55 protein-coding genes and 2 tRNA genes are annotated in these 56,119 nt (G+C 65.4%); 41 read left to right on the top strand and 16 right to left on the bottom strand.

The window, feature by feature from the left end:
* The first annotated feature begins 12 nt into the window (after positions 1 to 12).
* Genes HCA61_RS23895 through HCA61_RS23875 form a run of 5 tightly spaced genes read left to right on the top strand, consistent with a single transcriptional unit; the run spans position 13 to position 5,113 of the window.
* Positions 13 to 591 (top strand): TetR/AcrR family transcriptional regulator, encoded by a 579-nt coding sequence (locus tag HCA61_RS23895; RefSeq protein WP_169690678.1) that lies wholly within the window; start codon positions 13 to 15, stop codon positions 589 to 591.
* Complete coding sequence (locus HCA61_RS23890; RefSeq protein WP_169690677.1) at positions 588 to 2,111, top strand: NAD(P)/FAD-dependent oxidoreductase; 1,524 nt, start codon at positions 588 to 590, stop codon at positions 2,109 to 2,111. Before HCA61_RS23895 ends, HCA61_RS23890 begins: the two co-directional genes overlap by 4 nt.
* Complete coding sequence (locus HCA61_RS23885; RefSeq protein WP_169690676.1) at positions 2,108 to 3,823, top strand: GMC family oxidoreductase; 1,716 nt, start codon at positions 2,108 to 2,110, stop codon at positions 3,821 to 3,823. Before HCA61_RS23890 ends, HCA61_RS23885 begins: the two co-directional genes overlap by 4 nt.
* Positions 3,807 to 4,442 carry an acetoacetate decarboxylase family protein gene (locus HCA61_RS23880; protein WP_169690774.1) on the top strand — a complete coding sequence of 212 codons (636 nt, stop codon included), beginning with the start codon at positions 3,807 to 3,809 and terminating at the stop codon, positions 4,440 to 4,442. The genes HCA61_RS23885 and HCA61_RS23880 overlap by 17 nt, the downstream gene beginning before the upstream one ends.
* Positions 4,443 to 4,489: 47 nt before the next feature.
* Complete coding sequence (locus HCA61_RS23875) at positions 4,490 to 5,113, top strand: pentapeptide repeat-containing protein (protein WP_169690675.1); 624 nt, start codon at positions 4,490 to 4,492, stop codon at positions 5,111 to 5,113.
* Positions 5,114 to 5,129: 16 nt separating this feature from the next.
* On the opposite strand, the gene HCA61_RS23870 is transcribed toward HCA61_RS23875, so the two are convergent.
* A complete protein-coding gene (locus HCA61_RS23870; protein WP_169690674.1) occupies positions 5,130 to 5,918 on the bottom strand; it encodes a DUF5602 domain-containing protein in 789 nt (262 codons plus the stop codon).
* Positions 5,919 to 6,220: 302 nt separating this feature from the next.
* On the opposite strand from HCA61_RS23870, the gene HCA61_RS23865 reads away from it, so the two are divergent.
* Together HCA61_RS23865 and HCA61_RS23860 are read left to right on the top strand one after the other, a co-directional pair.
* Positions 6,221 to 7,678, top strand: a complete 1,458-nt coding sequence (locus tag HCA61_RS23865; RefSeq protein WP_169690673.1) for a catalase — start codon at positions 6,221 to 6,223, stop codon at positions 7,676 to 7,678.
* Positions 7,679 to 7,852: 174 nt separating this feature from the next.
* The gene (locus tag HCA61_RS23860) at positions 7,853 to 8,425 is read left to right on the top strand and encodes an NADPH-dependent FMN reductase (RefSeq protein WP_169690672.1); all 573 of its coding nucleotides are present in this window, start codon (positions 7,853 to 7,855) and stop codon (positions 8,423 to 8,425) included.
* 6 nt (positions 8,426 to 8,431) lie between these two features.
* Here the strand turns inward: HCA61_RS23860 and HCA61_RS23855 are convergent, their stop codons facing one another.
* The gene (locus HCA61_RS23855) at positions 8,432 to 9,325 is read right to left on the bottom strand and encodes an LLM class flavin-dependent oxidoreductase (RefSeq protein ID WP_169690671.1); all 894 of its coding nucleotides are present in this window, start codon (positions 9,323 to 9,325) and stop codon (positions 8,432 to 8,434) included.
* A gap of 108 nt (positions 9,326 to 9,433) precedes the next feature.
* On the opposite strand from HCA61_RS23855, the gene HCA61_RS23850 reads away from it, so the two are divergent.
* From HCA61_RS23850 to HCA61_RS23825, 6 genes are all read left to right on the top strand, one after another.
* Entirely contained in the window at positions 9,434 to 9,862 is a 429-nt protein-coding gene (locus HCA61_RS23850; protein WP_169690670.1) for a Fur family transcriptional regulator, read from the top strand.
* Between the two features lie 105 nt (positions 9,863 to 9,967).
* Positions 9,968 to 11,428 carry a catalase gene (locus tag HCA61_RS23845; RefSeq protein ID WP_169690669.1) on the top strand — a complete coding sequence of 487 codons (1,461 nt, stop codon included), beginning with the start codon at positions 9,968 to 9,970 and terminating at the stop codon, positions 11,426 to 11,428.
* A gap of 308 nt (positions 11,429 to 11,736) precedes the next feature.
* Positions 11,737 to 12,210 carry a DNA starvation/stationary phase protection protein gene (locus HCA61_RS23840; RefSeq protein ID WP_169690668.1) on the top strand — a complete coding sequence of 158 codons (474 nt, stop codon included), beginning with the start codon at positions 11,737 to 11,739 and terminating at the stop codon, positions 12,208 to 12,210.
* Positions 12,211 to 12,387: 177 nt separating this feature from the next.
* Positions 12,388 to 13,197, top strand: a complete 810-nt coding sequence (locus HCA61_RS23835; protein ID WP_169690773.1) for a metal-dependent hydrolase — start codon at positions 12,388 to 12,390, stop codon at positions 13,195 to 13,197.
* A gap of 81 nt (positions 13,198 to 13,278) precedes the next feature.
* Positions 13,279 to 15,024: a cholesterol oxidase substrate-binding domain-containing protein gene (locus HCA61_RS23830; RefSeq protein WP_169690667.1), complete on the top strand. Its 1,746-nt coding sequence runs from the start codon at positions 13,279 to 13,281 to the stop codon at positions 15,022 to 15,024.
* 138 nt (positions 15,025 to 15,162) lie between these two features.
* Positions 15,163 to 16,593: an alkaline phosphatase PhoX gene (locus tag HCA61_RS23825; RefSeq protein ID WP_169690666.1), complete on the top strand. Its 1,431-nt coding sequence runs from the start codon at positions 15,163 to 15,165 to the stop codon at positions 16,591 to 16,593.
* A gap of 81 nt (positions 16,594 to 16,674) precedes the next feature.
* On the opposite strand, the gene HCA61_RS23820 is transcribed toward HCA61_RS23825, so the two are convergent.
* Both HCA61_RS23820 and HCA61_RS23815 read right to left on the bottom strand, forming a co-directional pair.
* On the bottom strand, positions 16,675 to 17,130 hold the full coding sequence (locus tag HCA61_RS23820; RefSeq protein ID WP_169690665.1) for a TerB family tellurite resistance protein: 456 nt from the start codon (positions 17,128 to 17,130) through the stop codon (positions 16,675 to 16,677).
* A gap of 112 nt (positions 17,131 to 17,242) precedes the next feature.
* Complete coding sequence (locus HCA61_RS23815) at positions 17,243 to 18,430, bottom strand: acyl-CoA dehydrogenase family protein (protein WP_169690664.1); 1,188 nt, start codon at positions 18,428 to 18,430, stop codon at positions 17,243 to 17,245.
* A gap of 161 nt (positions 18,431 to 18,591) precedes the next feature.
* On the opposite strand from HCA61_RS23815, the gene HCA61_RS23810 reads away from it, so the two are divergent.
* The 5 genes from HCA61_RS23810 to HCA61_RS23790 all read left to right on the top strand — a co-directional run bounded on the left by HCA61_RS23810 (position 18,592) and on the right by HCA61_RS23790 (position 23,509).
* Positions 18,592 to 19,599 (top strand): LacI family DNA-binding transcriptional regulator, encoded by a 1,008-nt coding sequence (locus HCA61_RS23810; RefSeq protein WP_206040519.1) that lies wholly within the window; start codon positions 18,592 to 18,594, stop codon positions 19,597 to 19,599.
* A gap of 75 nt (positions 19,600 to 19,674) precedes the next feature.
* A complete protein-coding gene (locus HCA61_RS23805) occupies positions 19,675 to 20,112 on the top strand; it encodes a helix-turn-helix transcriptional regulator (protein WP_346777636.1) in 438 nt (145 codons plus the stop codon).
* Between the two features lie 10 nt (positions 20,113 to 20,122).
* Positions 20,123 to 20,533 (top strand): VOC family protein, encoded by a 411-nt coding sequence (locus tag HCA61_RS23800; RefSeq protein ID WP_169690662.1) that lies wholly within the window; start codon positions 20,123 to 20,125, stop codon positions 20,531 to 20,533.
* 35 nt (positions 20,534 to 20,568) lie between these two features.
* Positions 20,569 to 21,042, top strand: a complete 474-nt coding sequence (locus HCA61_RS23795; protein WP_169690661.1) for a nitroreductase/quinone reductase family protein — start codon at positions 20,569 to 20,571, stop codon at positions 21,040 to 21,042.
* A 76-nt stretch (positions 21,043 to 21,118) separates the two neighbouring features.
* Positions 21,119 to 23,509: an excinuclease ABC subunit UvrA gene (locus tag HCA61_RS23790; RefSeq protein WP_169690660.1), complete on the top strand. Its 2,391-nt coding sequence runs from the start codon at positions 21,119 to 21,121 to the stop codon at positions 23,507 to 23,509.
* A gap of 71 nt (positions 23,510 to 23,580) precedes the next feature.
* On the opposite strand, the gene HCA61_RS23785 is transcribed toward HCA61_RS23790, so the two are convergent.
* Both HCA61_RS23785 and HCA61_RS23780 read right to left on the bottom strand, forming a co-directional pair.
* Positions 23,581 to 23,654, bottom strand: a tRNA-Pro gene (locus HCA61_RS23785).
* A 92-nt stretch (positions 23,655 to 23,746) separates the two neighbouring features.
* Complete coding sequence (locus HCA61_RS23780) at positions 23,747 to 24,700, bottom strand: metallophosphoesterase (RefSeq protein WP_346777635.1); 954 nt, start codon at positions 24,698 to 24,700, stop codon at positions 23,747 to 23,749.
* Positions 24,701 to 24,767: 67 nt separating this feature from the next.
* Here HCA61_RS23780 and HCA61_RS23775 point away from each other — a divergent pair, with 67 nt between their 5' ends.
* A complete protein-coding gene (locus HCA61_RS23775; RefSeq protein WP_169690658.1) occupies positions 24,768 to 25,244 on the top strand; it encodes a GatB/YqeY domain-containing protein in 477 nt (158 codons plus the stop codon).
* A 3-nt stretch (positions 25,245 to 25,247) separates the two neighbouring features.
* On the opposite strand, the gene HCA61_RS23770 is transcribed toward HCA61_RS23775, so the two are convergent.
* Positions 25,248 to 27,686: a transglycosylase domain-containing protein gene (locus HCA61_RS23770; protein ID WP_169690771.1), complete on the bottom strand. Its 2,439-nt coding sequence runs from the start codon at positions 27,684 to 27,686 to the stop codon at positions 25,248 to 25,250.
* A 278-nt stretch (positions 27,687 to 27,964) separates the two neighbouring features.
* On the opposite strand from HCA61_RS23770, the gene HCA61_RS23765 reads away from it, so the two are divergent.
* Positions 27,965 to 28,288 carry a WhiB family transcriptional regulator gene (locus HCA61_RS23765; protein ID WP_054810128.1) on the top strand — a complete coding sequence of 108 codons (324 nt, stop codon included), beginning with the start codon at positions 27,965 to 27,967 and terminating at the stop codon, positions 28,286 to 28,288.
* A gap of 81 nt (positions 28,289 to 28,369) precedes the next feature.
* On the opposite strand, the gene HCA61_RS23760 is transcribed toward HCA61_RS23765, so the two are convergent.
* Positions 28,370 to 29,509: an ArsA family ATPase gene (locus HCA61_RS23760; RefSeq protein ID WP_247274888.1), complete on the bottom strand. Its 1,140-nt coding sequence runs from the start codon at positions 29,507 to 29,509 to the stop codon at positions 28,370 to 28,372.
* The gene (locus HCA61_RS23755) at positions 29,506 to 30,519 is read right to left on the bottom strand and encodes an ArsA-related P-loop ATPase (protein WP_169690657.1); all 1,014 of its coding nucleotides are present in this window, start codon (positions 30,517 to 30,519) and stop codon (positions 29,506 to 29,508) included. The genes HCA61_RS23760 and HCA61_RS23755 overlap by 4 nt, the downstream gene beginning before the upstream one ends.
* 53 nt (positions 30,520 to 30,572) lie before the next feature.
* On the opposite strand from HCA61_RS23755, the gene HCA61_RS23750 reads away from it, so the two are divergent.
* From HCA61_RS23750 to HCA61_RS23740, 3 genes are read left to right on the top strand one after another with little or no spacing between them, the layout of a single operon-like run.
* The gene (locus tag HCA61_RS23750) at positions 30,573 to 30,737 is read left to right on the top strand and encodes a DUF4177 domain-containing protein (RefSeq protein ID WP_169690656.1); all 165 of its coding nucleotides are present in this window, start codon (positions 30,573 to 30,575) and stop codon (positions 30,735 to 30,737) included.
* A 4-nt stretch (positions 30,738 to 30,741) separates the two neighbouring features.
* A complete protein-coding gene (locus tag HCA61_RS23745) occupies positions 30,742 to 31,203 on the top strand; it encodes a RidA family protein (RefSeq protein WP_169690655.1) in 462 nt (153 codons plus the stop codon).
* Positions 31,204 to 31,205: 2 nt separating this feature from the next.
* Positions 31,206 to 31,988, top strand: coding sequence for an MBL fold metallo-hydrolase (locus HCA61_RS23740; protein WP_169690654.1), 783 nt, complete (start codon positions 31,206 to 31,208; stop codon positions 31,986 to 31,988).
* An 87-nt stretch (positions 31,989 to 32,075) separates the two neighbouring features.
* Here HCA61_RS23740 and HCA61_RS23735 read toward each other — a convergent pair whose 3' ends face one another.
* Together HCA61_RS23735 and HCA61_RS23730 are read right to left on the bottom strand one after the other, a co-directional pair.
* On the bottom strand, positions 32,076 to 32,750 hold the full coding sequence (locus HCA61_RS23735; RefSeq protein WP_054805733.1) for a Crp/Fnr family transcriptional regulator: 675 nt from the start codon (positions 32,748 to 32,750) through the stop codon (positions 32,076 to 32,078).
* 194 nt (positions 32,751 to 32,944) lie between these two features.
* Complete coding sequence (locus HCA61_RS23730) at positions 32,945 to 33,214, bottom strand: hypothetical protein (RefSeq protein ID WP_169690653.1); 270 nt, start codon at positions 33,212 to 33,214, stop codon at positions 32,945 to 32,947.
* A 207-nt stretch (positions 33,215 to 33,421) separates the two neighbouring features.
* Here HCA61_RS23730 and nth point away from each other — a divergent pair, with 207 nt between their 5' ends.
* From nth to HCA61_RS23710, 4 genes are read left to right on the top strand one after another with little or no spacing between them, the layout of a single operon-like run.
* Entirely contained in the window at positions 33,422 to 34,102 is a 681-nt protein-coding gene (gene nth / locus HCA61_RS23725; protein ID WP_206040517.1) for an endonuclease III, read from the top strand.
* Between the two features lie 5 nt (positions 34,103 to 34,107).
* A complete protein-coding gene (locus HCA61_RS23720) occupies positions 34,108 to 34,770 on the top strand; it encodes a TlpA disulfide reductase family protein (protein WP_169690651.1) in 663 nt (220 codons plus the stop codon).
* Complete coding sequence (locus tag HCA61_RS23715; protein WP_169690650.1) at positions 34,767 to 35,465, top strand: CoA pyrophosphatase; 699 nt, start codon at positions 34,767 to 34,769, stop codon at positions 35,463 to 35,465. The genes HCA61_RS23720 and HCA61_RS23715 overlap by 4 nt, the downstream gene beginning before the upstream one ends.
* A complete protein-coding gene (locus tag HCA61_RS23710) occupies positions 35,462 to 36,652 on the top strand; it encodes a MarP family serine protease (RefSeq protein ID WP_169690649.1) in 1,191 nt (396 codons plus the stop codon). The genes HCA61_RS23715 and HCA61_RS23710 overlap by 4 nt, the downstream gene beginning before the upstream one ends.
* A 5-nt stretch (positions 36,653 to 36,657) precedes the next feature.
* On the opposite strand, the gene HCA61_RS23705 is transcribed toward HCA61_RS23710, so the two are convergent.
* The 3 genes from HCA61_RS23705 to acs form a co-directional block, all read right to left on the bottom strand.
* Positions 36,658 to 37,590, bottom strand: a complete 933-nt coding sequence (locus HCA61_RS23705) for an alpha/beta hydrolase (RefSeq protein ID WP_169690648.1) — start codon at positions 37,588 to 37,590, stop codon at positions 36,658 to 36,660.
* 23 nt (positions 37,591 to 37,613) lie between these two features.
* The gene (locus HCA61_RS23700; protein WP_169690647.1) at positions 37,614 to 38,114 is read right to left on the bottom strand and encodes a phage holin family protein; all 501 of its coding nucleotides are present in this window, start codon (positions 38,112 to 38,114) and stop codon (positions 37,614 to 37,616) included.
* Between the two features lie 209 nt (positions 38,115 to 38,323).
* The gene (gene acs / locus HCA61_RS23695) at positions 38,324 to 40,255 is read right to left on the bottom strand and encodes an acetate--CoA ligase (protein WP_169690646.1); all 1,932 of its coding nucleotides are present in this window, start codon (positions 40,253 to 40,255) and stop codon (positions 38,324 to 38,326) included.
* A 227-nt stretch (positions 40,256 to 40,482) separates the two neighbouring features.
* Between acs and HCA61_RS23690 the strand changes: the two genes are divergently transcribed.
* Positions 40,483 to 41,235, top strand: a complete 753-nt coding sequence (locus tag HCA61_RS23690) for an oxidoreductase (protein WP_169690645.1) — start codon at positions 40,483 to 40,485, stop codon at positions 41,233 to 41,235.
* Positions 41,236 to 41,668: 433 nt separating this feature from the next.
* Here HCA61_RS23690 and HCA61_RS23685 read toward each other — a convergent pair whose 3' ends face one another.
* Positions 41,669 to 42,523 (bottom strand): HAD-IB family hydrolase, encoded by an 855-nt coding sequence (locus HCA61_RS23685; RefSeq protein ID WP_169690644.1) that lies wholly within the window; start codon positions 42,521 to 42,523, stop codon positions 41,669 to 41,671.
* A gap of 357 nt (positions 42,524 to 42,880) precedes the next feature.
* On the opposite strand from HCA61_RS23685, the gene ssd reads away from it, so the two are divergent.
* The 7 genes from ssd (at position 42,881) to HCA61_RS23650 (ending at position 47,494) form a co-directional block, all read left to right on the top strand.
* Positions 42,881 to 43,945 carry a septum site-determining protein Ssd gene (gene ssd, locus HCA61_RS23680; protein WP_169690643.1) on the top strand — a complete coding sequence of 355 codons (1,065 nt, stop codon included), beginning with the start codon at positions 42,881 to 42,883 and terminating at the stop codon, positions 43,943 to 43,945.
* Positions 43,942 to 45,111 (top strand): TadA family conjugal transfer-associated ATPase, encoded by a 1,170-nt coding sequence (locus tag HCA61_RS23675; protein WP_169690642.1) that lies wholly within the window; start codon positions 43,942 to 43,944, stop codon positions 45,109 to 45,111. The genes ssd and HCA61_RS23675 overlap by 4 nt, the downstream gene beginning before the upstream one ends.
* Entirely contained in the window at positions 45,111 to 45,911 is an 801-nt protein-coding gene (locus tag HCA61_RS23670) for a type II secretion system F family protein (protein WP_169690641.1), read from the top strand. Before HCA61_RS23675 ends, HCA61_RS23670 begins: the two co-directional genes overlap by 1 nt.
* 8 nt (positions 45,912 to 45,919) lie before the next feature.
* Complete coding sequence (locus HCA61_RS23665; RefSeq protein WP_169690769.1) at positions 45,920 to 46,489, top strand: type II secretion system F family protein; 570 nt, start codon at positions 45,920 to 45,922, stop codon at positions 46,487 to 46,489.
* Between the two features lie 89 nt (positions 46,490 to 46,578).
* Complete coding sequence (locus HCA61_RS23660) at positions 46,579 to 46,743, top strand: DUF4244 domain-containing protein (protein WP_169690768.1); 165 nt, start codon at positions 46,579 to 46,581, stop codon at positions 46,741 to 46,743.
* Positions 46,744 to 46,790: 47 nt separating this feature from the next.
* Positions 46,791 to 47,105 carry a TadE family type IV pilus minor pilin gene (locus HCA61_RS23655; RefSeq protein ID WP_169690640.1) on the top strand — a complete coding sequence of 105 codons (315 nt, stop codon included), beginning with the start codon at positions 46,791 to 46,793 and terminating at the stop codon, positions 47,103 to 47,105.
* A gap of 5 nt (positions 47,106 to 47,110) precedes the next feature.
* Positions 47,111 to 47,494, top strand: coding sequence for an Rv3654c family TadE-like protein (locus HCA61_RS23650; RefSeq protein WP_169690767.1), 384 nt, complete (start codon positions 47,111 to 47,113; stop codon positions 47,492 to 47,494).
* On the opposite strand, the gene HCA61_RS23645 is transcribed toward HCA61_RS23650, so the two are convergent.
* A complete protein-coding gene (locus HCA61_RS23645) occupies positions 47,473 to 49,839 on the bottom strand; it encodes a DEAD/DEAH box helicase (protein WP_169690639.1) in 2,367 nt (788 codons plus the stop codon). The genes HCA61_RS23650 and HCA61_RS23645 overlap by 22 nt on opposite strands.
* Before the next feature lie 351 nt (positions 49,840 to 50,190).
* Between HCA61_RS23645 and HCA61_RS23640 the strand changes: the two genes are divergently transcribed.
* From HCA61_RS23640 to HCA61_RS23615, 6 genes are all read left to right on the top strand, one after another.
* A complete protein-coding gene (locus tag HCA61_RS23640; RefSeq protein ID WP_005248460.1) occupies positions 50,191 to 50,394 on the top strand; it encodes a cold-shock protein in 204 nt (67 codons plus the stop codon).
* A 133-nt stretch (positions 50,395 to 50,527) separates the two neighbouring features.
* A complete protein-coding gene (locus HCA61_RS23635) occupies positions 50,528 to 51,136 on the top strand; it encodes a hypothetical protein (RefSeq protein WP_169690638.1) in 609 nt (202 codons plus the stop codon).
* Between the two features lie 116 nt (positions 51,137 to 51,252).
* Positions 51,253 to 54,219 carry a type I DNA topoisomerase gene (gene topA, locus HCA61_RS23630; protein WP_169690637.1) on the top strand — a complete coding sequence of 989 codons (2,967 nt, stop codon included), beginning with the start codon at positions 51,253 to 51,255 and terminating at the stop codon, positions 54,217 to 54,219.
* 46 nt (positions 54,220 to 54,265) lie between these two features.
* Positions 54,266 to 55,453 carry a DNA polymerase III subunit delta' gene (locus HCA61_RS23625; protein WP_169690636.1) on the top strand — a complete coding sequence of 396 codons (1,188 nt, stop codon included), beginning with the start codon at positions 54,266 to 54,268 and terminating at the stop codon, positions 55,451 to 55,453.
* Positions 55,454 to 55,515: 62 nt separating this feature from the next.
* Positions 55,516 to 55,588, top strand: a tRNA-Thr gene (locus tag HCA61_RS23620).
* A gap of 249 nt (positions 55,589 to 55,837) precedes the next feature.
* On the top strand, positions 55,838 to 56,035 hold the full coding sequence (locus HCA61_RS23615) for a hypothetical protein (RefSeq protein ID WP_169690635.1): 198 nt from the start codon (positions 55,838 to 55,840) through the stop codon (positions 56,033 to 56,035).
* The last annotated feature ends 84 nt before the right edge of the window (positions 56,036 to 56,119 follow it).

Raw genomic sequence — 56,119 nt, 5'->3', positions numbered from 1 at the left:
ACGCTCGGTATCGTGATCCACGACACTGTAGCGGCGGGCTCGCGAACTCAAGCGCAACGCACCGCAGCGACGCGCGGGAAGTTGCTCGACGCGGCGGTCGAATCCCTCGTCGAACTGGGGTATTCGGGCACCAGTACTCACGGCATCGCCACGCGGGCCGGGGTGTCGCGTGGAGCGCAGCTCCACCACTTTCCGACCAAGGAATCGCTGGTCGTCGCGGCTGTGGAGCATCTGGTCGACAAGCGCCTGGTCGAAATCCTCGAAGCCGAGCCGGATCCCGAAGTCGGGATGGAAACGCTGATGGATGCGTTCTCCGGGCCGCTGTTCGATGCCGCGCTCGAACTGTGGGTGGCAGCGCGCACCGATCCGGCATTGCACACCGCGATGGTCCCACTGGAGCGCAAGGTGTCGGATGCGCTGCGCTTGGGATTGATGGAGATCATGGGTGACCGGATGAGCTCCGAGTCGATCGATCTCAGTATCGAGCTCGCTCGGGGGCTGGCGGTATCGGCTCTGATGCGCACCCCCGAAACCGATCGTGAGTTCCGGAAGCGGCTGCTTCCGGCGTGGAAGGCTCTGGTGATGAAATGAAATCTGGCGATGCGACCGGCAGGAAAACGCTCCCTCGGCACGTCCGTACGCTCATAGTCGGCGCGGGGTTCGGTGGTATCGGGATGGCCGCCACGATCTTGCGTGACGATCCCGCCGCTGATGTCCTCGTGGTCGAACGCGGCGACGATGTCGGCGGGACCTGGCGGGCGAACACGTATCCCGGTGCTGCATGCGATGTTCCGAGTGCTCTGTACTCCTTCTCGTTTGCGCCGGAGTCCGAGTGGAAGCGGGCACACGGTACTCGGGCCGAGATCTACGCGTACCTCCGCCGGGTATCGGGCGAACTGGGCGTCACGCGGCGCACCCTGTTCGGGTGTGAGCTGCGCGATGCGCAGTGGGACGGAGAGCGAGCGCGATGGGCGGTGTCGACCTCGCGTGGCGACCTCACCGCCGACGTGCTCATCGTCGCGACAGGCGCCCTCTCGACCCCCACCCTGCCCAAGGTCCAGGGCCTGGAACTCTTCCGCGGGAAGATGTTCCACTCCGCAGAGTGGGACCACGACCATGACCTGACCGGCACACGGGTCGCGGTGATCGGTACCGGAGCATCGGCCATCCAGTTCGTTCCGGAGATCGTCGGCGAGGTCGACCGCCTTACGCTCTTCCAGCGCACCGCATCCTGGGTGATGCCCAAGCGTGATCACGCGATCGCTTCTCCGGTTCGATCGCTGTACCGCCGCTTTCCTCTGATCCAGAAGGCCGTGCGCGGTGCCGTGTACGGCCAGAAGGAGATGTATGTCATCGGGATGACGAAGCCCCTCGCGCGGAAGTGCGCGCTGCCGCTGTTCGAGAAGCGCGCCCGTTCGGTCCTACGCAAGCAGGTACCTGATCCCGAACTACGCAACCGTCTCACGCCGGACTTCGCCATCACCTGCAAGCGAATTCTGCTGTCCAACGACTGGTTTCCGGCAATCACCCGTCGTAATGTCGAGGTCGTCTCGTCGGCGCTGACCGCGGTGACCGAAAACGGAGTCGTCGACGCTGCAGGCAACGAGTACCCCGTCGACACGATCATCTTCGGGACAGGTTTCACTCCCTCCGAACCTCCTGTTGCGCAGCATATCCGAGGTGAAGACGGGCGGAGCCTCGCGGACGTGTGGAGCGGAAGCCCCTCGGCGCACCTGGGAATCAGCATCAACGGCTTTCCGAACCTGTTCCTCATGTACGGCCCGAATACCAACCTCGGGCACAGCTCCATCGTGTACATGCTCGAATCCCAGGCCGCGTACATCGCCGATGCGCTGCGCGTCATGCGCGTGCGCTGCCTCGATGCGGTGGAGGTCAGAGCCGACGCGCAGCGCCGCTACGCCGAAGAACTCGACCCGATGCTGGCAGGCACGGTCTGGAACACCGGTGGCTGCAGTAGTTGGTACCTCGACAAGACCGGCCGGAACTCGGTGATGTGGCCGACCTTCACCTGGCACTACCGTAATCGGACCAGGGAGTTCGATGCAGAGAACTATGCCCTGCGGGCCACGAACTCGGGAGTACGAGCATGACCCATTACGACGTCCTCGTCATCGGATCCGGATTCGGTGGGAGCGTCTCCGCTCTGCGTCTGACCGAGAAAGGTTACCGGGTCGGAGTTCTCGAGGCAGGCCGTCGCTTCGCCGACGACGAGCTTCCGAAAACCAGCTGGAGGCTCCGCAAGTATCTGTGGGCACCTGCGATCGGATGTTATGGCGTGCAGCGTATTCACCTCCTACCGGACGTACTCGTCATGGCCGGAGCCGGAGTCGGAGGGGGCTCGCTCAACTACGCGAACACCCTCTACCGTCCGCCGTCACGGTTCTTCCAGGATCCACAGTGGGGGCACATCACCGATTGGGAGACCGAACTCTCGCCCTATTACGAGCAGGCCTCGCGGATGCTCGGGGTGCGTGAGAACCCGAGCGTCACCCCTGCCGACGAGGTGATGCGGAAGGTCGCCGACGATATGGGCGTGGGCGACACCTTCGGTCCGACTCCGGTCGGTGTCTTCTTCGACGAACCGGGCAAGACCGTCCCCGACCCGTTCTTCGGCGGAGCGGGCCCCGAGCGCACAGGATGCACCGAGTGCGGCAGCTGCATGACCGGGTGCCGCGTAGGTGCCAAGAACACCCTGGTCAAGAACTATCTCCATCTCGCAGAGCGTGCGGGCGCGCGGATCCATCCCCTCACCACCGCGACACGGGTCACGCCCCGGTCGGGTGGCGGCTACGAGATAGAGACACGCAGCACGAACGGTATCCGTAAGCGTCGCAAGACTTTCACCGCTGATCAGGTCGTAGTCGCGGCAGGAAACTACGGCACCGCGCGTTTGCTCCTCGCGATGCGTGAGGGCGGCGATCTCTCCCGGTTGTCGCCGAGGCTCGGTCGTGTCGTTCGGACCAATTCCGAGGCGGTACTCGCAGCAACGGCGCAGAGTCGCGACGTCGACTACACCGAAGGAGTTGCGATCACCTCATCTTTCCACCCGGACGATCACACCCACATCGAGCCGGTGCGATACGGAAAGGGCAGCAACGCGATCGGACTTCTGCAGGCGCTCCTCGTCGACGGCGGGGGAAGAGTACCGCGGCTGGCGAAGTTCGTCGGTGTGGCGGTCCGTAATCCGCGAGCGTTCCTACGCAGTCTGTCGGTGCGACGATGGTCCGAACGCACCGTCATCGCGCTCGTGATGCAGACCGACGACAACTCCCTCGAACTTGCCAGCAGGCGAAGCCCGCTCGGACACGGTGTCACCAGCAAGCAGGGTCCCGGGAATCCGCCACCGGAGTGGATCCCCGTCGGGCACGAGGCGGTCCGGCGGGTGGGCGACGAGATCGGTGGTGATCCGGGTGGATCACTGCTCGATCTCGTGAACATCCCCATGACCGCGCACTTCCTCGGCGGTTGCGTGATCGGTGACTCGCCCGAGACGGGTGTCGTCGATCCCTATCTGCGCGCGTACGGGCACGAAGGCCTTCATGTGGTCGACGGCTCCGTGGTCACCGCGAATCTCGGCGTCAACCCCTCGCTCACCATCACCGCCCAGGCGGAGCGAGCAATGGCGTTGTGGCCGAACAAGGGCGAGGACGATACCCGGCCCGAGCTCGGGGCGCCCTATGCGCCGGTGAAACCTGTGCATCCGATTCGACCGGCTGTGCCAGCAGAGGCACCCGGCGCGCTGCGCCTACCTCTTTTTCCGATACGACGTGAGGAGACGGCCGGTGCTGTGGAGCGTTCCTGAAAGCGACGACGGACGGACGGACTGGCCGGCGTCGCCACCGCCACCGTGGCCGGCGAGCGTGCGCGCCACCCTGTGGTGGCACCGCAGTACTCCTGCGGCCCGTGAATACGGTCCCGGAGGGCCGATCGTGCCGATGACACTGGCGATGATGGTCAACTACCTGGAGTCCCCGGTCGGTCCCTATCGGGAGATTCTGGCCAGCCCGGTTCTTCGCCGGGGTCCGATCCCCGCGATGGCAGTACCGTTCATCGCTGTCGATTCCGAACCGTCGGTACACGGTGGCCGTGAGCATTGGAAGTTGCCGAAGGTGCTTGCCGAATTCTCGGGGGACGTTCTCGGAGACCTCACCGCTGTCTCGGAGGGCTGGAAGGTGCGGACTTCCGCGTCACCGCGCGGGCCGCAGCTTCCGATCGTCGGGGGACTGTCGTTCGCGCAGCCGGACGGGGACGGCGCACTGTGTCGCGCGTCTGCGCGTTTGCGTGGCCGTTTCCGGTATGCGCGGGTCACGGTGGAAGCCGAGGGGCCGACGCTGGATCGTTGGCTCCGGCCGGGCACCCATCACGGAATCGTCATCACTTCGGGTTCGATGGCGACAGGGCCTGCGCGTATCGAGCGATGACAGGAGGCCTCGATCCGCGTGACCGGCCATGGTGAACACTGGAGGGCATGAGTGACCCCACCTTCGAAGCCGGTATCGACGAGATCGTAGGGGAGGACTATTCGGATGCTCGCCTGCCGCGGCAGGAGTGGCGTCGTCAGGAATATGTGGGCTGCACATTCCACGATGCGGACCTCTCCGGGCTCGGGACGGAAGCGGTCACCTTCACCGACTGCGATTTCACAGGTGCGGATCTCACCGGGTCGACGCACTCCGGCTCGGCGTTCCGGAACTGCACATTCGAGTACACGCAGTTGCGCGGCAGCACCTTCCGGAACTCGACGTTTCTCGGCTCGGTCTTCCGGGACTGCCGAATGCGGCCGATGACCTTCGACGAGGTCGACTTCAGTCTGACCTCGCTCGGCGGTGTCGACCTCCGGAAGGCCGACCTGAGCGGTTGCCGACTACGGGAGGCGAACCTGGTCGAGGCGGATCTGCGGGAAGCGCTGCTCGTCGGCGCTGACCTCAGCGGCGTGCGTGCGGGTGGGTTACGACTCGACGGAGCAGACCTGACCGGAGCGCGCGTCGACGCGATGCTCTGGGTTTCCGCGAGCCTGCGGGGCGCGAAGATCGATTTCGGGCAGGCGCTCGCGTACGCGGGGGCGCAGGGCCTTCAGGTCGTGCAGGGCTGAGGCCGGCGCGGTTCGCTCAGGACGGTTCCCGCGGTGTGAGCCCGCCGAGTTCGATGACGTACTCCTGCGTGGCCTCGTCCCAGGTGACCGAGTAGGTCGTGGGGTACGCGCCCGACTGCTGGTAGGCGGCGGGCTGTGGCAGGTCCTCGTGCAGATCCGGCTTCGACGTGAGCCATTCGCGGGTCATCATCGGCTCGATGAACACGACCTGCCCGTCCCACGTCCCGTGCAGCACGGTTTCGGTGAAGTGGTGATCGTGTTCGCCGGTGTCGAGCCAGTGCAGCCCCATACCTGGAACCGTGCCCAGGAGCGGATCGTCGCCGGCGGCGTAACCGTCCGGTAGATACCGGGGATCGGGAAGTCGAGTGGAAGCCTCGATGTACCCCGGCGTCAGCGGATCGATCGCTCTTCTGGCCGCGGAGTCGATCAAGTAGAAGTGCACGTCGATGTGGGGGATGTCGAAGCCGTGCTCGGGGTTGTGGCCGTGCGAATTCCAGTCGAGGGTCACGTGATCGAAGATGGTGGTCGCGGCTTGTTCGGGTAGTGGCAGGACGTACTCCTGCGTGGTCGGCAACATCCCGATCGGAAGCTCATCGAGGGCGGCGGCGTCGAGGCGGACACCGACCGAGGTCGGAGCACGGTCGTCGTCGAACGCGACATAGGTATGTGCGTTGCCTGCCCCGACCGAGATCTCGTCGGCGCTGACGACTCCCGATATCCCGCCTGCGTGCGCAGAGGGGGAGGTGGCCACGAGGAGCGCGCATGCCACAGTGACGAGCAAGGGCGAGCGTGATCGAATGGCCATGGTTCTCCTGTGATGCATGCGGCTGGTGATTCGGATGGTATTTCCCTGACGACCGGTCCCGTGCCGGGTAGGTTGAATCGTGATGTTCCGGTTCTGCACGCCGGTGCATCGGGACTTTGTGCCTCGTTTTCTTGACCTATTCAAGAAAAGGTGGTGAAGTGTGACTGGCGGCACAGCGCGAGCCCACGTTGTGGAACGCCAGGGATACGCGCCGCTCCGCAGCCCGGAGTGGTAGAGCGACAACTGGATACGAACTTCGACTCAACGCACGCACACCCACGCGTGTTTACGGAGGGACGACTATGACTCAGGACAAGTTGACGACCGGCGCAGGTGCCCCCGTCCCCGACAATCAGAACGTCATCACTGCTGGACCGCGAGGTCCGCAACTTCTCCAGGACGTCTGGTTCCTCGAAAAACTCGCGCACTTCGACCGCGAGGTCATTCCCGAACGCCGGATGCACGCGAAGGGGTCGGGTGCGTACGGGACCTTCACCGTCACCAACGACATCTCGCAGTACACCACGGCCAAGATCTTCTCAGAGGTCGGCAAGAAGACCGAGCTGTTCGCGCGGTTCTCCACCGTCGCCGGCGAGCGCGGTGCTGCCGATGCGGAGCGCGACATCCGCGGCTTCGCGGTCAAGTTCTACACCGAGGACGGAAACTGGGACCTCGTCGGCAACAACACCCCGGTCTTCTTCTTCCGAGATCCGCTGAAGTTCCCCGACCTCAACCACGCCGTCAAGCGCGACCCGCGCACCAATCTGCGTAGTCCCAACAACAACTGGGATTTCTGGACCAACCTGCCGGAGTCGCTGCACCAGGTCACCATCGTGATGAGCGACCGAGGAATCCCCGCCTCGTACCGGCATATGCACGGTTTCGGATCGCACACCTTCAGTTTCATCAATGCCGAGGGCGAGCGGTTCTGGGTGAAGTTCCACCACCGTGTCCAGCAGGGCATCAAGAACCTCACGGACGCCGAGGCGGCCGAACTCGTCGGCGCCGACCGGGAAAGCCATCAGCGTGATCTCTTCGACGCGATCGAGGCCGGCGACTTCCCGAAGTGGAAGTTGTGTGTCCAGGTCATGCCGGAGGCCGACGCCGCGAAGGTGCCCTACCACCCGTTCGATCTGACGAAGGTCTGGCCGAAGGGCGACTACCCTCTCATCGAAGTCGGCGAGTGGGAACTCAACCGCAACCCCGACAACTACTTCGCAGAAGTCGAGCAGGCCGCCTTCAACCCCGCGCACGTGGTTCCGGGTATCAGTTTCTCACCCGACAAGATGCTGCAGGGGCGCCTGTTCTCATACGGAGACGCGCAGCGGTACCGACTGGGAGTCAATCACTTCCAGATCCCGGTCAATGCTCCGAAGAACGGGGTGAACAGTTTCCACCGCGACGGCGCGATGCGGGTCGACGGCAATCACGGCGGCAAGCTGCACTACGAGCCGAACAGCTACGGTCAGTGGCAGGAGCAGGCGGAGTACCGCAATCCGCCTCAGTCGGTGGGCGACGTCGCCGACGCGTGGAACTTCCGCGAGGACGACGACAACTATTTCTCGCAGCCCCGCGCGTTGTTCAACAACATGAGCGACGAGCAGAAGCAAGCATTGTTCGAGAACACCGCCCGCGCGATCGACGGCGCTGAAGAGATTGTGGTGCAGCGCCACATCGACAACTGCACCCAGTGCGACCCCGCTTACGGGGAGGGCGTCGCGAAGGCGATTGCAGCACTCAAGGGAGCGCGGCCGATCTAGTTCTTCCGGCTCACCCGAGGGGTCGTCCGCGCATAGCGGCCGGCCCCTCAGGTGTCTCCGCGGCGACGGTCGGTTGAACATCGATGGAATCGCCACGAAGAGTTCCGCGTGTACGCATGATGGAGTTCACGTGATCCTCCAGTTCACGTGATCCTCCTCCGAAGAGAAGTATCGGTGAGCGCATATGTGGTCGGCTACATCGTCGGCAGCCTGTCCTCCACATCGATCAATCGCATTCTGTCGAAAGCCCTGATCAAGTTGGCGCCGGACGACCTGTCCTTCGTCGAGATCCCGATCAAGGACCTGCCGCTGTACAGCCAGGACTACGACTCCGATTACCCGCCGCAGGGACGCGATCTCAAGGAGGCTATCGCAGCGGTCGACGCGATCCTGTTCGTCACGCCCGAGTTCAACCGGTCGATTCCCGGAGGGTTGAAGAATGCGATCGATTGGGCGTCGAGGCCGTGGGGCCAGAACTCCTTCGACCACATGCCGGTCGCGGTAATCGGTGCATCTCCCGGCGCTATCGGTACTGCGCTGGCCCAGCAGAGTCTGCGGGCGGTGCTGAGCTTCACGAACACCCGCCAGATGACGGCTCCTGAGGGCTACATCACCTTCGACCCGGACATCTACACCGCCGACGGGTCGATCTCCGATGCCTCGACCGCGGACTTCCTCCGGAAGTACATGGAGGAATTTCGCGAGCACATCGAGCGAGTCCTCACCGTCCTGCCCCGCAATCGCTGAACCGCGTCAGGTTGCATTCCGCTCCGCGTCGACGAGGTCGCGCACCTGTGGCGCGACCTCTCCGGCGAAGCGTTCGAGGTCGTCGGCGGAGTCGCTACCGAGGATGAACGTGCCGGTGCCGTGCAGCAACGCCATATCGGCGAGTTGTTCGGCCCATACTCGCGGCGGCCCGTTGAGGAACGAACCGTCGGCCGAGTCGGTGAAGGTGCCGCTGATGTTGTACAGGCGGCGGATCGCAGCTGGGTCGCGACCCGCCTCCTGTGCAGCCGCGTCCACTCGTTCGGTCATCGCGCCGAGTGCGTCCGGTCCGGCATTGAAAGAGCTCGGTAGCCATCCGTCGGCGTAGCGTCCCGTCACCGCCAGCATCCGCTTCCCGTACGCACCGAGCCAGATTCCGATGTCGTGCAGTGGGGCAGGTCCGCGCTTGGCGCCGTCGACGCTGTAGTGCTCGCCGCTGACACGTGCTGCCCCGCGTTCGTCCGACCAGAGGGCTCGGATCACCGTGATGGCGTCGACGAGTGCGTCGACCGATTCTCCTGCGCTGCGTCGTGGCCCCCCGTTGGCGGCGATGGCGTCCCAGAAGCTCCCGGCCCCCAATCCGAGTTCGATGCGCCCGCCGCTGAGCCGGTCGAGCGATGCGGCGCTGCGCGCGAGGATTGCTGGTCCTCGTAGCGGAAGATTCGCGACATTCGGAGAGATCGTCACGGTGTCGGTCTTTGCTGCAATCCAGGTCAGCAGAGTCCATGCGTCGAGAAAGCGGGGTTGGTACGGGTGGTCCTGGATGGTGACCAGGTCCAGTCCGGCACGTTCGGATCGTACGGCGAGGTCGACGACCGTGGCGTCGGCCGCGGTGGGCGTGAGAAAGCTTCCGAACCGGAGTGTCTGACCGTAGTCGGGCATGGGATGTTCCTTCCCCTTGACGGAGGCGACCGTGCCCACCCTATCCGGTGATCACGGCCACACCGATCCTTTTCTTGACTAATTCCAGAAAAGCGGCATACTGGTGGCATGCAACGAACGGATTACTCACACTTCGACCCCAAGGAACAGCTTCGTTCCGTGGGGCTCCGGGTGACGGCTCCGCGTGTTGCAGTACTCGATATGGTTGCCCGGAACCCACATTCGGATGCCGATGAGGTCGCCGCCGCTGTGCGAGACGAGCTCGGCAAGGTCTCGACCCAGGCCGTGTACGACGTACTCAGGGCCTGCGTGGGTGCCGGACTTCTCCGGCGGATCGAGCCGGCCGGATCTCCGGCACGGTTCGAGACCCGCACTGGAGACAACCACCACCACCTGGTCTGCCGTAATTGCGGCACCGTCGTCGACGTCGACTGCGCCGTCGGTGCTGCACCCTGCCTGACTCCGTCGGATGCCGGAGGTTTCGTCGTCGACGAAGCCGAGGTGACCTTCTGGGGTCTGTGTCAGTCCTGCCGCTGAACCCTTTCGATATCCACATTCACTTCATGCACGGTGTCGCTCCGGCGACCCGTGTCGACGCGTCGTACCCGGTTTCACGGGTAATCGCCGATACGGAGGTCTCACATGACGAACACCCGTTTCACCACCAACAACGCCGGTAACCCTGTAGCCAGTGACGACACCTCGCTGACCGCGGGCGCGCAAGGCCCGATCCTGCTGCACGACCATTACCTCATCGAGAAGCTCGCACACTTCAACCGTGAACGTGTCCCCGAGCGAGTGGTCCACGCGAAGGGTGGTGGGGCATTCGGTGAACTCGTCGTGACCGAGGACGTGAGCGCCTACACGAAGGCGAAGTTGTTCCAGCCCGGTGTGAAAACTGAGTCGCTGGTGCGATTTTCGACGGTTGCCGGTGAGCAGGGAAGTCCGGACACGTGGCGCGACCCGCGTGGTTTCGCGGTGCGGTTCTACACCGAGGACGGCAATTACGACCTCGTCGGCAACAACACACCGGTCTTCTTCATCAAGGATCCGATCAAGTTCCCCGACTTCATCCATTCGCAGAAGCGCCTACCCGGCTCCGGCCTGCGCGACCACACCATGCAGTGGGATTTCTGGACGCTGCGTCCCGAAACCGCGCACCAGGTGACCTGGCTGATGGGGGACCGCGGCATTCCTCGTACCTGGCGGCACATGGACGGCTTCGGCTCCCACACCTACCAGTGGATCAACGCCGCCGGTGAGCGATTCTGGGTGAAGTACCACTTCAAGACCGACCAGGGCATCGAAACCCTTACCGCTGCTCAGGCGGACGTGCTCGCCGGAACCGACCCCGACTACCACCGGGCCGATCTGTACCAGGCGATCGAACGGGGTGAATTCCCCAGCTGGACGCTGCACGTGCAGGTGATGCCTGTTGCAGAGGCCGAGGGCTATCGCTTCAATCCGTTCGACCTCACCAAGGTCTGGTCGCAGAAGGACTACCCGCTGATCAAGGTCGGGACCTGGACACTGAACCGCAACCCGCGCAACTTCTTCGCAGAGATCGAGCAGGCTGCGTTCGCGCCGTCGAACGTCGTGCCAGGAATTGGATTCTCACCTGACAAGATGCTGTTGGGCCGGGTGTTCTCCTATGCCGACGCACACCGCTACCGCGTGGGAGCGAACCACGCGCAGCTGCCGGTCAACGCCCCGAAGAACAAGGTGGAGTCGTACTCGCAGGACGGGAACATGACGTACTCGTTCAACGACCCCGCGACGCCGGTCTACGCACCGAACAGCTTCGGTGGTCCACATGCGGATCCTGAGCGTGCGGGCGACGATGGACTGTGGGACTTCGGAACCGAGGCGGTGCGAGCTGCTTATGTGCAGCACGCAGAGGATGACGACTTCGGTCAGGCGGGCACGTTGGTCCGAGAGGTCATGGACGACGCTACGCGGGAACTTCTGGTCGGCAACATCGTCGGCCATGTCCTGGCCGGCACGTCAGAGGCGTTGTACGAGCGCATCTTCGAATACTGGCGCAATGTCGACACCGATCTCGGGAAGAAGGTCGAAGAAGGCGTGCGGTCCGGCGGCGAATGATCTCTCGGGTGCGTCCGACGCTTCAGGCCAGGCCCCACAAGTAGATCGCAACGGCCAGTGCCCAGACGATCAATGACTGCGCGTCCATGGTGCGAACCCCCTAGGTCGGTTGATGATGAACCGTACAACCATCATGCCTCGCGGCGGGGATCGGGTCACGGGCGTCGGCCCCGCCGACACGATCCTGTGACACACCCCGGGCTTCATCCGGATGTGCAGTCGGCCACAAAATGTTTCGGCCCGGAAGTATTCGGGAATGAAAACTGTTGAACCCAACGGTAGTTACGAAATTGAGAGGAGTGCGAAAGATGAACAGCCCCATCAGCAGCACGCTGTCGGACGGGAACCGGAAGGTTGCCGCAGACGCCTTACAGAACGTGCTCGTGGATGTGATCGATCTGAGTCTGATCGGCAAGCAGGCGCACTGGAACGTCGTCGGGTCCCAGTTCCGTAGTATCCATCTCGACCTCGACGAACTCGTCGCCACTGCTCGCGAATTCACTGATCAGGTGGCCGAGCGGCTGACCGCCATCGGTGTCAGCCCGGACGGCCGGGTCGCAACGGTTGCCCGTGAGAGCGGAACCAAGGGCTTCGGCGACGGCTGGAGCAAGGACACCGAGGTCGTCGCTTCGATCGTAGGTAATCTCGCAGCGGTCATCGCACGCTTGCGTGAAGGTATCGAGGTCACCGGCGATGCAGACCCGGTCACACAGGATCTGCTGATCGGTCAGGCTGCTCGCCTCGAGCAGCTTCACTGGATGTGGCAGGCGCAGCTCGCCTGAACTGAACGATGAACGCGAAAGGCCGCCCACCGTCCCCGGTGGGCGGCCTTTCGGCCGTTCCGGAGAGTTTCGCCAGTGATCCGTGTGACGGGTGTGTCGGTAGTGGTTGCTAGGTTGGGTGTTCGATCCCCTCCGATCGGGCGGGTGGCGGAGTTCGAACGAAAGGTGTTGTCCGACATGGTGATGGGACCTACCCATGCGGTATCCGGAGCGCTCGTCGGTCTCCTGGTCGCCGACGTGCTGCCGCGGGAATGGGGTGGCCCGACATCGACGCCGGAGATTCTCGCCTTCGCGGGCGTCTGCGCGGGATCGGCGCTGTTGCCCGATCTCGATACATCACAGTCGACCGTCGCTCGGTCGTTCGGTCCGGTGAGCCAGACGTTCGCCAGGGGCGTCGGCGCGGTCTCGGCCGGGTATTACAACGTCACACGTGGGCGTAAGGATCGGAAGCGGACCGGTGGCCACCGCACCATGACGCACACGGCGTTGTTCGCGGCTCTGTTGGGTGCGGGGGTGTCGGTGCTGGTCGCACAGTTCGGACGGAACGCGATTATCGGCGTCCTGTTCATCACGTTGGGTCTCGCGCTGCGCGGATTGTTCGGCACCTGGGCCAAGAAGTACGGGTGGTTCATCGTCACCGTCGTCACTGCCATCCTCTCGGTCGTGATGTGGACGGCGTTCCCCGGGGAGGTGGGATCGACCGGCCTGGGGGTCGCCGTCGCCCTCGGGTGTGTCACCCACTGTCTGGGTGATGCGATCACCAAGGAGGGGATCCCCTTCCTCGCACCCTTCGTGCCGTGGCAAGGCAAACGATGGTGGGAGTTCAAACTTCCGCGCGCGATCTCCATCCGTGCGGGTGGGCCGTTCGAGGTCGTGTTCCTCGGGCCGGCGATGACTCTGGCCGCGATCGGGTTCGCCCTCTGGTCCGTCGACGGGGTCCCGGGCTATGTCTTCGGAGCGCTCGAAGCGTCCGGTCTCTCGTTCTGAATTTCGGAGCCACTGGCATCGAAAAGAAACTTGTTCTATTTTTGCTCCATCCCGGTTTCCCACAGAACGGAGCTCGTCCACGTGAGCAAACAAGCCTCGAGCGCTGCCCTCAGCCGGCGTGGTTTCCTCGGAGCCGCCGCGGGCGCCGCGGCGCTTGCAGGGTTGAGCTGGACGCCCGCGGGAGCGATCCCGCTCGGCGACCCGAGCGCGACCATCCCCGCGCCTCCGGAATTCCCCGCCGACATCCCGCTTGCGCAGCAACGCTTCGAGAACTGGGCGAAGACCATCCGGTTCGATGCCGTATGGACAGCCACCGCACGTGAGCCCGGCGACGTCGTACGCCTCGCGAACTGGGCGCGCAGCCACGGCTACCGCATCCGCCCGCGGGGCTCGATGCACAGTTGGAGCCCGCTCACTCTCGTGCCCGGTGAGAGTGCCGACAAGATCGTGCTCATCGACACCATCACGCACTTGAACTCTGTGAGCGTCGACGGAGGAGGTTCTCCGGCCACCGTGACTGCGGGTGGCGGCGCGAGCCTCGAATCGATCCTGTCGGCGCTGCAGGCCGAAGGTCTCGGCTGGGCCAATTCACCGGCGATCGGCGACATCACCATCGCGGGCGCTCTGTCGATCGGTGCGCACGGCGCGACCTACCCCGCAGCAGGAGAGCAGGCCGTCCCGGGACAGTCTTTCGGTTCCCTGTCGAACCTCATCGTCGCGCTCACCGCGGTGGTGTGGAACGACGCCGCAGGGGAGTACGAGCTGCGAGAGTTCCGCCGTTCCGATCCGGACATCACACCCCTGCTCACCCACCTCGGCCGTACCTTCGTCACCTCTGTGACGCTGATGGCAGGTGCGAATTATCGGCTGCGGTGTCAGAGTTTCACCGATGTGCCGTGGCAGGAACTCTTCGCGCCGACGGGTGCTGAAGGCCGGACCTTCGAGCGGTACGCAGAAGAGTCCGGTCGCGTCGAGGCCATCTGGTTTCCGTTCACCGAAACCCCGTGGCTCAAGATCTGGTCCGTCAGCCCCGAGAAGCCGCCCGCCTCACGCGAAGTGCACGGACCCTACAACTACTTCTTCACCGACAGCCTTCCCGAATTGGTGACCACCCCGCTCGGTCAGGTGGTCAGCGGTAATCAGGCCATCACCCCGGCATTCGGTGCGTCGCAGTTCGGTGCCGTCGCCGCAGGCCTGAAGGCCACCGGCACCGAAGACCTCTGGGGCTGGTCGAAGGATCTGCTGTTCTACCTGCGGGCCACCACTCTCCGCGTCATTGCGGGCGGTGGTGTGGTGGTGACGAAGCGCGAGAACATCGCGCAGGTCATCAACGAGTTCACGACGTGGTTGCACAAGCGGATGAGCGACTTCGCGTCGCAGGGGTTGTATCCCGTCAACGGACCGTTCGAGGTGCGGATGTGCACGGTCGACGACCAGGGCGAGGTGCTCGTCGACTCGGCCGGTGCACCGAACCTGTCGCCGGTGCGGCCACGGCCCGATCGCCCCGACTGGGACACTGCGATCTGGATGAACGTGGTGTCGCTCCCCGGCACAGCGGGCCTGCCGGCCTTCTTCCAGGAGATGGAGGAGTGGATGGTCGCCAACTACTCCGGCGACTACGCGACGTTCCGCTCCGAGTGGTCCAAAGGTTGGGCGTTCGATGCGGAGGGCGGATATCGGAACCAGCAGTTCCTCGGCGACACCGTCCCGGCCATGTATCGCACCGGGCTGGACGGCGGCGAGGGCTGGGACGCGGCGAGCGCGGCATTCGATCGGCACGACCCGCATCGCGTGTTCAGCAACGGATTCCTCGACAGGCTGATCTGACGTCAGGACCAGATTTGTCGAGGCACGGTGAATTCGGTTGCAGTTCATCAGGATGACGCCGGACCTCCATCAACGCGGGTAGTGCGATCCCTACCGTCTCGTGGGTTACGTATTCGACCCATATGGAGGTATCGGAAGATGAGTTCCGCAGTCGATCGTTCCGCGCTGAATCGCCGAGGTTTCCTCGGGCGCACTGCACTCGCCGGTGTCGGTATCGCGTTCGCCGGAAGTCTCGACGCGCTGGTGCGGCCGGGCACTGCGGCAGCGGCCCCCGGGGCGATCGGGTACGACCCGCTCATTCCGGATCCTCACGGGCTGCTCGCGCTGCCGATCGGTTTCTCGTACACCGTGCTCGCGAAGTCGGGAGAAACGCTGCTCGACGACGGCAACCCGGTTCCGAGCAGCCCCGACGCGCTGGGTGTATTCGCACGAGGCAACGGTGCCACCGTCGTGTCGAACCACGAGGTCGGCGACGACGCGGGCGACGAACCGTTCGCCGTCCCCGTCGTCGACGGCCTGACCTACGATCCCGGTGCCCGCGGCGGTACCACCACGATCCTCGTCTCACCGAACGGTCAGCGCGAAGGTCAGTACGTCAGCCTCGCAGGCACCGTCGACAACTGTGCGGGCGGTATCACGCCGTGGGGCACGTGGTTGACGTGCGAGGAGACCGACGACCGGGCCGGCGACAACGGCCTCACCCTCGATCACGGTTACGTCTTCGAGGTCGATCCCGCGAGCCGGGAGTCGAACGTCGGCACCAGCCCGATACCGCTGAAGTTCCTCGGACGATTCGAGCACGAGGCCGTCGCCGTCGATCCCGGCACGAGCGCGATCTACCTCACCGAGGACGCTGACGAACCCAACGGCCTGTTCTACCGGTGGGTGCCACCGCAAGGTTTCGTGGGCCGCCACGGAGCGTTGCGCGAGTTGGCACAGTCCGACGGCGGCGACACCGCCGGTGCGCTCCAGGCGATGCGCTGCTTCCAGGACGGCGCCTTCGTCGCCGATCTGTCGCAGGCCACCGAGCCGGGAACGCGTTACGCCGTGCAGTGGGTGGACGTCCCCGACCGTAACGCGAACGACGAACCGATCCGTGAGCAGTTCGGGGACGGAGAAGTCACGCGGAGCCGCAAGCTCGAAGGCGCATGGTGGGGTGACGGCGGCGCGTACTTCGTCGCGAGCTACGCCCGCTTCGACGACGGCAGTGTCGCCGAGCACGACGGGCAGGTGTGGTTCTACGACCCCGCTTCCGAGACCGCCGAGCTGAAGGTCCTCTTCGGAGTCAACCCGGATCCGTCGGTCGACACCGGAAATTACGACGGCCCCGACAACATCACGGTGTCCCCGCACGGCGGACTTGTGCTCGCCGAGGACGGTGAGGGCGTCAGCCACCTGATCGGCGTCACCCCCAGCGGTGCACCGTTCTCGCTGGCGCGAAACGAGCTGAATGACAGCGAGTTCTGCGGTCCCGCATTCAGCGCCGACGGTCGAACGCTGTTCGTCAACATTCAGACGCCGGGACTGACCCTGGCGATCACCGGCCCCTGGGTCCGTCCGATCGGCTAGCTTGTTTCGTCTCGACGGGTTCGACGAGAAGTGGAGCCGCGCACTCGACAGGTGCGCGGCTCCACTGTCGTTCATCCGACGTCAGAGATCGAATTCTGCGGGGTTGATCCCGACCGCATGTGCGGCGCCGCGCACAGCGGCCTTCTCGTGGTCGTCGAAGTGCCCGTCGGCGCCTCCGATGATGATGCCGATCTGGATGACCGCGCGGGCCTGATCCTGCTTCGACTTCAACTTGGCGATCGTGGCGGTCGCTTCGACCTTGCCGAAGTCGAAATCGGATTCGAGCTTGCTGCAGTACCAGTCGAACTTCTCGCGGAGCTCGTCCTTCGGGAACACCGAGAGGATGTCGTTGCTCATGATGAGCGCCGCGGTCTTCTGCCGTTCGGAGGGGTCGATGCTGCCGTCGGCAGCGGCGATCAGCGCGCACATCGCCATGCTGGCGTTCGCGAATTCTTTGTTCTTGAACTGATCCGTCTTGGTCTTGAGCTGTGCGCTCAGTTCGGTGGTCTTCGCCTTGAGTTGATCCCAGAACGCCATGGTGGCCCTTCGTGTCGGTGTTCGTGCACCAACCACTCTGCCATCGGATGTGAAGAAAGTGCTTTGTGAGGTATGCGGCCTCTCGGGCCGTGGCGCGTAGTCCGGCCTCCGGTCACCGGAATGCGGCCTCTCCGGTCAGTGCTTTACCGATGGACAGCTGGTGCATCTCGGAGGTGCCCTCGTACGTCAGCACCGATTCGAGGTTGTTGGCATGCCGGATGACCGGGTATTCGAGAGTGATGCCGTTCGCGCCGAGAATCGTGCGGCATTCACGCGCAATGGCGATGGCCTCACGGACGCTGTTGAGCTTGCCGGTGCTGATCTGCTCGGGCGTGATCTCGCCGCGGTCCTTGATGCGGCCGAGGTTGTAGGCGAGGAGATGTCCCTTGCCCACCTCGAGCGCCATATCGGCGATCTTGGCCTGCGTCAGCTGGAATGAGGCGAGCGGCTTGTCGAACACGATCCGCGACTGTGCGTAGTCGATGGCGGTCTCGAGGCAATCGCGCGCAGCGCCGACCGCGCCGAAGGCGATGCCGAATCGGGCTTCGCCGAGCGCTGTCAGCGGGCCGCGCAGACCCTTCGCGAGCGGCAGCATCGCCGAGGACGGCAGCCGCACTCCGTCGAGGACGAGTTCGGAGGTCACCGAGGCGCGCAGCGACATCTTGGCGTGGATCTCAGGCGCGGAGAAGCCCGGGGTGTCCGTGGGAACAACGAAGCCGCGGATGCCCTTGGGGCCCTCGTCGAGGTCGGTCTGGGCCCACACCACGGCGACGTCGGCGATCGATCCGTTGGTGATCCACATCTTGGTGCCGCTGAGGATCCAGTCGTCTCCGTCACGCTTTGCGTTGGTGCGCATCCCGGCCGGGTTCGAGCCGAAGTCGGGCTCGGTGAGGCCGAAGCAGCCGATTGCTTCGCCGGCGGCCATGCGTGGCAGCCATTCCTGCTTCTGTTCTTCGCTGCCCCAATGGTGGATGGAGAACATGGCCAGGGAACCCTGCACCGAGACCAGGCTGCGGATTCCCGAGTCGACCGCCTCGAGTTCGAGGCAGGCCAGACCGTATGCGGTCGCGCTCATGCCGGAGCAGCCGTAGCCGTCGAGGTGCATGCCGAGGACGCCCAGGCCGCCCAATTCCTTCGCGAGATCTCGGGCGGGGAGCTTCGCGTCTTCGAACCACTGCGCGACGTGCGGACGGATCCGGTCGGTCGCGAACTTGCGGACGGTGTCGCGGATTGCGATCTCTTCCGGTTCCAGCAGCGAGTCGAGGGCGAAGAGCTGTGTCAGGGACTGGGGGTTCGACATGTGGTTCTCCGGGTCGTGGCTGGTGGGTTCGAGGTGAGGAAAATCGTTTGTGCAATCGTATGCAAGAACGATTGCGAGAACGTTTGCATAACCTAGGCTAGGGCGCGTCATGTGGGCCGTCAACCCGGCCGGCATAGATGCGACAGAGTAGGAGAGCCCGAATGGCCCGATCCGACCGCGCGCCGACTCTCAAGGAGATCGCCGAGCGCGCCGGTGTGCACGTCTCGACGGCATCGAGGGTGCTGCGTCAACCCGAACCCGTCGACGGATGGTCGGACTCCGCCCTGCGTGTGCGGGAGGTGGCAGAGGAGTTGGGTTACCGCCCGAACCTGTGGGCGGCGAGCCTGCGCACCCGTAAGACCACGACGCTCGGGGTCGTGATGCCCAGACTCACCGACGGCGTCGTCGCCACGACCTACCAGGGCATCGAGGAAGCGGCCGAGCGTGCCGGGTACTCGGTGCTGCTGTCGAGTCCTCCGGATGACCTCGACGCGCAACGCCGCGCCATCTCTCTGCTTGTCGGTCGGCAGGTCGATGGCCTGCTGCTCAGCAGCCTGCACATCCCAGGCGGCCCGTTCGTCGAGTCGCTCGCACTGGGACCGCTTCCGCTGCTGTGCGTGACCAGGCACGCCGACGCGGGACTGCCCTTCGTCGTCGGCGACGACTACCGCGGCGGGTGCCTCGCGGCGCAGCACCTTCTCGACCGCGGATACTCGGATATCGCAATCATCGCCGGCCCGGACCACGCGAGCACGGCCCGTGACCGCCGCGCCGGGTTCGTCGACACGCTCGAGCGTGCATCGCTCCCGCCGCGTCCCGACCGGATCGTGCGGTCGGGCTTCGATGTGGCCGGGGGTGTGACCGCCGCGCGCGCACTGCTGGATCGACCGGATCGCCCCCGCGCGATCTTCGCGGTCAGCGACACGATCGCGATCGGTGTCCTCGGAGTCGCACGCGATCTCGGGCTGACCATCCCCGACGACCTCTCGCTCGTGGGATACAACGACATTCCCATCGTCGAGCAGCTACCCGTCCCACTGACGACGGTCCGCTCGCCCGCCCGCGAGATCGGGGCGTCCGCGGTGCGCGGCCTGCTCGAACTCGTGCAGGGACGCGAGGTGGAGTCCATGCGGCTCCCGGTCGAGCTCATCGAGCGGAAATCGAGCTGACCCGGCTCCGGTGTGTTCGGCTCGGTGTTCGGTCACCGCTGGACAACGACACGGTGACCGAGGACGATCGCGCACGTGGCGAATAGCGATGCGCAGCGTCTCCGAGATCTCGCGCTGTTGCGCCGTGTCCGCGACCGCATGGATCGCGAGTATGCGCGGCCGCTCGATGTGGACGCGCTCGCGCGCTGGGTGGGCATGTCGGCGGGGCATCTGAGTCGCCAGTTCAAGAAGGCCTACGGCGAATCGCCCTACTCGTACCTGATGACCCGCCGGATCGAACGGGCGATGACGTTGCTGCGCCGCGGTGATCTCAGCGTCACCGATGTGTGCTTCGAAGTCGGTTGTTCCTCGCTGGGGACATTCAGCACGCGATTCACCGAATTGGTCGGTATGCCGCCGAGCGTCTACAAGGACAAGGCCGAATACGGCACGGAAGGCATCCCGGCGTGCGTCGCGAAACAGATCACGAGACCGGTCAGGAATCGAGAAGCGCAGGTGTCCGGCCGTCGCTAGCGTTACTGCCATGGACATCACCATTCACTACACATTCCTCCCGCACACCGATCCGGAAGCGTCCTTGGCGTTCTACCGCGACACCCTCGGATTCGAGGTCCGCAAGGACGTCGGCTACGAGAACATGCGGTGGATCACCGTCGGACCCCCCAACCGCCCCGAAACCTCGATCGTCCTGAACCCGCCCGCGGCGGACCCCACCATCAGTGACGACGAGCGGAACACGATCCTCGAGCTGATGGCAAAGGGCAACTACGGTGCAGTCACTCTCGCCACAGACGACCTGGACGGGCTGTTCGCGCGACTCGAGGCAAGCGGGGCCGAGGTCCTTCAGGAACCGATGGATCAGGATTACGGCGTGCGCGACTGCGCCTTCCGCGACCCTGCGGGCAATCTGATCCGGATCAACCAAACCAGCTGATCTGCAAGGCATTCCAACTTCGAGTGGAGGTCGAGATGGGACAGGACGACGGGACAGGTACCGACCGGACGCGACCGCCCGGTACGCCGGGGGCGCTCTCGCGCTGGTTCCAGCGCACAGCCAACGCGCGGACGATGCGGAAGATCCGACGCGGCAAGGGCCGGACGATGGGCATGGACATGCTGATCCTGCACACGATCGGTCGCAGGAGCGGACAACGGCGTGAAACCCCCCTGATGCGGTTGGCGGACGGCGAGGATGCCGTGCTCGTCATCGCGTCGGGCGGGGGCAGCGTGAACCCCGACTGGCACGCCAACCTGATGGCTCACCCGGACGGCGTATCGGTGGAGCTTCCGGGTCGTGAACCGGTCTCCGCGAGAGCACACGAACTTCGCGGTGCCGATCGTGAACGGGCCTGGCAGCGTCTGGCGGCCGAACAGCCTCGAATCGCCAAGTATCAGAGTAAGTCCGATCGTGAATACCCGTTGATCCGGCTGACGCTGCAGTAACTGCGTGGCACAGTCGAACAGGTCGATTACCGAGGGCCTCCGGAGCGAGGTCCCGGACAGAGAAACGGAGACACCGATGACGCCGTCCGCCAGGACGAACACCCAGTCGCGTGAACTGAACCCCGCCGACAGTCACGACCGGATCCTCGTCCACGGGGCGCGGGTGAACAACCTGCGAGATGTCAGCATCGAGATCCCGAAAAGACGACTGACGGTGTTCACGGGTGTCTCCGGATCCGGCAAGAGTTCGCTGGTGTTCGGCACGATCGCCGCAGAGTCGCAGCGGCTGATCAACGAGACCTACAGTGCGTTCGTCCAGGGGTTCATGCCGAGCATGGCCCGGCCCGATGTGGACGTCCTCGACGGGTTGACGACGGCGATCCTCGTCGACCAGGAACGCATGGGCGCGAACCCTCGCTCCACCGTGGGTACCGCAACCGACGCGAACGCCATGCTGCGCATCCTCTTCAGCCGGATGGGTAAGCCGCACATCGGTTCCCCCCAAGCATTTTCGTTCAATGTCGCTTCGATCAGCGGTGCCGGAGCCGTGTCGATGGAGCGCGGGGGACGGACAGTGAAGGAACGTCGCTCCTTCACCATCACCGGCGGGATGTGCCTGCGCTGCGAAGGTCGGGGATCGGTTTCCGACTTCGATCTGACGGCGCTGTACGACGAGACCAAGTCGCTCAACGAAGGTGCGCTGACCATTCCCGGCTACAGCATGGAAGGCTGGTACGGACGGATCTACCGCGGCTGTGGCTTCTTCGATCCCGACAAGCCGATCGCGAAATTCACGAAGAAGCAGCTGAACGATCTCCTCTACAAGGAACCGACCAGGATCAAGGTCGAAGGCGTCAACGTGACCTTCGAGGGGCTGATCCCGAAGATTCAGAAGTCGTTCCTGTCCAAGGACCGAGAGGCGATGCAGCCGCACATCCGTGCGTTCGTGGATCGTGCGATCACATTCTCGGTCTGCCCCGAGTGCGACGGCACGCGACTCACGGAGGACGCGCGATCGTCGAAGATCAAGGGACTGAGCATCGCCGATGTGTGCTCGATGCAGATCAGTGATCTCGCCGAGTGGGTTCGAGGTCTCGACGAACCATCGTTGGGCCCCTTGCTCGACAATCTGCGGCAGAACCTCGATTCGTTCGTCGACATCGGCCTGGGTTACCTGTCGCTCGAACGCCCGGCAGGCACGCTTTCCGGTGGTGAGGCGCAGCGCACCAAGCTGATCCGGCACCTCGGGTCGTCCCTGACCGATGTCACCTATGTCTTCGACGAGCCGACGATCGGTCTGCATCCGCACGACATCGCGCGGATGAACGACCTGCTGCTGCAACTACGCGACAAGGGCAACACCGTGCTCGTAGTCGAACACAAGCCCGAGGTCATGGCCATCGCCGACCATCTCGTCGATCTCGGTCCACACGCCGGTACCGAGGGCGGCAAGGTGATGTTCGAGGGCACCTTCGACGGCCTGCGGAAGAGCGACACCCTCACCGGCAAACACCTCGACGATCGTGCCTCGCTGAAATCGTCGGTGCGCACGGGGACCGGCGCACTCGAAGTGCGCGGCGCCGACACCAACAACCTCCGCAATGTCGACGTCGACATCCCCCTCGGAGTGCTGGTGGTGCTCACCGGTGTCGCGGGGTCGGGGAAGAGTTCGCTCATCGGTGGATCGGTGTCCGGCCGCGACGGCGTGGTCACCATCGACCAGGGAGCGATCAAGGGGTCGCGACGCAGCAATCCTGCGACGTACACCGGCATGCTCGACCCGATCCGCAAGGCGTTCGCGAAGGCCAACGGGGTCAAGCCGGCGCTGTTCAGCGCGAACTCGGAAGGCGCATGCCCCAACTGCAACGGCGCGGGCGTCGTCTACTCCGACCTCGCGATGATGGCCGGAGTCGCGACACCCTGCGAGGTGTGCGACGGAAAGCGTTTCCTGGCCGAGGTGCTCGAATACAAGTTCGGTGGCAAGGACATCAGCGAGATCCTGCGGATGTCCGTTGCCGAAGCCGAGGAGTTCTTCGGATCTGCGGACTCGAAGATCCCAGCGGCGCACAAGATCCTGGATCGCCTGGTGGACGTCGGGCTCGGCTACATCAAGGTCGGGCAGCCGCTGACCACGCTCTCCGGTGGTGAACGGCAGCGGCTGAAACTGGCCACCCACATGGGGGAGAAGGGTGAGATCTACATTCTCGACGAACCCACCACCGGCCTCCACCTCGCCGACGTCGAGAATCTGCTCGGCCTGCTCGACCGTCTTGTCGATTCCGGTAAGTCCGTCATCGTCATCGAGCACCATCAGGCGGTCATGGCGCACGCCGACTGGATCATCGATCTCGGTCCCGGTGCGGGCCACGATGGCGGCAGCATCGTCTTCGAGGGGACGCCGGCGGATCTCGTCGCTTCGCGGTCGACGCTTACCGGTGAGCATCTGGCGGAGTACGTGGGGGCGTAGAAGGGGCTCCGATCAACGCGATCGGGCGCCTTCTCCGGTTGGAGAAGGCGCCCGATCGGCAGTTTCACGAGTCGGGGTGGCGGGATTCGAACCCACGACCTCTTCGTCCCGAACGAAGCGCGCTACCAAGCTGCGCCACACCCCGTGATGAACCTCGGTCAGCTTACCGCACGACTCGCAGGAAGATTAAATCGCCTGGTCAGCGACTTTTTGATGGTCGATGACGAAGTCTTGCGGTCAGCGGGGAGTCCCTGCGCTTTCTGCAGCACTACCCGAGGATCTGCGCGATTCCTCACGCGGAGCCGGAACCAATGTCAGCAGCGTGGCTTCCGGACGACAGCAGAAGCGCGCGGGGGCGAACGGGGAGGTGCCCATTCCCGCCGACACGTGCAGTTGCATATGCGCACCCCACCGCGAGGGTCCCTTCACCCGCGACCGGTCGATGCCGCAGTTGGTCACCAGAGCACCGAAGAACGGCAGGCACAGTTGTCCGCCGTGGGTGTGGCCGGCGAGTACGAGGTCGTATCCGTCGTCGGCGAAACGATCGAGCACGCGGGGCTCGGGCGAGTGGGTCAGTCCGAGGCGAAGATCCGCGGACTTGTCGGCCGCCCCGGCGATGGTCTCGTAGCGATCACGTTCGAGATGTGGGTCGTCGACACCGGCCACCGAGATGCGTACGCCGCCGACCTCGATATCGCGTCGGACGTGTGTCATGTCCTGCCATCCGCGTTCGTTGAAGGCCGCGCGCAGGTCGCCCCACGGTAGCGGAGGCCCATAAACGCGGTCGTGGTCCTTGTCGAAGTAGGCGAGCGGGTTCTTCAGGACCGGCGCGAAGTAGTCGTTGCTGCCGAACACGAAAAGACCGGGGCGGGCAAGGAGGCCGCTGAGAGATTGGACGACTGCGGGAACCGCCTTCGGGTGCGACAGGTTGTCGCCCGTGTTGATCACCAGATCGGGTTCGAGCTGATCGAGTTCCCTGAGCCAGTTCTGCTTGCGTTTCTGCCCCGGCATCATGTGCAGGTCGCTGATGTGCAGCACCCGGAGCGTCGAGGCGCCCGGCGCGAGGACCGGGATGGTGACCTCCCGGAGGGTGAATGCGTTGCGTTCGATCAGCGTCGCGTAACCGAGGCCGAGAACGGCAGCTCCTGCGGTACCCGCGGCGACACGTGTGAGGGGAGAAAGGTCAGGCACTTCTTCAGGGTACCGCCGCTGCACGTCTGCGCACGTGCTTCGACGGTCCCGGCGTAGCGTTCCCGGTATGACCGACACATCTTCCTCACTCAAATCCACATTGCGCGCAGACATGACCGCTGCGATGAAGGCCAAGGACCAATTACGTTTGGCGACACTGCGGATGTTGCTTGCTGCAATCCAGACCGAGGAGGTGTCGGGGAAGGAGGCGCGCGAGCTCTCCGACGACGAGATCATCAAGGTGCTGTCGCGTGAATCCAAGAAGCGTGGTGAGGCCGCTGAGGTCTACACCGAGAACGGTCGCGGGGAACTCGCGGCCAAGGAGCACGCCGAGGCACGCATCATCGACGAGTATCTGCCGACTCCGCTGACCGATGCGGAGCTCGTCGACGTGGTCGACACGGCCATCGGCAGGGTTGCAGACGAGCTCGGAACGCGTCCGGGTCCGAAGAACATGGGCCAGGTCATGAAGGTTGCGACCGCGATCGCCGCGGGCAAGGCCGATGGAAAGCGCCTGTCCGCGGCGGTGCGGTCGCGTCTCTAGCCGTCAGTTGTCCGGTTGCGACGGGGTCGTCGTTGCGGCCGGGCTTTCCGACTCGCTGTCCTCCGGCGGCGCCGACTCGGTCTGGGCAGGTTCTTGACGGCCGGGAACAGGAGCGGGGGCGGCAGGAACCGTGGTATCGGGAACTTCGCTGCCGCTCGGCCTTGCGGGAGTCGCACTCGTCGTGGGTGCGACGCGCACGGAACCGTCACTGACGAAGATCGTCACCGTCGATCCGGGTACCGCCGAGCCGGAGGGGGAGGAGCCGGTGACGATGCCTGCTCGTTCCTCGGCCTTGACCGTGGACTCGGTGACGGCGAATCCTGCGTCCTGCAGGCGCTGGGTGGCCCGATCCCGTGACAGGCCCGTGACGTCCGGAACCTGAGCATTGCCTGCGCCGCGGACGTAACGAGGGTCGGCCGGAGGAAGCTCGATGGAACCGAACTTGGTGGCGATCGGAGTCATGGCCGTGAACCAGGTGTGTGCGGGGGCGGTGCCGCCGAACAGGTTGCCGTCGTAGCACGGACGGACCGGGTTGGCGCAGATCTGGCCCGGCGTGGGGGAGTCGCCGTAGGTGTATACCGACCCTGCGTACCTGTTGGTGAATCCGAGGAATGCGGAGGACATGTGCGACTCGGTGGTCCCCGTCTTGGCTGCCACCGGAAGGCTCCATCCCGTGTTGCCTGCGGCTCCGGAAGCGGTACCGCCACCCGCGGTGTCCTTGCTCATCGCATTGGCGAGGGTGTCGGCCAGCCCGGGTTCGACGACCTGCTCGCACGCCTGCTGCGTGATCGGCACCGGCTTGCCCTCACGGTCGAAGACACCGTCGATCGGAGTCGGCGGGCACCACTTTCCGTGTGAGGCCAGGGTGGCGGCCACGTTCGACAATTCGAGGTTGTTGATCCATGTGGGGCCGAGCGTGTATGAGCCCAGATGCTGATCCTTCTGCATGTCGGCCATCGACTGCTCACCGAATCCGGAGGTGTTGGGCTGCGCATAGGAACGCATCCCCAGTCGGACGGACATGTCGACGACGGAGTCGACGCCCGTCGCCTCGATCAGCTTCACGAAGGCGGTGTTCGGGGACTGAGCGAGTGCGTCGGTCACCGACAACGCAGGCGGGTACGGCGCGGCGTTCTCGACGCAGTAGTAGCCGGGGGGGCAGCCCCGCGCGCCGCCATCGCCGAGACCCTGGGCGTTGTAACGGCTGGGCACGTCGAGGATGGCGGTCGTGCCGAGACCCTTCTCCATCGCTGCGGCAACCGTGAAGATCTTGAAGACCGATCCGGCGCCGTGCCCGGCGAGCGAGTAAGGCTGCGGCTGAACTGTTTCGTGGGCGTCGCCGTCGAGGCCGTAGGTACGACTCGAACCCATCGCAAGGACACGGTGGGAGTCCTGACCCGGTTCGACCACATTCATCACCGTTGCGACATCGTCGACGGTCGGGCTCGTGTACTGGTCGAGCGCGGACTTCGTCGAACTCTGTACTTCCGGGTCGAGCGTGGTGCGGATGAGGTATCCGCCCTTGTCGATCTGTTCTCGTGACAATCCTGAGTTCGCGAGGTACTGGAGTGCGTACTCGCAGAAGAATCCGCGATCGCCCGCTTCGATGCAGCCCCGCGGCAGGGTGTTGGGCTCGGGAAGGACGCCGAGGGGTTCTGCCTTTGCGGCCCGGATCTCGTCTGCCCGCTCGGGAATGTTCTCGATCATCGTGTCGAGCACGACGTTGCGGCGATTGGTCACGCCCTCTTCGTTCGTGTACGGGTTGAGGGCGGAGCTGGACTGCACCATGCCCGCGAGCATCGCTGATTGAGCGATGTTCAGGTCTTTCGCGTCGATGCCGAAGTAGGTCTGGGCGGCGTCCTGGATGCCGAACGAACCGTTTCCGAACGGCACCAGGTTCAGGTAACGGGTGAGGATCTCGTCCTTCGACAACTCTTCGTCGAGGGTCAGCGCCATCCGGATCTCGCGGATCTTGCGGGCGGGCGTGGTTTCGATGGCCGCGCGGCGTTCCGCATCGGTCTTCGCCACGACGTGCAGCAGGTAGTTCTTCACGTACTGCTGGTCGATCGTCGACGCGCCCTGTTCGACCTGCCCGCTGCTGGTGTTGGTGAGGAAGGCGCGGATGGTGCCTTGCCAGTCCACGCCTTGATGCTCGGGAAACCTCTTGTCCTCGATGGAGACGATCGCGAGTTTCATCTCGTTGGAAATCTGGTCGCTCGGTACCTCGAAGCGGCGTTGGTCGTACAACCACGCGATCGGGTTGCCGGCAGAGTCGACCATTGTCGTTACGGCGGGAACGATCCCTTCGACGAGTTCTGCGGAACTGTTGTCGACGGTGTCTGCGGCGCGGTTCGACACGTAGCCGAATCCGCCTGCGGCCGGGAAGAGCATTCCGGCCACGAGGACACCGCCGAGGGCCGTGCAACCGGCAAGTTTCGCCAAAGTACTTCGGATCGACACGGGTACACCCTACGTGCCGATCGGAGGAGTCGACGATTCCAGGGAAACGAAACGCCGTCCGACGTGCGGCTATGCACGGGCGTACCAGAAAAGGTTTTGTTCGCCTTGCGCGCGGGCATCACTTTACCTAGATTGAGACAGCAGTGTGATGCAGGTAACACCTCGACAGTGAAGACGTACAAGTTTTTTCATGCTAAGTGCAAAATTGTGCGTCCTCAGGAACTCCCCACAACGGAGTTCGGAAAGCAAAGGGGAACTGAATGCACCTGACCGCCCCCATGACCAGGCTCGACGTTGACGAAGAAGAAGCACGCATCGCCTGGGTGTCGAAGGCTCGATGCCGCGAGGTAGACCCCGATCAGTTGTTCGTCCGAGGCGCAGCACAGCGGAAGGCGGCAGTGATCTGCCGTCACTGCCCCGTGATGCTGCAGTGCGGCGCGGACGCACTCGACAACCGCGTCGAGTTCGGAGTGTGGGGAGGAATGACCGAACGACAGCGTCGTGCGCTCCTCAAGCAGCATCCGGAAGTGGAGTCCTGGTCGGACTTCTTCGAGGCGCAGCGTCAGCACCAGAACGCGGTATAACCGCAACTCGATGAGGTAACCGGCTGTACAACGACGCCGGAGCACGCACGACGGGGAAGGTCGTGCGTGCCACCCGGAACATCAGACCTGCCGGGTCAACTGGTCGCCCACCGCTCGCAGCGCTTCGAGGTCCGAGACCTCGAAGGGCAGGGAGGGCACACCGACGACCGGCACGCGCGGATTCGCTGAGGTGAATCCCCGCAGCAGATGGACTTCTCGTTTCGCCGTCACCGCGCGATGCGCGTGGATGCGCAGCACGGCCTCTGCTGCGGGGGCATCCTCACCGCCCTCCTCCGCAAGGAGATCAGCCGAAGTCAACGCGTGGTCCGCGGGCAGCGAGGACAACGTGGGATGTGTCCGGTTGAGCACGAGGCCCGCGAGCGGCATCTTGTCGCCGCGCAGTCGTTCCACGAAGAACGATGCCTCGCGCAGGGCATCCGGTTCCGGGGCCGCGACGACCATGAAGTGGGTTCCGGGCTGCTGTAGGAGTTGATAGGTGCGGTTGGCGCGTTCGCGGAACCCGCCGAACATCGAATCCAGTGACTGCACGAATGCGGATGCGTCCGACAGCATCTGGCTGCCCACGATCGTCGAGACCGCTTTCAACGCCAAACCCATCGCACCTGTCACGATCCGGCCCAACCCACGGCCGGGGGCGGTGAAGATACGGATCATCCTGCCGTCCAGAAAAGCGCCGAGGCGCTTCGGTGCGTCGAGGAAGTCGAGGGCGTTCCGTGACGGTGGGGTGTCGACGACGATGAGATCCCACTCGTCGCTCGCGGCGAGCTGGCCGAGTTTCTCCATCGCCATGTACTCCTGCGTACCGGAGAACGACGACGCCACCGTCTGATAGAAGGGGTTGTCGAGGATCTGCTGGGCCTTCTCCGGCGTGGAGTGCTCGAGCACCATGTCGTCGAATGTGCGACGCATGTTCAGCATCATGGCGTGTAGTTCGCCTGTCCCGCCGGATTCGAGCGGCACCTTCTGCGGAGAATTGTCGAGAGTCTGCACACCGAGCGCCTGAGCCAGGCGCCTCGCCGGATCGATCGTGAGTACCACGACCTTGCGGCCCTGCTCCGCCGCCCGCAAGGCGAGCGATGCCGCCGTCGTCGTCTTACCTACACCGCCCGACCCGCAGCACACGATCACCCGCGAGGTCGGATCGTGGAGGAGTTTCGCGACATCGAGGACCGGTGCCGTGCGCACCGTCCGCTCGGTCACCGGACGCCCTGTTCGGCGAGCAGTTCTGCAAGTTCGTAGAGTCCGCCGAGGTCGACCCCGTCTGCGAGCAGTGGTAGAGACATCCGGGCCACCTTCACGTCGTCGAGTTGGGCGGCGCTGACCTGCTGCGCCTGCAGTATCGAGGCATGCTCGATGGTTTCTGTGAGTAATCCGGCGAAATCGTCGTCCGACAACGTCAGCCCGACCCTCTCGAACGCGGACCGGATGGATTCACCTGGGATGCGCCCGTCGGCGACATCGTCGACCAGAGAATCCGGAAGGTGCTCGGGTGCGGTCCTGTTGACGATCACCGTGCCCATCCGCAGATCGGCTGCCTCCAATTCGTCGACCGCGTCGGCGGTCTCCTGAACGGGCAGGGCCTCGAGCAACGTGACCAGGTGCACGACAGTCTCGTCGGAATGCAGCAACCGGACCACACCTTCGCTCTGCGAGCGGATCGGTCCCGACTTCGCGAGATCGGCCATGGCCTGCGTCACGTCGAGGAAGCTGCCGATCCGGCCGGTGGGCGGAGCGTCGACCACGACCGCATCGTAGAGGCGCTCACCGGACTTGTCGGTGCGTACGACCGTCTCCTTGATCTTGCCGGTGAGGATCACGTCGCGGAGTCCGGGCGCGAGCGTCGTCGCGAACTCGATCGCGCCGATCTTGCGCATCGCGCGGCCCGCGAAGCCGAGGTTGTAGAACATGTCGAGGTATTCCAGGAACGCCGCCTCGATATCGATCGCGAGGGCCATGACCACACCACCCCCTTCGGCGGTTGCGATCTTCGTCTCCACCGGAGGCAGCGGGGCCACGTCGAACAGCTGCGCGATTCCTTGCCTGCCCTCGGTCTCGACGAGCAGGACCTTCCGGCCTCCCGACGCGAGGGCAAGTGCAACTGCCGCCGCGACAGTGGATTTTCCGGTTCCGCCCTTGCCGGACACGAAGTGCAGTCGCGCCCGCGCGGCCTTGGCCGGCCATGTGCCGGAATGAGATGTCTGTGTCGCCACGGTGTCGAGCCTATAAGTCGTCAACAGGGAAAGGCGCCGGATAGGGTCAGGTCATGAGTGAATTGACTACGTGGGAGTACGCAACCGTGCCCCTGCTCACGCACGCGACCAAGCAGATCCTCGACACGTGGGGTGCTGACGGGTGGGAACTGGTGACGGTCCTGCAAGGACCCACCGGCGAACAGCACGTCGCGTACCTCAAGCGCCCCAAGAGCTGACCCCATGGCCGCAACCTGGACAGCACGTCTGGCCGAACTCGGGATCACCCTGCCGCCGGTGGCGAAACCGGTCGCCGCATACGTTCCCGCCCTGCGCAGCGGGAACACCGTCTACACCTCGGGTCAGCTTCCGATGGTCGACGGAACCTTGGCGTACGTCGGCAAGGTCGGCTCCGACGTGTCTGCAGACGACGCGAAGACCGCTGCCCGCATTTGCGCACTCAACGCGCTCGCCGCAGTCGATGCCCTCGTAGGGATCGACAATGTTGTGCGCATCGTCAAGGTAGTCGGGTTCGTGGCGTCGGCAGACGGATTCACCGGACAACCCGGTGTCGTCAACGGGGCCTCGGAACTACTGGGCGAGATCTTCGGCGAGTCCGGAGCTCACGCGAGATCCGCAGTCGGCGTCGCGGAACTTCCGCTCGCTGCGTCCGTCGAGGTGGAGCTGATGGTGGAGGTGCGCTGATCATGGCACTCGTTCATCCCGCCTACGGGCAACTACGGCAAGTGACCGAGAACGCGGCGGTGCTGCTTGCCGAGAATCCGTCGGTGATGTCCCTGGAGGGCACCAACACGTGGATCCTGCGTGCCCCGGACAGCGACGAGTGCATTGTGATCGATCCGGGACCGCTCGACGAGGCGCATCTCACCCGCGTCGCGCAGGTTCCGGTTGCGATGACGCTCATCAGCCATCGCCATTTCGATCACACCGAAGGTGGTGAGCGTTTCGCGGAGCTCACCGGAAGCCCGGTTCACGCCGTCACACCCGAACATCGGCACGGCGGTGGTACCGAGCTGTCCGACGGCGATGTGCTCGAAGCTGCCGGGCTCCGTGTCCGGGTCCTCGCCACACCGGGCCACACCGCGGATTCGCTGTCGTTCGTTCTCGAGGACGATCGCAGTGTCCTCACCGCCGACACGATCCTCGGGCGGGGAACCACCGTGCTCGACGACACGGACGGCGACCTCGGCGACTATCTGGGTTCGTTGCGGTCGTACATCGCACTCGGTCAGGGGTACACGGTGCTACCCGGGCACGGTGCGGAACTGCCCGACCTCGAAACCATCGCTCGCGGATACCTCGCACACCGGGAAGAGCGGCTCGATCAGGTTCGGGGCGCGCTGCGAACCCTCGGCCGAGAAGCTTCGGCCCGCCAGGTGGTCGAACACGTGTATGCCGATGTGGACGAGTCCCTGTGGGACGCGGCCGAGAAATCGGTGAACGTGCAGCTGGCGTACCTGCGCAGCTAGATCGCGAGCACAGGAAACGAACGAGTGAGGCCGGGACACCCGAGGGTGTCCCGGCCTCACCTGTTCAGGGTGCCGCGCAGATGGCCCTCAGCGGGCGCGACGCGCGAGTCGCTCGGAATCCGAGATCAGCACGCTCTTGCCTTCGAGGCGCAGCCAACCGCGATGGGCGAAGTCGGCGAGCGCCTTGTTGACCGTCTCGCGGGATGCGCCCACCAGCTGTGCGATCTCTTCCTGCGTCAGGTCGTGGGTCACGCGGAGAGCACCCGCCTCCTGGGTGCCGAAACGCTGAGCGAGCTGCAGCAGCGCCTTGGCGACACGACCGGGAACGTCGGTGAAGATCAGGTCGGCGAGGCTGTTGTTGGTGCGCCGCAGACGGCGGGCGAGCACGCGCAGGAGCTGCTCGGCGATCTCGGGTCGCTGGTCGATCCACGCCTTGAGCGCCTCGCGGTCCATGCTCACCGCGCGCACCTCGGTGACGGTGGTCGCGGTGGACGTGCGCGGGCCCGGGTCGAAGATGGAAAGCTCACCGAACATGTCGGAGGGACCCATGATCGTCAGCAGATTCTCGCGGCCGTCCGGCGAGCGCCGTCCGAGCTTGATCTTGCCGGAGACGATGATGTAAAGGCGGTCGCCCGGTTCGCCCTCGTTGAAGATGACGTGGCCGCGCGGGAAATCGACCGGTTGCAGCTCCTTGACCAGCGCCGCAACCGCAGAGGGCTCGACTCCTTGGAAGATGCCTGCTCTGGCCAGGACCTCGTCCACGTGCGCTCCTTTTGGGATGATTCTCGTTGTACTTCACTGTCAGGTGCACGTCCACGGCATCCCGGCGAGGGCCACCATGGCGGCGTACGGACGCCAAGTCTACTGTGCCTGTCGCATGTGTGAGTGACCGACACCACGGAATCCGTCTCGGTATGTCGGATCCCGCTCACGAATACTACCGGCCGGTACCTTCCTCAGCTCGCGCGGCTCGCGTCCAGGAGATCCGGAGCGTCGACGGAATCGGAGGTGCCGCTGCGGCGCCTACGGCGGTTGAACCGGGCCAATGCTCCGGGAAATCCCTCGCGGGCGAGGGCGTCGACGTCGTCGTGGTCTGCCTGGTCGAGGAACTCCTCGACCTCCTGCTGACGAACGGACAATCGACTCAATCGTGATTCGACTCGTTCCATGGCGAGTGCAAACAGCATGAGCAGCACCGGGAGAAGTACGACAGCAAGAGCTTGCATGACGGGAAGTAAACACGGGCAAGATCTCAGAACAGACACGGCCCCCGTATCGAGCCCGGCGTCTTACGTACAGTGGTCCAGGTGCAACCGACCCCGTCCGAGAGCCTCGATACGAGCCCTGTTCGCTCCGCCGAACGGAGCTCGCGCAGGCCACGTCGGGCCCGAGGACCCGAGTCTCGCCTCGGTTTGGTGCGGCGCGCGCGGCGGATGAACCGCCGCCTCGCCGATGCCTTCCCGCACGTCTATTGCGAACTCGATTTCACGACTCCGCTCGAGCTCGCAGTCGCGACGATTCTGTCTGCACAGTGCACGGATGTGCGAGTCAACCAGGTCACGCCTGCGCTCTTCGCCCGTTACCCCGACGCTCGCGCGTACGCGGAAGCCGACCGCACGGAACTCGAGGAGTACATCCGTTCCACCGGCTTCTATCGCAACAAGGCCAATTCGCTCATCGGCCTCGGGCAGGCGTTGCTCGAGCGCTTCGACGGCGATGTTCCGCGCCGGATGAAAGACCTCGTGACACTCCCGGGCATTGGCCGGAAGACAGCGAATGTGGTCCTCGGCAACGCCTTCGATGTGCCGGGAATCACTGTCGACACCCACTTCGGTCGGCTCGTGAACCGGTGGAAATGGACCGACGAAACCGACCCCGTGAAGGTCGAGCACGCGGTCGGTGAGCTCATCGAGCGCAAGGAATGGACGCTGTTGTCCCACCGGGTGATCTTCCATGGCCGGCGGGTCTGCCACGCGCGTAAACCGGCGTGCGGGGTGTGCGTGCTCGCGAAGGACTGCCCTTCCTATGGGATCGGGCCCACCGACCCGAGCCTCGCCGCGAGGCTCGTGAAGGGACCGGAGACCGAGCATCTGCTCGAGCTCGCCGGGATGTGACGGCGGTGCGTCCTTCGAGCGCAGGCCGCTGGAGCCTGGCAGCACTGGCCGTAGTGATCGCGCTGATCGTCGCCATCTGGCCCCGCGACAGCGACGCCCCGGCGCCGGCCCCCACCGACGGCCCGGGTACTTCTGCGGCACCCGTCGACCGCAGGCCCCAGGACGACGCACAAGCGCTGGACCCACTTCGCGCCGCAGCGGATCTGCCGCCGTGTCCGGCACCGACCGGCGCACCTCCGGCCGGACCACTCGCCGGGCTGGTGTTCGAGTGCGTGGGCGACGGTAGCTCCGTCGACCTTGCCGCCGGACTTGCCGGTCGTCCCGCCGTCGTCAATCTCTGGGCGTGGTGGTGCGCTCCCTGCGCCGAAGAACTCCCCGTACTCGAGGAGTTCGCGCTACGCGCGGGCGACGCAGTCTCGGTGGTGACCGTGCATACCGATCCCAACGAGAGCAACGCGCTGGAGCGGTTCGCGCGATACGACGTTCGCCTGCCCGGAGTGCAGGACGGTTCAGGACGCGTGCAGGCTGCGGTGTCCGCGCCGGCAGTCCTACCTGTCACGGTGCTCGTGCGCGCCGACGGTTCGATTGCCAAGGTGCTCCCGCAGCCGTTTCGCAGTGCCGACGAGGTGGCCGAGGTCGTAGAGACACATCTGGGGGTTGTCGCATGACACCGTATTGGCTGCGGGGTGTAGCCACTCGTGAGCCCACCGATCCGCACGGACTCAATCCTGTGCTGACTCGCGGAGCTCCACATGGGATGACCACCCGCCAGGCGTCCGTGCTCGTCCTGTTCGGCGGCTCGCCCGAGCCCGACCCCCTCGTTCGAGGAGGTCTGCCTGCAGACGCAGAGCTATTGCTCACCCAGCGCGCCGCCACCATGCGCCAGCACAGCGGGCAGGTCGCCTTTCCCGGCGGTGCTGCCGACCCCGAGGACGACGGTCCGATCGCAACCGCTCTGCGCGAAGCGCAGGAGGAGACCGGGCTCGACCCGGACGGGGTGCGACCGCTGGCGGTGCTGCCCGAACTGTTCATTCCGCCGTCGGGGTTCGACGTCACCCCGGTCGTCGCGTACTGGGAGAAGCCCAGCCCGGTCGGGGTGGTCGACCCGGCCGAGGCGGCTCGTGTCGTGCGTGTACCTGTCCGGGACCTGCTCGATCCGGAGAACCGATTCCAGGTCTCCCACCGAATGGGGTATCGAGGCCCGGCGTTCCAGGTCGACGGCATGCTCGTCTGGGGATTCACAGCGGGGGTGCTCGCCGGCCTGTTCACGGTGTCGGGATGGGAGATCGAATGGGATCACCGAGACGTTCGTGACCTGGCGGTAGTGCAAGCAGAACTCGAATCGGGGGTGATCGACGCATGACCGGATCGAACTGGATCGACCTGGTGATCGTCCTCGTCGTGATCATCGCGGCGTCGTCCGGCCTTCGGCAGGGAGCGGTCGCCTCGGCGCTGGCGTTCCTGGGTGTGCTGCTTGGGGCGGTGGCCGGCATTCTCATCGCACCTCACGTTCTCGTCCACGTCGACGAGGGGCGGTTACGGATCCTCGCCGGGATCGTGCTGATCATCGTGCTGGTGGTGGTCGGGGAGGTTGCGGGCATGGTGCTCGGCCGTGCCGCGCGCAGCAGCATGCACAGTCCCAGCGCCCGTGCGGTCGACAGCGTGATCGGCGCGGGACTCCAATCCGTCGCGGTCCTGATCGCCGCTTGGCTGCTGGCCGTCCCGTTGACCTCCGCGACGCAACCACAGATTTCCGCTGCGGTGCGTGGATCGAAGGTGCTCGGCACCGTCGACAACCTCGCCACCGACTGGATGCGGGCGATCCCCAACGAGTTCTCGGCACTTCTCGACACCTCGGGCCTCCCCGAGGTGATCGGGCCGTTCGGTCGAACACCGATCGCAGAGGTCGCCGTTCCTGACGGCACGTTGCTCGACGGGCCGATCCCCGCACAGCTGCAAACGAGCGTGCTGCGCATCAACGGCGTCGCTCCGAGTTGCCAGAAAGCGCTCGAAGGATCGGGCTTCGTGGTCGCGCCCGAACGCGTGATGACGAATGCTCATGTCGTGGCGGGGACCGCGGCGGTGACCGTGGAGAGCAACGGGCGTGCACTCGACGCGGAGGTCGTATTGTTCGACCCCGCGGTGGACGTGGCGATCCTCGCGGTTCCCGGCCTGACCGCGGCTCCGCTTCCGTTCTCCGCCACCCCAGCAGAATCGGGCGACGACGCCATCGTCCTCGGGTACCCGGGTGGTGGCCCGTACACCGCCAGCGCGGCCCGCATCCGAGAGACCCTGGACCTGCAGGGACCGGACATCTACCGCAGCGGCACTGTCGAGCGTGAGGTCTACACCCTGCGCGGGCTCATCCAGCAGGGGAATTCCGGTGGGCCGCTCGTCGACCCGCAAGGACAGATCCTGGGCATGGTGTTCGGTGCGGCCGTCGACGATACCGACACCGGTTTCGCGCTCACAGCATCCGAGGTGAGCCGTCAGCTCGCAATAGCCGATTCGATGGTCGCCGCCGTCGAAACCGGGGCGTGCATCGTCTGACGCGGTCAGAGGGCGCGGATGAAGTCCAGGAGGTCGGCCGTGACGTCGTCGGCCTTCTCCTGGTGAGGATAGTGCCCTGCGCCGTCGATGAACTTCATGATGCGCCCCGGCGCGTGTCGCACGCAGCGCCGCAAGGTCGCGGGCACCACATACGGATCGAGCGCACCGTGCACCTGCAGAACGGGGAGGGTCAACGTGACGTCCATGGCCTTCATGAACCGGCGACCGTCGGGCCGCCACTGACTACGGAATGCCCACCGCTGGTACTCGAGGCTGCAGTGCGCGACTCCGGGGATCTGCACCGCTGAGCGCAGGCGGTCGATGACGGCAGGGAATTCCGCGCTGCGCTGCCAGTCGCTGCCTGAACGGAGGCGGACCAGTCGTTCGATCTCGGCGCCCTTGTCGCGCACGAGAAGCCGTTCGGGTCGCCACGGCAGCTGATGAGCGAGGAATCGGGGCAACAGGGACTTGCGCTGCGCGCGGTCCAGAATGGCAGCATCGCGAAGCGAAATCGGGTGCGGGGAGTCCACGACCGTGATCGCGCGGACGAGCTGGGGGTGCAGAACGGCTGTGGCCCAGCACACCAGACCCCCGTCGGCGTGGCCGACGAGAACCGCTTCGGTATGTCCCAACGCGCGGATCAGTCCTGCGACGTCGCCGGCGAGGGTCCAGCCGTCGTAGCCGCGGGGCGGTTTGTCGGTGTCGCCGTAGCCACGCAGATCGATTGCGACCGCGCGGTAGCCGGCCTCGGCGACCGAGGTGAGCTGATTGCGCCACGACCACCACAGATCACCGAAACCGTGGATGAATACCACCAGCGGCGCGCCCGCCGGCGCGCCATGGGCTTCGACTGCGTGGAGTCGGATGCCGTTGGCGTGGATGTCGCGGTGGGTCCACGGCCCGTCGTAACGGACCGTGGACGGATCGGGCGGGGTCAAAGTGGATGATCGTTCGAGCTGCGTCAACGAGCTGTGTAGTGCGGGCGTTGCGCCTCGGCATCGTCGCCGGACATCGGCAGAACCGTCTTCGCCTGCTTGAGTGAGTCGATGGTCTTGCTCGGCGCCCGTAGCTTGCGCACCCTCAGGTAACCGATGAGCGCGAAGATCGCTGTCACGACCACCATCAGTAGGAAGACGATCAGGAAGGCGAGCCAGCGGGCAACCCAGACATCGAGCAGTTCGGCGAGGAAGAAAAAGAAGAAGAACGAGCTGAAAATGAGAACGGCAAGGGCGAGGATGAAGAACAGACTGCCCTGCAGACCCTTCTTGACCTCGCCGGTGACCTCCGCCTTCGCGAGCTCGACCTCGGCACGGAACAGTGTGGACACCTGCGCGGTCGCGTCACGGACGAGTTCGCCGATGCTTGCGTCCCGCGAGGTCGGGGTGTGTACCTCCGTCAGCGGAATGCCCGAGATGCTGCTCGGCGCCCCGTCTCCCGGCCGGTTCCCGTTCGTGACGCTCACTAGTCGACCCCTTCGGTTGGTTCGTTCTGCTTGCGGTGGGCTCACCCACGCCGTAACAGTAGCGCCGATCCCAGTGAGGGGGCGACGAGTGGCACAGCAAGGCGGTGGCTTTTGTGATTTCCGCGGATTCTTTGCGCTCCTGATGACGCTGCGCCCTCCCGGGACGGATGCCGGGAAGGCGCAGCGTGGATCGGACTACTTCTATCGGACTACTTGTTACGGATCGCGTCGAAGACCTTCGGGTCGACCAGCGTCGAGGTGTCGCCGAGTTCACGACCCTCGGCGACGTCGCGGAGCAGGCGTCGCATGATCTTGCCGGAACGGGTCTTGGGCAGTTCGGGCACGACGGTGATCTGCCGCGGCTTCGCGATCGGGGAGATCTCGACGGCGACGTGATCGCGCAGTTCCTTGATGAGCGCATCGCCGGTGTTCTCGACGTGCTCGAGCAGGATCACGTACGCGACGATGCCCTGACCGGTGGTGTCGTCGGCTGCGCCGACGACGGCGGCTTCCGCGACAGCGGAGTGGCTGACCAGAGCGGATTCGACTTCGGACGTGGAGATGCGGTGCCCGGAGACGTTCATGACGTCGTCGACACGTCCGAGTACCCACAGGGCGCCGTCTTCGTCGTACTTGGCGCCGTCGCCGGCGAAGTACCAGCCCTGCTCCTCGTACCGGGACCAGTAGGTTTCGCGGTAGCGCAGCGGGTCGCCCCAGATGCCGCGGAGCATCGCCGGCCACGGCTGATCGAGCACCAGGTAGCCGTTGCCGCCCGCACCGAGCGGGTGGGCTTCGTCGTCGACGATCTTCGCGGAGATTCCGGGCAGCGGAGCCATCGCCGAGCCGGGCTTGGTGGCGGTGATACCGGGCAACGGGGAGATCATGATCGCACCGGTTTCGGTCTGCCACCAGGTGTCGACGATCGGGCTCTTGCCTGCGCCGATGACCTCGCGGTACCAGCGCCACGCCTCCGGGTTGATCGGCTCGCCGACCGAGCCGAGCAGCCGGATCGACGACAAATCGTGGGCGTCGGGGATCTCGCGGCCCCACTTCATGAACGTGCGGATCAGCGTGGGTGCGGTGTAGTAGATCGAGACGCCGTACTTCTCGATGATCTCGAAGTGCCGGTGCTCGTTCGGGGAGTTGGGGGTGCCTTCGTAGACGACCTGAGTGGCGCCGTTGGCCAGCGGCCCGTACACGATGTAGGAGTGTCCGGTGACCCAGCCGATGTCGGCGGTGCACCAGTAGACGTCCGTGCCCGGCTTGTGGTCGAACACGTAATGGTGGGTGTAGGCCGCTTGGGTGAGGTAACCGCCGGAGGTGTGGACGATGCCCTTGGGTTTCCCGGTGGTGCCGGAGGTGTAGAGGATGAACAGGGGGTGTTCGGCGTCGAACGCCTCGGGCGTGTGTTCGGGGGAGGCCTTCTCGACCGTTTCGTGCCACCAGAGGTCGCGGCCGTCGGTCCACTCGACGTCGATCCCGGTGCGCTTGACCACGAGTACGTTCTGGATCGACGCGGCTCCGTCGACGGCTTCGTCGGCGGCGGTCTTGAGTGGAGCGGCCTGGCCGCGGCGCCATTGCCCGTCGACCGTGACGAGAAGTTTGGCTTCGGCGTCGTCGATGCGTGAGCGCAGTGCGGTGGCGGAGAAGCCGGCGAAGACGACGGAGTGGGTCAGTCCGAGGCGGGCGCAGGCGAGCATCGTGATGATCGCTTCGGGGATCATCGGCATGTAGATCGCGACGCGATCGCCGGTGGTCAGACCGAGGTCGGTGAACGTGTTCGCGGCCTTCGAGACCTCGGCGAGCAGGTCGTTGTAGGTCAGTGAGCGCGAGTCGCCGGGTTCGCCCTCGAAGTGGATCGCGACGCGGTCGCCGTTGCCGGCTTCGACGTGGCGGTCGACGCAGTTGTAGGCGACGTTGAGGGAGCCTTCGACGAACCATTTCGCGACGGGAGCATCGGACCAGTCGAGCACCTGCGTCCAGGGTGTGGCCCAGTCGAGCCGTTGGGCCTGGGTGTCCCAGAACGCCAGGCGGTCGGCGTCGGCAGCGGCCTGCAACTCGGGACCTGCGTTGGCGGTGGCGGCGAACTCTGCACTCGGCGGGAACACCTGCTGATCGTGGTCCTGGGCTGCGCTCGTCATGGTGCGGTGGCCTCTTTCCGGGTCGTGGCAAAACAGTTCGGACGTCAGTGAGCGTAGTCACCTGTGACACGAATCGCATCGTTGCACGACGCTGCAACCTGCTCACATGCGCTGATCGGTCGCTGTCGAGCGACGGGCGGTCGGCGGTCGCGACGAGTGGCGTCTCGGTGTGTCCGGTGATGGGCCGTGGGTGATGTTCGAAGCGCACGCCGGTACCGTTCGGGACCGTGACAGATCCGCTTCAGCCCATCCTCGATCTCCCCGGCGTGCGTGACGCGGCAGACCGCGCGCGTGACGCTCTCGCCGAGGTCCACCGTCACCGCACGAACCGTCGCGGCTGGCCGAACACCGCGGCAGAAGCCTCGGTACGGGCCGCGCGAGCATCGGCAGCGATCGACGGCGGATCTACGGAGCTTCCGCCCCCCGGGGAAACCGGCGATCCGGTCCTGTCGGGAGCTTTGCGCGTCGCGCAGTCCCTCGACGGTGACGCGCTCGCAATCCAAGTGTCCACCTGGCGCCGTGCTCCGTTGCAGGCGCTCGCCCGCCTGCACCTGCTCGCCGCGGCAGATCTGGTGGACGATCCGGAGCAGCTGGGCAGGCCTCGGCCGGAACCCGGGGTGGCGGAACGGCTCGACGCACTCGCCCAATTGGTCACGGGAGGCACTTCTGTCCCAGCGCCGGTCCTCGCCGCCGTGGTGCACGGCGAACTTTGTTCACTGAGTCCCTTCGGTGTGGCCGACGGTCTCGTGGCGCGCGCGGCGTCGCGGCTGGTGTGTGTGGCGTCCGGATTCGACACCCACAACCTCGGGGTGCCCGAAGTGACGTGGATGCGGCGAGCGCAGGCGTACCGCGACGGGATCGCGGGCTTCGCTCAGGGCACGGAAGTGGGGGTCGGCGGCTGGGTCATCTTCTGCTGTGGTGCGCTCGAGGCCGGCGCTCGCGAAGCAACGTCGATTGCCGAGGCATTCGGCGGTAAGTGACAGTCGCCGCACCCGTTCGAAGCGCTGCGCTGCTCTGAACGTGCTGCAGCGCTGCGGCTTTCGGCCACGAGATGTAAAAGCGGGTGGCTCGCCGATCGTGATCGGTGCGCCACCCGCTAGCACGGACCTGCCGGGTTACCATGCGTGCTGGTGTGGGTTGTGTGTCAACGGCCTCGGCGATGATCCGGGTGTCGGCGGTTCGCTCTTCACAACGGGTGTGAAGGTCTTGCCTTCGAGAACTCGGAACTCGCAGGCCCACAACGCTTCTGCCCTTATAGTGGCATCGGCTCCGCGTGGGTACTCGGTGTCCGTGCTGGGAAACTCGGGCGGGAGATCGAATCTTCTCTTCCGATTCGCTCTTGGCCTCCCGTGCTTCCGTAACTCATTTGTACCCCGTACTTTCGGCGTCGGCAAGACCCTGGCTCGGAAAGATTCAGCTCGGGAGTCGGAGTGGTCGGGGGTGTCGCCGGGGGTCGTGCCTGCGTCCGGCGAGGTAGACTGCGGCACCGGTGATCAACGCCGCCGACGCTCCCGCTGCAGCGAGTCGGATCAGTCCTTTCGCTGACGGGCGCACGCGTCGCGACAGGGGCACCGGTCGCGTGAAATTCAATATGGGCCATCGATTTTCGTTCGCGATTCGCCGCAATGCGCGGTCGGGATTGACCGCGCGAGGCTTGCCGACGGCCTGCAGCATCGGCACGTCCGTCGCCGAATCCGAGTACGCGTAACTACGTGTCAGGTCGTAGCCGTGTTCCACTGCAAGCTCACGTATTGCGGTGCTCTTCGCCTCGCCGAAGCAGTAGAACTCGAGTTCGCCGGCGTAGCGCCCGTCCACGATGCGCATCCGGCTTGCGGCGCTGTAGGAGGCACCGAGTGCCTGCGCGATCGGCGTGACGACCTCCTCGCCCGACGCCGACACGATCACCACGTCGTGCCCGCGGGCCAGGTGGTCCGCGATCAGGTCCTTGGCTTCGGCATACACCAACGGCGTCACGATCTCGTCGAGTGTCTCGTTCACGATCGAACGGATCTGTTCCACGTCCCAGCCCTTGCACATCTGCGCAATGTGCTCACGCATCCGATCGACGCGCTCCTGGTCGACGGTGGACAGCACGAAGAGCAGTTGTGCGTAACTGCTCGCGAGTACCGCGCGGCGGTTGAGGAGGCCGTGCTCGAAGAACGGGCGGGTGAATGCGAGGATACTCGATTTGGCGATGACGGTCTTGTCGAGATCGAAGAAGGCAGCGATCCGACCGGACTCGGCGGTATCCGCGGTCGCGTCTGTCACGTTCTCCACCATAGGGCCCTCGGTGCCACTTTCGGGGCCTGGATGTGGCGCGTCACGCGGATGCTTGAACTTGCAAACACCGAGTATGGAAGGTGTAGTATCGCGTCAGTCTGGATATCCAGGCAGTGTTCAGCCCGACCCCCCGGGGCTGAACTCTGACGGCCCTCGCCTCCTCCCCCCCCTGGCGAGGGTCGTCTTTTTTGTCATGACCGGTTCTCTCTCGGAGCCGATGACCCACCGTTCCCGGTTGCAGCCCATCACGTCGAGTTGTCCACAGGCGCCTGATTCATCCACAGATTCGGCGTTACTGGTGAATCGGCCTTCCACGGCGGTCGTCGGCGGCGCACGCTGTGCGGCATGAACGACGTCCTCGCGCTGATCGGCGACGCGACTCTGCTGGCGAGTCTGCGCCGCGTCGCAGCGGCAGCAGACCGGCAACTGGCCGAACCCGCGGCGCCGCCGCAGCGCCGCGCATGGCTGGACGCGGGTGTGGTCGTTCTCGACCGCGACGAAGCGCTCGTCTGCGCCGCTGCGTTGCCCCGCCGATCCGGGATCGTGCTGGTCTGCCCGGACACGCCCGGGCTGGATGAATGGCAGGCTGCAGCCACGGTCGGCGCCGAGCATGTTCTGGGTCTTCCCGACGACGAAGTGGAACTGCTCGCCGTTCTCGGTGCAGCGGCCGAGCCTGAGGCGGGCGGAGGCACTGTGTTCGCAGTGCTCGGTGGTTGTGGCGGGGCAGGCGCCTCGACCTTCTCCGCCGCGCTGGCATGGGTGGCTGCCACCAGGGGCGCCCCCGGCGGCGTCCTCCTCGTCGACGCCGACCCCTTCGGAGCGGGACTCGATACCCTCACGGGCCTCGAAGAACGCGCAGGCATCCGATGGTCCGGACTGACCATCGACTCCGGCACTGTTTCTGCTCGCGCTCTGCGGGACGCCGTACCCGAATGGCTATCGGGAGTGGGCGTGCTCGCAGGCGACCGGGGTGCCGAGCGCATCGGCGCGACCCCACTCACCGCGGTCCTCGAAGCAGTACGGCGCGCGGGCGCCACTGTGGTCTGTGACGTAGCCCGTACGTTCGACGAGGTAGCCGAGGCCGCGATCGCTGCTGCCGACACCACTGTGCTCGTCACCCAGGCGCGGGTGAGCAGCGCGTTGTCTGCCGCACGGACAGCCGACTGGCTCGCCGGCCGTGCCGCCACTGCGGGAGTCGTGGTGCGTGGCCCAGCGCCCGGCGGTCTGCGCGCCGTCGACGTCGCAGCCGTCGTGGGACTACCGCTGCTGGCCGCGATGCGTCCTCAGCCAGGACTCGCAGAGGCACTCGAACGTGGCGGTCTGCCCCTACGCCGGCGGTCGCCGCTCGTTGTTGCTGCCCTCGAGGTCCTCGACTCGTCCGGTCACACCGGGGCGCGGCGGATCTCATGAACAATGTTCTGGACGCCGAACTGCTCGACCGGGTACGCGACCGGCTCGCGGCTGAACCGGGAGAGCTGTCGCCCGCACGGGTCGCGTCTGCACTGCGTGCCGAGGCGAGCGGCGTACTCGGCGACACCGACCTCCTTGTCGCACTGCGCCACCTCCAGACAGAGCTCACCGGAGCAGGGCCACTCGAAGCGTTGCTTGCAGACCCCACCGTGACCGATGTGCTGGTCACCGCACCCGACCGGGTGTGGGTCGACTGTGGTGGGGGCTTGACCCTCACGCCGGTGACCTTTCCGGACGAGGCCGCCGTCCGACGGCTCGCGCAGCGTCTCGCATTGTTCGCCGGGCGCAGGCTCGACGACGCGCAAATGTGGGTCGACGGCCGACTGCCCGGGCACGGCGAGTTCGGCGTCCGTCTGCACGCGGTCCTTGCGCCCGTCGCTCAGGGCGGCACGTGCCTGTCGCTGCGTGTGCTGAGGCCGGCCACGCAGGGGCTCGATGCGTTGGTCGAACGTGGGGCAGTGCACCCCGAAGCCCACCGATTGCTCCGCCGGATCGTGGCGGGGCGCCTCGCCTTCCTCGTCGTCGGGGGAACGGGGGCAGGAAAAACAACGATCTTGGCGGCGCTCCTCGGCGCTGTGGATCCCGCGGAGCGAATCGTGTGCGTCGAGGACGCGGCCGAACTCGTCCCCGATCACCCTCATGTGGTTCGTCTCGTCGCCCGAGCGCCGAACGTCGAAGGCGTAGGAGAAGTCACCGTGCGCGACCTCGTGCGTCAGGCATTGCGGATGCGGCCCGACCGGATCGTCGTCGGTGAGGTGCGAGGCGCCGAGGTGGTCGATCTACTGACAGCGCTGAACACTGGTCACGACGGTGGCGCGGGAACAGTCCATGCGAACTCGCCCGACGAAGTACCCGCCCGGCTCGAAGCGCTCGCAGCCCTCGGCGGACTCGATCGTGCCGCCCTTCACAGTCAGCTTGCTGCAGCAGTGCAGGTGATCCTTCATGTCCACCGTGCTCCCGACGGCACCAGGAGGCTCGTCGAGATCGGGGTGCTCGAACGCGACGCGGTAGCGGGGGTACTGGTGGTGCCCGCGTGGACATACGCCGACGGTGCTGTGCCCGGTTCGGAACTGCTCGAACGGATCCTGCGGTCGAGGGAGCGGTAGTGACAGCATCCCTCCTGTGCCTGGCTGCCGCCGTCCTCGCTTCTTCCGGTGCCGATGCGCGCCGGCGACTCGGACGGCCCGCCACCCCTTCATCGGCAGCGTTACGCCGACCGAACCGCGTGCTCTGCGCGGTGGTCGTCGCGTCGGCTGCAGGATTGATGGGTGGAGCAGGTGTTGCCGTCGCCGTGGCGGTCGCAGTAGCCACGATCATCTTCCGGTTGCGTCGCCGACAACGGGCTGTGTGTCTCGACACCGAACGCCGGGTCCTGCTCTCCGCCCTGGACATGGTGATCGCGGAACTCCATGTCGGTGCGCATCCCGCCGACGCGTGCGATACGGCCGCGCGTGAAACAACCGGCCCGACGTCGGACTCGTTGCGTGTCGCCGCGGCCCGGGCCCGGTTGGGGGGATCTGCCTCCGACGGACTGCGCGGTGCAGCAACCAAATTTGCTTACGACGGAATCGGTGAAAGCCTCATCCGGGTTGCAGATGCATGGTCGGTTTCGGATCGTCACGGCCTGGCGCTCGCCGAACTACTGTCGGCGGCCCGATCCGATCTCGCTGCGCGCCTGCGGATTCGGACCAGAACCACAGCAGGACTCGCCGGTGCTCGCGCCACCGCAACGGTTCTTGCCGCGCTCCCCGCGCTCGGGGTGGCGCTGGGGCAACTCATGGGAGCGTCGCCTCTGACGACGCTCCTCGGTGGCGGTCTCGGCGCAGTGCTACTGGTGCTCGGCACGGTGCTCGTGTGCGCAGGACTGCTGTGGACCGACCGCATCGCTGACAGGGTAGGCCGGTGAGCGCGTCGATGTTGCTGCCGTCGTTGTGCCTTGCGGCAGCGCTGATTGCGGTGCCGGACCCTGGAACGCGACGGCTGCAGGCTTTGCACGGACCGCCCGGCGCGACGACGAGCACCGCGACCGGAAACGTGCAGGATCCGCATGCGACCGCCGCCGCATTCGATCTTTTCGCTGCGTGCCTGCGAGCGGGGATGCCGGCAGCATCGGCGGCGGGTGTGGTCGCGGAATCTGCGCCGCCTGTGCTCGCTGCAGCGCTCCGTCGAGGAGCCGACCGTCTGAAGCTCGGCGCCGACCCGGCAGACGCGTGGTCCGCGGAAGGCGACCTGCTTCTCGAAGACTTCGCTCGCGCTGCGCGGCGATCGGCGAAATCCGGTGCGCCACTGTCCGACATCGTTTCCGAACTCGCCGTGCGGCATCGCTCGGATGCCGAAGACGAAGCTGCAGGCGCCATCGAACGTGCAGGGGTGCTGGTGAGCGGTCCGCTCGGCCTGTGCTTCCTACCGGCCTTCGTGTGCCTGGGCATCGTGCCGGTGGTGATCGGCCTGGCTCGGGGCGTCCTGGGATCAGGGCTGTTGTGACGTCGACGCGGACCGTCCGCGTCGACAGAAAGGGGAATCTCGTGTTCGCTGAATCCATAGAAGAAGATCGGTCGTTCGCCCGCCGCGTCATGAAGGTGGCGGCCGGCGACGACGGCATGTCGACGGCCGAATACGCCATCGGCACGATTGCCGCGGCGGCATTCGGCGCGGTGTTGTACACAGTCGTCACCGGCGACGGAATCGTGTCGGCGCTGACGGGCATCGTCGAACGAGCCCTCAACACCTCGGTGTGACCGGGTGGGCTCGTGCTCGTCGCGTCGCTGCGCGGGACGAGGGTGGTGTGACCGTCGAAGCGGCACTCGCGATCGCGTCACTCATCACGGTTCTGACGCTGTGTCTCGGTGCGGTGCTGTGTGTTTCGCAGCAGGTGCGGTGTCAGGATGCTGCCCGTGAGGCGGCGCGGCTGGTGGCGCGCGGTGACGAGGCCCGGGCGGTCGAGGTGGCCGCCCGGGTCGCGCCGCAGGGCGCGCACATCGAGGTGAGTGTGGAAGACGACCTCGTCGTAGCGACCGTGAGCGTCGATGCGCCGCTGCTCCCGATGGTGACCCTGACGGCCGACGCCGTTGCGGTCCGTGAACCGGGGGAGGTGTCGTGACGCGGGTGGATCTGCGCGAGGAGAGTGGCAGTGCCAGCGTCCTCGGGTGCTGCATCATAGCCGCACTCATCGCGATCACCGCGACCGTTGTGCACGTCGGATCGGCTGTGGTGGTTCGGCACCGGCTGCAGGCCGCGGCAGACATGGCGGCATTGGCCGTCGCATCGTCGCTCGATCGGGGAGTGACCGAGGCGTGTGCGGTCGCGGAGACGGTGACCGTCCGCATGGACGTGGGTGTGCGGAGTTGCCGGATCCACGGGTGGGACGCGGTGGTGGAGACCTACGCTGCGGTCTCGCCGATGTTCGGCGACCGGGACGCATCGGCGATCGCCCGAGCGGGGCCTGCCCTCGGCGACGAACCGACCGCTCACGTGGACGGTGGAGGTTGAGTGCCGAGTGCCTCGAGTACGGCGGTCAACAGTGCTGTCGCACCGGCCTTGTCGAGTGGGTCATTGCCGTTGCCGCACTTGGGTGAGTGCACGCACGACGGGCATCCGTCGGTGCATTCGCACGACTGCACTGCATCGCGGGTGGCGGTGAGCCACTGGGTGATCCGTGAGAATCCGCGTTCGGCAAAACCTGCCCCACCCGGATGCCCGTCGTAGACGAACACGGTGGGCAATCCGGTGTCGGCGTGCAGATCGGTGGACACACCACCGATATCGCCGCGATCACACGTCGCGACGAGCGGTAGCAATCCGATGGCGGCGTGCTCGGCGGCGTGCAGAGCACCCGGAATCCGCTCGGGTGTCAACCCGATCCGGTCGAGCAATTCCGGGGTGACGGTGTACAGCACAGCGCGGGTGGGCAGGGTCTGTGCCGGCATGTCCAGTTCGATCTGGTCGAGCACCTCCCCGGAGGGGAGACGCCGGAGATAGGCGACAACTTGCCCGGTCACTTCGACGGTGGCCATCTGGACGGTGACGGGCCCGTATGTGCGGGCCTCTTCCACAGCCACGACTCGGATGTCGGTGACCTCCCGAACGGACGTCGACCACTCCGGATCCTCTGCGTGCACGAGCGCGACACCGTCGTCGAGCTGAAGCTCGTCGACGACGAACGTCTCACCCTGATGGAGGTGCACTGCGCCGGGGTGGACGGTTGCCGGCGCGCGTCCCGCCTCGACGGTGCCGAGCATCCGGCCGGTGTCGGCTTCGACGATCGCAACCGGATGGCCGATGCCGCCGCGGATATCGACCTCGGCGTGCGGATGAGTGTCCGGTGTGACGAACCAGCCGTGGGGTCGCCGACGAATCAGGCCCTGCCCCGCTAGTTCCGTGAGCAACTCTTGCGCATCGAACCCCTCGGCCTCGGCATGTGAGAGCGGCAACTCCAGGGCAGCGCACAGTAGCTGCGGCCCGAGCACATACGGATTCGACGGGTCGGTCACGGTCGCTTCGACGGGCCTGTCGAGCAGCGCCTGCGGGTGATGCACAAGGTAGGTATCCAGTGGGTCGTCGCGTGCGACGAGGACGACGAGAGAACCCTGTCCGCGGCGCCCGGCCCGACCGCCCTGCTGCCAGAACGACGCGACGGTGCCGGGAAATCCGGCGACGACCACGGCATCGAGGCCCGCAATGTCGACCCCGAGTTCGAGAGCGTTGGTGCTCGCGACCCCGAGTAACCGACCATCGGACAGTGCGGCCTCGAGATCGCGACGATCTTCCGCGAGATACCCGGCGCGGTAGGTCGCGACCCGGTCCGCGAGTTCGGGCGCAGTTTCGGCCAGCAGACGCCGCGCACCCATCGCGGTGAGCTCTGCACCATGACGGGAACGGACGAACGCCAGCGTGCGCGCACCTTCGACGACGAGGTCGGCGAGAAGCCGGGCCGCCTCGGCGCCGGCAGCGCGGCGAACGGGTGCGCCGTGCTCACCGGTGACGTCCCGGAGTAGCGGCGGTTCCCATAAAGCGACGGTGCGCGGACCGTGTGGCGAACCGTCCTCGGTGACCTCCTCGCACGGCGCCCCGATCAGTCGTGAGGCGGCGGCTCCGGGGTCGGCGGTGGTAGCGGATGCCAGGATGAACACCGGGTCGGCGCCGTAGTGGTTCGCGAGCCGGCGCAACCGTCTGATGACCAGCGCGACATGCGACCCGAAGACTCCGCGGTACGAGTGGCACTCGTCGATCACGACGTACCGCAGCCGCCGAAGCAGTCGAGCCCAGCGCGCATGGCCGGGCAGTATCGCCAGGTGCAGCATGTCGGGGTTGGTGAAGATCCACCGAGAATGGCTTCTTGCCCATCGACGTAGTTCGGTTGAGGTGTCGCCGTCATACGCGCACGGGTGAACAGTCGACAGTTCACCCGTCCCGCCGGTCAGTTCCGTCACTGCGCGCAGCTGATCGGCGCCCAGTGCTTTCGTGGGGGAGAGATACAGCGCCGTGGACTGAGGGGCCGACGCGAGCGCGGTGAGCACCGGAAGCTGGTAGGCGACGGATTTGCCCGATGCGGTGCCGGTCGACACCACGACGTTCCTGCCCGCAGATGCGAGGTCGGCGGCGTGAATCTGATGGCGCCAGGGCTCCGACACTCCTTGTTCGCGGAGCGCGTCGACGACGCAGTCGGCGGCCCAATCCGGCCAGCGGACGTGTTGCGCCTTCCGTGCGGGTAGATCGGCTGCGTAGGTGAGAGGGTGTTCGTTCGACGGTGTGCCTGCGAGCAGTCGGTCGAGTAGCGCCTGTCCGTAACCGGGTGGAGAGCCCGTGTCGTGGTGGATAGGTGATGGACTGGTCACGCGTCGGCTCCGGTGGATCGAATTCGGTGCGGGTCGAGGCGATGGTGCGTAGCATGGAATCAGCCTTCTACCCGCTGGTCATGCTACCGAGCGGCCTACAAGATCAGAATTTTGGCGCGATTGTGCCATACCTACTGTTGTGACCGCCCGGAACATGATTGACTGGCACGCGGTCGCAGCTTCTGTGTTCGTAGACTTGAGAAAGTGCACGCTCGCAGGATCGTGGTTGCGAGCGGTGTGCTTTAGCTCTTCCAACGGGGGATTCGAAAGGTACAGCGGTCGGAATCGGGACCTGGCGGCCGCTGTCCCCAGCGGCTCGTCGAATCCGGTGTTAGAAAGAGAAGGAAAAGCATGGCACAGGGCACTGTGAAGTGGTTCAACGCGGAGAAGGGCTTCGGCTTCATTGCTCCGGAGGACGGCTCTGCCGACGTGTTCGTTCACTACTCCGAGATCCAGGGTTCCGGTTTCCGTACCCTCGAGGAGAACCAGCGCGTCGAGTTCGAGGTCGGGCAGGGTACCAAGGGCCCGCAGGCCACCGGTGTGCGCGCCGTCTGATTCGGCACGCTCCGTCGAGCGCCTCTGAGAGCGATCGCTCTCACTCCCTCGTCCCCTGTCGCCACCGGCGATGGGGGACGATGGCTTTCTCGGATCGATACAACTGGAAAAGGCAGTACCCAAGGAGGTAGCAGTGAGTCAACTGTCCTTCTTCGGCGCCGATACCGCACCGCCGGCATTGTCCGACCTGAGCGGGCTGCTCGCCTCGCAGGGACGAATCGTGACGCGCACAGCCGACTCGGCGCAGATCACAGTGACGGTCGAGGCGCCATGGCGCGCGTCCGCGATCACCGATCAGATCATCGCGACAGGTTTGACCGCGGCGATCGACGCGTTACCGGACGGGTCTGCGCGGGTGTGCACCGCCGACGTTTCCGATCTCGTTCCGCTCGCGACCGCGTGGTCGCACGGCGGATCCAAGCGTGTTCCGGCCGGATGGGTCCCGAGCGCAGGGGCGCTGCGGGCATGGTTCCTGGCAGCGGGCCGGATGGAAGTGGTGGGTGAGCGGTACGTCCTCGGGCTCGATCCGGATGCGCCCGGCACGTATGTGTCGCTTTCCGAGGCTCTGATGGTGGCCGGAATCGCTCCCACCTTGATCAGCCCGCATGGTGCCCCACCAGGGTTGCGAGTGTCGGGACCGCGCCGAATCGCGCGGCTCGCGGAGAGCGTCGGAGCACCACCCGACGACTCCGAAGCCCGCGCGATCTGGCCACGTCACGAGCACTTCGACCACTACATGTGACGAGGGATCGACCGAGTGTGTGCGACCCTGTGTGTGACCGAGTCGGGGAGACAGGTCGGTATACATGTCTTCGAGAGACGGACATGTCGGCAAAACGGGAAGGTTCAGGCGTCACGGTGGCAGCACGGGACAAGAGCACGTCGGACAACGCGTCGGGCACGCGCCGACTCGTCATCGTCGAGTCTCCGACCAAGGCAAAGAAGATCGCCCCCTACCTGGGGCGCAACTATGTCGTCGAAGCCTCCGTCGGACATATACGCGACCTACCCCGCGGTGCAGCCGACGTCCCCGCCAAGTACAAGGGCGAGTCGTGGGCCCGGCTCGGTGTCGATGTCGATCATGACTTCGAGCCGCTGTACGTCGTCAGCCCGGAGAAGAAGTCCAAGGTCACCGAGCTCAAGTCGCTCCTGAAGGATGCGGACGAGCTCTACCTCGCGACAGACCCCGACCGCGAGGGTGAAGCCATCGCATGGCACCTCCTCGAGACCCTCAAGCCCAAGGTTCCGGTACGCCGGATGGTCTTCCACGAGATCACCGAGCCCGCGATCCGTGCCGCGGCCGAGAACACCCGAGAGCTCGACAACGACCTGGTCGACGCACAGGAAACCCGTCGCATCCTCGATCGCCTCTACGGCTACGAGGTCAGCCCGGTGCTGTGGAAGAAGGTCATGCCCCGGCTCTCGGCAGGCCGAGTCCAGTCGGTCGCGACCCGTGTCATCGTGCGACGCGAACGTGAGCGCATGGCGTTCAAGTCTGCCGAATACTGGGATATCGCGGCAACCATGGATGCCGGTGCAGATGCGAGTCCCCGATCGTTCGGAGCACGTCTGGTCAACGTCGACGGCTCCCGCGTTGCGGCAGGTCGCGACTTCGGCCCCGACGCCGTTCTGAAGACCGACGGTGTCATCGTGCTCGACGAGGCCTATGCCCGTCGCCTGGCCGATGCGCTGTCCGGTGTCGCGTTGACGGTGTCGTCGGCCGAGAGCAAGCCGTACACGCGCAAGCCCTATGCGCCGTTCATGACGTCAACGTTGCAGCAGGAAGCCGGCCGTAAGCTCCGGTTCTCGTCCGAACGCACGATGCGCATCGCGCAGCGGTTGTACGAGAACGGTTACATCACCTACATGCGTACCGACTCGACGACCTTGTCCGAGTCGGCGATCGCCGCGGCCCGTTCGCAGGCCACCCAGCTGTACGGCGCCGAGTATGTCCACGCGACACCCCGCCAGTACACCCGCAAGGTCAAGAACGCCCAGGAAGCGCACGAAGCGATCAGGCCCGCCGGCGATGTCTTCGCGACTCCGGGCGAACTGCATGCGCGGCTCGATACCGACGAATTCAAGCTGTACGAGCTGATCTGGCAGCGTACGGTCGCGTCGCAGATGGCCGACGCCAGAGGCACCACCCTCACGCTCCGCATCACCGGCACCGCCGGGACGGGTGAGGTGTGCACGTTCTCGTCGTCGGGTCGCACGATCACGTTCGCCGGGTTCCTCAAGGCCTACGTCGAAAGCGTCGACGAAGAGGCAGGTGGTCAGTCGGACGACGCGGAGTCGCGGCTACCCAACCTCAGCGAGGGCTCTGCAGTCACCGCGACGAAGCTGGACCCGGATGGGCACTCGACCAACCCGCCGGCCCGTTTCACCGAAGCGAGCCTGATCAAGACTCTCGAAGAGCTGGGTATCGGGCGTCCGTCGACCTACGCGTCGATCATCAAGACGATTCTCGATCGCGGCTATGTCTACAAGCGTGGCAGCGCGCTGGTGCCTTCGTGGGTGGCGTTCGCGGTGATCGGTCTGCTCGAGGCTCATTTCGGTCAGCTCGTCGACTACGACTTCACCGCAGGTATGGAGGACGATCTCGATGAAATCGCCTCGGGTCAGGAGCAGCGCAGTGCCTGGCTGTCGCGGTTCTATTTCGGTGGCGAGCACGGCGACGAGGATTCGGTTGCCCGCAAGGGCGGCCTGAAGAAGCTGGTCGGGCAGAACCTCGAAGACATCGATGCTCGCGAGATCAACTCGATTCGGCTGTTCGATGATGCAGAGGGTCGCGAGATCCACGTGCGAGTGGGCCGGTTCGGTCCGTACCTCGAGCGGATGGTCGCCGACCCCGACAATCCCGAGGCCGATCCGATCTCGCAGCGCGCGAACCTGCCAGAGGATCTGCCGCCGGACGAGTTGACCCTCGAATACGCGGAGAAGTTGTTCTCCACCCCGCAAGAGGGTCGGGTTCTCGGTGTTGATCCGGCGACGGGACACGAGATCGTCGCTCGCGAGGGTCGCTTCGGCCCGTACGTCACGGAGTTGCTGCCCGAGCCGAAGCCCGATCCGGAGCCGGAACCCGATGTCACGCCCGTACCGGTCGAAGAGCTGACGAGCGGCGGCGCAACGAAGACCGCGACCAAGACGGCCGCAAAGAAGGCGGCCAAGAAGGCGCCGGCGAAGAAGGCCGCGAAGAAGGCCACCGGCCCGAAGCCGCGCACGGCATCTCTTCTCAAGACGATGGAGTTGTCGTCCGTCACTCTCGACGACGCTCTGCGGTTGCTGTCGCTACCGCGTGTGGTCGGTGTCGATCCGGAATCCGGTGACGAGATCACCGCGCAGAACGGTCGTTACGGTCCGTATCTGAAGAAGGGCACCGACTCGCGTTCGCTGGCGACCGAGGAACAGATGTTCACGGTCACTCTCGACGAAGCCTTGAAGATCTACGCAGAGCCGAAGCGTCGCGGACGTCAGGCAGCGGCAGTTCCGCCGTTGCGTGAACTCGGTGTCGATCCGGTCAGCGAGAAGCCGATGGTGATCAAGGACGGTCGCTTCGGTCCGTATGTCACCGACGGTGAAACCAACGCGAGTCTGCGCAAGGGCGACGAGGTCGGCACGATCACCGACGAACGAGCATCCGAGTTGCTGGCGGATCGTCGTGCCCGCGGGCCGGCGAAGAAGACGACCAAGAAGGCGGCGAAGAAGACGCCCGCCAAGAAGACCGCAGCGAAGAAGACCGCAGTCAAGAAGGCAGCGGCGAAGAAGGCGCCCGCCAAAAAGGCCGCAGCGAAGAAGACCGCAGCCGACGGGCCGACCGACTGATCTGCCCTGACCGAGGTCGTCGGTGCCGATCGCTACGCTGAGCCACATGCCCGGAGTATTCGATCGTCTCGTCGGTCAACGTGATGTCGAGACCGATCTGGTGGGTGCGGCGGTAGCCGCGCGCACCGGCGTCTCCGGCTCTGCGATGACGCACTCCTGGCTGTTCACAGGCCCGCCCGGATCAGGACGCTCCGTTGCAGCCCTGTGCTTCGCGGCGGCACTGCAGTGCACCGACGACGCAACACCCGGATGTGGTCGCTGTCACGCATGCACCACCACGATGGCGGGCACCCACGGCGATGTTCGACGTGTGGTTCCCGAAGGCCTGACGATCAGTGTCAAGGCGATGCGCGAGATCGTGCAGGTCGCGTCGCGTCGACCGAGTACCGGGCGTTGGCAGGTTGTGGTCATCGAAGATGCCGATCGCCTCACCGAAGGCGCTGCGAACGCGCTGCTCAAGGTCGTCGAAGAGCCGCCGCAGCGCACGGTCTTCCTACTGTGTGCACCGTCGGTGGATCCGGAGGACATCTCGGTGACCTTACGGTCGAGGTGCCGGCATGTCGGGCTCATCACTCCGAGCGTCCACTCGATCGCCCAGGTCCTCCGCGACGTCGACGGTATCGCTGAGGATGCCGCGCAGTGGGCCGCGTCGGTCAGCGGTGGTCATGTGGGTCGTGCTCGACGTCTCGCCACAGACGCGGCGGCCCGCGACAACCGCGCCCGCGCTCTCGATGTCGCGGGCGCCGTCCTTCGACCCGCCACCACCTATACGTCTGCGGAAGAACTCGGTCGGCGCGCGGAGGCCGAAGCCAAAGAGATCAGTGCAGACCGCGACGAACGCGAAACCGAAGAACTCAAGACCGCTCTCGGTGCCGGGGGAACAGGTAAAGGAGCTGCCGGTGCCCTGCGAGGTTCGGCGGGGATACTCAAGGAACTCGAACGCACCCAGAAGTCACGCAAGACCCGCACCGAGCGCGACATCATGGACCGTGCCCTCATCGACCTTGCCGGGCTGTACCGGGATGCACTCGCGCAGTCGATGGGCGCTGCGACGACGCCCAACCATCCCGACATGGCCGACCGCGCCCGCGACCTCGCCTCCCGAGCGAAGCCCGAAAGGCTCCTCGACTGCATCGAAGCGATCCTCGACTGTCGTGAAGCGCTCGCGCAGAACGTCAAACCCCGTTTCGCGCTGGCCGCGATGGCGGCTCGTCTGAGCGCCGCGTTTCGGTGAGTTTCCTGCCGGTTTGCGTCGGGCGGGGGGTTTTCGGCTAGACTTCGGTCGCCGCAAGGCGCGCTGCCTTAGCTCAGTCGGTAGAGCATTTCACTCGTAATGAAAAGGTCGAGAGTTCGATTCTCTCAGGCAGCTCAGAGGTGAAGGCCCCGTCCACATGGACGGGGCCTTCACCGTTCTCGACCTTCCACCGGATCTGCGTGGATCATGGGCACCATGCTGATGGAACTGTTCTCCCTCATCCTGATTCTCGGTGCGCTGGCAGTTGTGCTTCCGATGGCGATTCGAGTCTTCCGTAACCGCGACGATCGCTAGGTGCGCGATCCGCCTCCGGGGAGTTCCGCATCTCTCGACAAGCTGCGGTGTGACGCCCATGCTCGATACATGAGCGAGTCGTTGAAGAGGCGAGTGCGCGACAAGATCCTCCGACAGCGTGCCGAGGATGGGGGCCGGCCCGTCGGGGACGCCGAGGGAGACGACCCCAGGGCCATGGACCTGGACCACGATCTGATGTTGCTCGATCGCGCAGAGGAAGATGACGCCGTAGTACAGGCGCTTGCGGAGAAGTATTGGGTGCCCTGAGAGCAGTAAAACTCCGTTGACCTGGCGATTTGGTGTTCCGGTGAGTCCTCGCGTAACTTATTCCAGGTCAGAGCGACACGGACA

Source organism: Rhodococcus sp. HNM0563, assembly GCF_012726195.1.
In the GTDB taxonomy this organism is placed as follows: Bacteria; Actinomycetota; Actinomycetes; order Mycobacteriales; family Mycobacteriaceae; genus Rhodococcus.
The sequence above is the reverse complement of the archived record's forward strand: the minus strand, read 5'-3'. Positions and strand labels throughout refer to the sequence as shown.

What these genes read in the sequence shown, in the direction of transcription:
- HCA61_RS23825 (WP_169690666.1), top strand. Translation starts at nt 15,163, where the DNA reads ATGAGTTCCGCAGTCGATCGTTCCGCGCTGAATCGCCGAGGTTTCCTC.
- HCA61_RS23855 (WP_169690671.1), bottom strand. Translation starts at nt 9,325, where the DNA reads ATGCCCGACTACGGTCAGACACTCCGGTTCGGAAGCTTTCTCACGCCC.
- HCA61_RS23890 (WP_169690677.1), top strand. Translation starts at nt 588, where the DNA reads ATGAAATCTGGCGATGCGACCGGCAGGAAAACGCTCCCTCGGCACGTC.
- nth (WP_206040517.1), top strand. Translation starts at nt 33,422, where the DNA reads ATGAACCGCCGCCTCGCCGATGCCTTCCCGCACGTCTATTGCGAACTC.
- HCA61_RS23625 (WP_169690636.1), top strand. Translation starts at nt 54,266, where the DNA reads ATGCCCGGAGTATTCGATCGTCTCGTCGGTCAACGTGATGTCGAGACC.
- HCA61_RS23775 (WP_169690658.1), top strand. Translation starts at nt 24,768, where the DNA reads ATGACCGACACATCTTCCTCACTCAAATCCACATTGCGCGCAGACATG.
- HCA61_RS23865 (WP_169690673.1), top strand. Translation starts at nt 6,221, where the DNA reads ATGACTCAGGACAAGTTGACGACCGGCGCAGGTGCCCCCGTCCCCGAC.
- HCA61_RS23810 (WP_206040519.1), top strand. Translation starts at nt 18,592, where the DNA reads ATGGCCCGATCCGACCGCGCGCCGACTCTCAAGGAGATCGCCGAGCGC.
- acs (WP_169690646.1), bottom strand. Translation starts at nt 40,255, where the DNA reads ATGACGAGCGCAGCCCAGGACCACGATCAGCAGGTGTTCCCGCCGAGT.
- HCA61_RS23765 (WP_054810128.1), top strand. Translation starts at nt 27,965, where the DNA reads ATGCACCTGACCGCCCCCATGACCAGGCTCGACGTTGACGAAGAAGAA.
- HCA61_RS23640 (WP_005248460.1), top strand. Translation starts at nt 50,191, where the DNA reads ATGGCACAGGGCACTGTGAAGTGGTTCAACGCGGAGAAGGGCTTCGGC.
- HCA61_RS23845 (WP_169690669.1), top strand. Translation starts at nt 9,968, where the DNA reads ATGACGAACACCCGTTTCACCACCAACAACGCCGGTAACCCTGTAGCC.
- HCA61_RS23665 (WP_169690769.1), top strand. Translation starts at nt 45,920, where the DNA reads ATGTTGCTGCCGTCGTTGTGCCTTGCGGCAGCGCTGATTGCGGTGCCG.
- HCA61_RS23715 (WP_169690650.1), top strand. Translation starts at nt 34,767, where the DNA reads ATGACACCGTATTGGCTGCGGGGTGTAGCCACTCGTGAGCCCACCGAT.
- HCA61_RS23740 (WP_169690654.1), top strand. Translation starts at nt 31,206, where the DNA reads ATGGCACTCGTTCATCCCGCCTACGGGCAACTACGGCAAGTGACCGAG.
- HCA61_RS23875 (WP_169690675.1), top strand. Translation starts at nt 4,490, where the DNA reads ATGAGTGACCCCACCTTCGAAGCCGGTATCGACGAGATCGTAGGGGAG.
- HCA61_RS23675 (WP_169690642.1), top strand. Translation starts at nt 43,942, where the DNA reads ATGAACAATGTTCTGGACGCCGAACTGCTCGACCGGGTACGCGACCGG.
- ssd (WP_169690643.1), top strand. Translation starts at nt 42,881, where the DNA reads ATGAACGACGTCCTCGCGCTGATCGGCGACGCGACTCTGCTGGCGAGT.
- HCA61_RS23730 (WP_169690653.1), bottom strand. Translation starts at nt 33,214, where the DNA reads ATGCAAGCTCTTGCTGTCGTACTTCTCCCGGTGCTGCTCATGCTGTTT.
- HCA61_RS23815 (WP_169690664.1), bottom strand. Translation starts at nt 18,430, where the DNA reads ATGTCGAACCCCCAGTCCCTGACACAGCTCTTCGCCCTCGACTCGCTG.
- HCA61_RS23660 (WP_169690768.1), top strand. Translation starts at nt 46,579, where the DNA reads ATGAAGGTGGCGGCCGGCGACGACGGCATGTCGACGGCCGAATACGCC.
- HCA61_RS23835 (WP_169690773.1), top strand. Translation starts at nt 12,388, where the DNA reads ATGGTGATGGGACCTACCCATGCGGTATCCGGAGCGCTCGTCGGTCTC.
- HCA61_RS23710 (WP_169690649.1), top strand. Translation starts at nt 35,462, where the DNA reads ATGACCGGATCGAACTGGATCGACCTGGTGATCGTCCTCGTCGTGATC.
- HCA61_RS23615 (WP_169690635.1), top strand. Translation starts at nt 55,838, where the DNA reads ATGAGCGAGTCGTTGAAGAGGCGAGTGCGCGACAAGATCCTCCGACAG.
- HCA61_RS23790 (WP_169690660.1), top strand. Translation starts at nt 21,119, where the DNA reads ATGACGCCGTCCGCCAGGACGAACACCCAGTCGCGTGAACTGAACCCC.
- HCA61_RS23795 (WP_169690661.1), top strand. Translation starts at nt 20,569, where the DNA reads ATGGGACAGGACGACGGGACAGGTACCGACCGGACGCGACCGCCCGGT.
- HCA61_RS23840 (WP_169690668.1), top strand. Translation starts at nt 11,737, where the DNA reads ATGAACAGCCCCATCAGCAGCACGCTGTCGGACGGGAACCGGAAGGTT.
- HCA61_RS23750 (WP_169690656.1), top strand. Translation starts at nt 30,573, where the DNA reads ATGAGTGAATTGACTACGTGGGAGTACGCAACCGTGCCCCTGCTCACG.
- HCA61_RS23870 (WP_169690674.1), bottom strand. Translation starts at nt 5,918, where the DNA reads ATGGCCATTCGATCACGCTCGCCCTTGCTCGTCACTGTGGCATGCGCG.
- HCA61_RS23745 (WP_169690655.1), top strand. Translation starts at nt 30,742, where the DNA reads ATGGCCGCAACCTGGACAGCACGTCTGGCCGAACTCGGGATCACCCTG.
- HCA61_RS23820 (WP_169690665.1), bottom strand. Translation starts at nt 17,130, where the DNA reads ATGGCGTTCTGGGATCAACTCAAGGCGAAGACCACCGAACTGAGCGCA.
- HCA61_RS23885 (WP_169690676.1), top strand. Translation starts at nt 2,108, where the DNA reads ATGACCCATTACGACGTCCTCGTCATCGGATCCGGATTCGGTGGGAGC.
- HCA61_RS23800 (WP_169690662.1), top strand. Translation starts at nt 20,123, where the DNA reads ATGGACATCACCATTCACTACACATTCCTCCCGCACACCGATCCGGAA.
- HCA61_RS23850 (WP_169690670.1), top strand. Translation starts at nt 9,434, where the DNA reads ATGCAACGAACGGATTACTCACACTTCGACCCCAAGGAACAGCTTCGT.